This is a genomic window from Chryseobacterium sp. KACC 21268 (assembly GCA_028736075.1).
Classification (GTDB): Bacteria; Bacteroidota; Bacteroidia; order Flavobacteriales; family Weeksellaceae; genus Epilithonimonas.
Genome location: CP117875.1, coordinates 3229605 through 3287275 on the forward strand (window position 1 = coordinate 3229605; position 57671 = coordinate 3287275).

The 57671-nt window shown below is 37.5% G+C and carries 46 protein-coding genes and 1 riboswitch (2 of these 47 cut by a window edge); of the genes, 29 read left to right on the forward strand and 17 right to left on the reverse strand.

All coding sequences use genetic code 11. From position 1 onward, the window contains the following. On the forward strand, nt 1–59 hold the final stretch of the coding sequence (locus tag PQ459_14775) for a hypothetical protein (protein WDF46159.1). 181 nt of this gene lie to the left of the window's left edge; only the last 59 of its 240 coding nucleotides appear in the window; its start codon lies off the left edge, out of view; the stop codon is at nt 57–59. A gap of 36 nt (nt 60–95) precedes the next feature. Here the strand turns inward: PQ459_14775 and PQ459_14780 are convergent, their stop codons facing one another. The 6 genes from PQ459_14780 to PQ459_14805 all read right to left on the reverse strand — a co-directional run bounded on the left by PQ459_14780 (nt 96) and on the right by PQ459_14805 (nt 5432). Then, a complete protein-coding gene (locus PQ459_14780) occupies nt 96–290 on the reverse strand; it encodes a hypothetical protein (GenBank protein WDF46160.1) in 195 nt (64 codons plus the stop codon). Between the two features lie 12 nt (nt 291–302). Then, nucleotides 303–905 carry a MarC family protein gene (locus PQ459_14785; protein WDF46161.1) on the reverse strand — a complete coding sequence of 201 codons (603 nt, stop codon included), beginning with the start codon at nt 903–905 and terminating at the stop codon, nt 303–305. Between the two features lie 51 nt (nt 906–956). Next, on the reverse strand, nt 957–2693 hold the full coding sequence (locus tag PQ459_14790; GenBank protein WDF46162.1) for a BatD family protein: 1737 nt from the start codon (nt 2691–2693) through the stop codon (nt 957–959). Then, nucleotides 2694–3428: a tetratricopeptide repeat protein gene (locus tag PQ459_14795; protein ID WDF46163.1), complete on the reverse strand. Its 735-nt coding sequence runs from the start codon at nt 3426–3428 to the stop codon at nt 2694–2696. It lies immediately after the preceding gene. A 262-nt stretch (nt 3429–3690) separates the two neighbouring features. Further along, on the reverse strand, nt 3691–4536 hold the full coding sequence (locus tag PQ459_14800) for an ABC transporter permease (protein ID WDF46164.1): 846 nt from the start codon (nt 4534–4536) through the stop codon (nt 3691–3693). Next, nucleotides 4533–5432: an ATP-binding cassette domain-containing protein gene (locus PQ459_14805; protein ID WDF46165.1), complete on the reverse strand. Its 900-nt coding sequence runs from the start codon at nt 5430–5432 to the stop codon at nt 4533–4535. Before PQ459_14805 ends, PQ459_14800 begins: the two co-directional genes overlap by 4 nt. Nucleotides 5433–5518: 86 nt before the next feature. Here PQ459_14805 and PQ459_14810 point away from each other — a divergent pair, with 86 nt between their 5' ends. After that, complete coding sequence (locus PQ459_14810; protein WDF46166.1) at nt 5519–6862, forward strand: ATP-binding protein; 1344 nt, start codon at nt 5519–5521, stop codon at nt 6860–6862. Between the two features lie 44 nt (nt 6863–6906). Here PQ459_14810 and PQ459_14815 read toward each other — a convergent pair whose 3' ends face one another. Next, complete coding sequence (locus PQ459_14815; GenBank protein ID WDF46167.1) at nt 6907–7818, reverse strand: SPFH domain-containing protein; 912 nt, start codon at nt 7816–7818, stop codon at nt 6907–6909. Between the two features lie 162 nt (nt 7819–7980). Here PQ459_14815 and PQ459_14820 point away from each other — a divergent pair, with 162 nt between their 5' ends. Both PQ459_14820 and PQ459_14825 read left to right on the forward strand, forming a co-directional pair. After that, a complete protein-coding gene (locus PQ459_14820) occupies nt 7981–9630 on the forward strand; it encodes a peptide-N-glycosidase F-related protein (GenBank protein ID WDF46168.1) in 1650 nt (549 codons plus the stop codon). A gap of 72 nt (nt 9631–9702) precedes the next feature. Continuing rightward, entirely contained in the window at nt 9703–10584 is an 882-nt protein-coding gene (locus PQ459_14825; protein WDF46169.1) for a tyrosine-protein phosphatase, read from the forward strand. A 74-nt stretch (nt 10585–10658) separates the two neighbouring features. Here the strand turns inward: PQ459_14825 and ccsA are convergent, their stop codons facing one another. Further along, nucleotides 10659–13901, reverse strand: coding sequence for a cytochrome c biogenesis protein CcsA (gene ccsA, locus PQ459_14830; GenBank protein WDF46170.1), 3243 nt, complete (start codon nt 13899–13901; stop codon nt 10659–10661). Between the two features lie 325 nt (nt 13902–14226). On the opposite strand from ccsA, the gene PQ459_14835 reads away from it, so the two are divergent. From PQ459_14835 to PQ459_14845, 3 genes are all read left to right on the forward strand, one after another. After that, the gene (locus PQ459_14835) at nt 14227–16725 is read left to right on the forward strand and encodes a DNA translocase FtsK 4TM domain-containing protein (GenBank protein WDF46171.1); all 2499 of its coding nucleotides are present in this window, start codon (nt 14227–14229) and stop codon (nt 16723–16725) included. A 76-nt stretch (nt 16726–16801) separates the two neighbouring features. Continuing rightward, a complete protein-coding gene (locus tag PQ459_14840; protein WDF46172.1) occupies nt 16802–17107 on the forward strand; it encodes a hypothetical protein in 306 nt (101 codons plus the stop codon). Then, nucleotides 17108–17554, forward strand: a complete 447-nt coding sequence (locus tag PQ459_14845; protein WDF46173.1) for a phosphohydrolase — start codon at nt 17108–17110, stop codon at nt 17552–17554. A gap of 89 nt (nt 17555–17643) precedes the next feature. Here PQ459_14845 and PQ459_14850 read toward each other — a convergent pair whose 3' ends face one another. The 3 genes from PQ459_14850 to pdhA form a co-directional block, all read right to left on the reverse strand. Then, a complete protein-coding gene (locus PQ459_14850) occupies nt 17644–18276 on the reverse strand; it encodes a DUF2490 domain-containing protein (protein ID WDF46174.1) in 633 nt (210 codons plus the stop codon). Nucleotides 18277–18904: 628 nt separating this feature from the next. After that, nucleotides 18905–20542, reverse strand: a complete 1638-nt coding sequence (locus PQ459_14855; protein ID WDF46175.1) for a 2-oxo acid dehydrogenase subunit E2 — start codon at nt 20540–20542, stop codon at nt 18905–18907. A gap of 16 nt (nt 20543–20558) precedes the next feature. Next, on the reverse strand, nt 20559–21563 hold the full coding sequence (gene pdhA / locus PQ459_14860) for a pyruvate dehydrogenase (acetyl-transferring) E1 component subunit alpha (protein ID WDF46176.1): 1005 nt from the start codon (nt 21561–21563) through the stop codon (nt 20559–20561). Nucleotides 21564–21768: 205 nt separating this feature from the next. Here pdhA and PQ459_14865 point away from each other — a divergent pair, with 205 nt between their 5' ends. From PQ459_14865 to PQ459_14875, 3 genes are read left to right on the forward strand one after another with little or no spacing between them, the layout of a single operon-like run. Continuing rightward, on the forward strand, nt 21769–22368 hold the full coding sequence (locus PQ459_14865) for a phosphatase PAP2 family protein (protein ID WDF46177.1): 600 nt from the start codon (nt 21769–21771) through the stop codon (nt 22366–22368). Nucleotides 22369–22381: 13 nt separating this feature from the next. Next, nucleotides 22382–22870, forward strand: coding sequence for a BlaI/MecI/CopY family transcriptional regulator (locus tag PQ459_14870; protein WDF46178.1), 489 nt, complete (start codon nt 22382–22384; stop codon nt 22868–22870). Nucleotides 22871–22923: 53 nt separating this feature from the next. Beyond that, nucleotides 22924–24720 carry a DUF4153 domain-containing protein gene (locus PQ459_14875; protein WDF46179.1) on the forward strand — a complete coding sequence of 599 codons (1797 nt, stop codon included), beginning with the start codon at nt 22924–22926 and terminating at the stop codon, nt 24718–24720. 98 nt (nt 24721–24818) lie between these two features. Here the strand turns inward: PQ459_14875 and PQ459_14880 are convergent, their stop codons facing one another. Then, nucleotides 24819–25178, reverse strand: a complete 360-nt coding sequence (locus tag PQ459_14880) for an RNA-binding protein (protein ID WDF46180.1) — start codon at nt 25176–25178, stop codon at nt 24819–24821. 155 nt (nt 25179–25333) lie between these two features. Further along, nucleotides 25334–26194, reverse strand: coding sequence for an aldo/keto reductase (locus tag PQ459_14885; GenBank protein ID WDF46181.1), 861 nt, complete (start codon nt 26192–26194; stop codon nt 25334–25336). Nucleotides 26195–26271: 77 nt separating this feature from the next. Here PQ459_14885 and PQ459_14890 point away from each other — a divergent pair, with 77 nt between their 5' ends. From PQ459_14890 to PQ459_14925, 8 genes are all read left to right on the forward strand, one after another. Next, entirely contained in the window at nt 26272–27717 is a 1446-nt protein-coding gene (locus PQ459_14890) for a right-handed parallel beta-helix repeat-containing protein (protein ID WDF46182.1), read from the forward strand. Nucleotides 27718–27798: 81 nt separating this feature from the next. Next, nucleotides 27799–28356, forward strand: a complete 558-nt coding sequence (locus PQ459_14895) for an AraC family transcriptional regulator (protein ID WDF46183.1) — start codon at nt 27799–27801, stop codon at nt 28354–28356. Between the two features lie 21 nt (nt 28357–28377). Next, entirely contained in the window at nt 28378–28920 is a 543-nt protein-coding gene (locus PQ459_14900) for a helix-turn-helix domain-containing protein (protein ID WDF46184.1), read from the forward strand. Nucleotides 28921–29009: 89 nt separating this feature from the next. Then, complete coding sequence (locus PQ459_14905) at nt 29010–29921, forward strand: hypothetical protein (protein WDF46185.1); 912 nt, start codon at nt 29010–29012, stop codon at nt 29919–29921. Between the two features lie 65 nt (nt 29922–29986). After that, entirely contained in the window at nt 29987–30790 is an 804-nt protein-coding gene (locus PQ459_14910) for a class I SAM-dependent methyltransferase (GenBank protein WDF46186.1), read from the forward strand. Between the two features lie 272 nt (nt 30791–31062). Continuing rightward, nucleotides 31063–32268, forward strand: a complete 1206-nt coding sequence (locus PQ459_14915; protein ID WDF46187.1) for an acyl-CoA dehydrogenase family protein — start codon at nt 31063–31065, stop codon at nt 32266–32268. Further along, a complete protein-coding gene (locus PQ459_14920; GenBank protein WDF46188.1) occupies nt 32249–32974 on the forward strand; it encodes a PIG-L family deacetylase in 726 nt (241 codons plus the stop codon). The genes PQ459_14915 and PQ459_14920 overlap by 20 nt, the downstream gene beginning before the upstream one ends. Continuing rightward, nucleotides 32974–33558, forward strand: a complete 585-nt coding sequence (locus PQ459_14925; protein ID WDF46189.1) for a class I SAM-dependent methyltransferase — start codon at nt 32974–32976, stop codon at nt 33556–33558. The genes PQ459_14920 and PQ459_14925 overlap by 1 nt, the downstream gene beginning before the upstream one ends. Here PQ459_14925 and PQ459_14930 read toward each other — a convergent pair. Further along, nucleotides 33528–34715 carry a glycosyltransferase family A protein gene (locus PQ459_14930; protein ID WDF46190.1) on the reverse strand — a complete coding sequence of 396 codons (1188 nt, stop codon included), beginning with the start codon at nt 34713–34715 and terminating at the stop codon, nt 33528–33530. The two genes, PQ459_14925 and PQ459_14930, sit on opposite strands and share 31 nt — an antisense overlap. Nucleotides 34716–34969: 254 nt before the next feature. Between PQ459_14930 and PQ459_14935 the strand changes: the two genes are divergently transcribed. The 7 genes from PQ459_14935 (at nt 34970) to PQ459_14965 (ending at nt 43467) form a co-directional block, all read left to right on the forward strand. After that, nucleotides 34970–35386, forward strand: coding sequence for a hypothetical protein (locus PQ459_14935; protein WDF46191.1), 417 nt, complete (start codon nt 34970–34972; stop codon nt 35384–35386). Between the two features lie 233 nt (nt 35387–35619). Beyond that, a complete protein-coding gene (locus PQ459_14940; GenBank protein ID WDF46192.1) occupies nt 35620–36525 on the forward strand; it encodes an EamA family transporter in 906 nt (301 codons plus the stop codon). 83 nt (nt 36526–36608) lie between these two features. Next, the gene (locus PQ459_14945) at nt 36609–37424 is read left to right on the forward strand and encodes a GLPGLI family protein (protein ID WDF46193.1); all 816 of its coding nucleotides are present in this window, start codon (nt 36609–36611) and stop codon (nt 37422–37424) included. Between the two features lie 109 nt (nt 37425–37533). Further along, complete coding sequence (locus PQ459_14950) at nt 37534–38019, forward strand: hypothetical protein (protein ID WDF46194.1); 486 nt, start codon at nt 37534–37536, stop codon at nt 38017–38019. 248 nt (nt 38020–38267) lie between these two features. Then, the gene (locus PQ459_14955; protein WDF46195.1) at nt 38268–39611 is read left to right on the forward strand and encodes a serine hydrolase; all 1344 of its coding nucleotides are present in this window, start codon (nt 38268–38270) and stop codon (nt 39609–39611) included. A 146-nt stretch (nt 39612–39757) separates the two neighbouring features. Then, nucleotides 39758–40711, forward strand: coding sequence for a 2-dehydropantoate 2-reductase (locus PQ459_14960; protein WDF46196.1), 954 nt, complete (start codon nt 39758–39760; stop codon nt 40709–40711). 209 nt (nt 40712–40920) lie between these two features. Next, nucleotides 40921–43467 carry a copper-translocating P-type ATPase gene (locus tag PQ459_14965; protein ID WDF46197.1) on the forward strand — a complete coding sequence of 849 codons (2547 nt, stop codon included), beginning with the start codon at nt 40921–40923 and terminating at the stop codon, nt 43465–43467. A 204-nt stretch (nt 43468–43671) separates the two neighbouring features. Here the strand turns inward: PQ459_14965 and PQ459_14970 are convergent, their stop codons facing one another. Continuing rightward, nucleotides 43672–46488, reverse strand: coding sequence for a TonB-dependent receptor (locus PQ459_14970; protein WDF46198.1), 2817 nt, complete (start codon nt 46486–46488; stop codon nt 43672–43674). Nucleotides 46489–46589: 101 nt separating this feature from the next. Next, nucleotides 46590–46691, reverse strand: a riboswitch (SAM riboswitch). Between the two features lie 150 nt (nt 46692–46841). On the opposite strand from PQ459_14970, the gene PQ459_14975 reads away from it, so the two are divergent. Continuing rightward, nucleotides 46842–47573 carry a DUF72 domain-containing protein gene (locus PQ459_14975; GenBank protein WDF46199.1) on the forward strand — a complete coding sequence of 244 codons (732 nt, stop codon included), beginning with the start codon at nt 46842–46844 and terminating at the stop codon, nt 47571–47573. Here PQ459_14975 and PQ459_14980 read toward each other — a convergent pair. Both PQ459_14980 and PQ459_14985 read right to left on the reverse strand, forming a co-directional pair. Further along, nucleotides 47570–47929, reverse strand: coding sequence for a hypothetical protein (locus PQ459_14980; GenBank protein ID WDF46200.1), 360 nt, complete (start codon nt 47927–47929; stop codon nt 47570–47572). The genes PQ459_14975 and PQ459_14980 overlap by 4 nt on opposite strands. 10 nt (nt 47930–47939) lie before the next feature. Next, complete coding sequence (locus PQ459_14985) at nt 47940–54368, reverse strand: BspA family leucine-rich repeat surface protein (protein WDF46201.1); 6429 nt, start codon at nt 54366–54368, stop codon at nt 47940–47942. A 549-nt stretch (nt 54369–54917) separates the two neighbouring features. Here PQ459_14985 and PQ459_14990 point away from each other — a divergent pair. The 3 genes from PQ459_14990 to PQ459_15000 form a co-directional block, all read left to right on the forward strand. After that, nucleotides 54918–55613 (forward strand): NAD-dependent deacylase, encoded by a 696-nt coding sequence (locus PQ459_14990; GenBank protein WDF46202.1) that lies wholly within the window; start codon nt 54918–54920, stop codon nt 55611–55613. Next, nucleotides 55613–57124: a carbon-nitrogen hydrolase family protein gene (locus PQ459_14995; protein ID WDF46203.1), complete on the forward strand. Its 1512-nt coding sequence runs from the start codon at nt 55613–55615 to the stop codon at nt 57122–57124. Before PQ459_14990 ends, PQ459_14995 begins: the two co-directional genes overlap by 1 nt. Nucleotides 57125–57313: 189 nt before the next feature. Beyond that, nucleotides 57314–57671 carry the start of a DUF4197 domain-containing protein gene (locus tag PQ459_15000; protein ID WDF46204.1) on the forward strand. Its footprint extends 461 nt past the window's final position, so only the first 358 of its 819 coding nucleotides appear in the window; it begins with the start codon at nt 57314–57316; its stop codon lies beyond the right edge, outside the window.

The following is a 57671-nucleotide window of genomic DNA, read 5'->3' on the forward strand; positions in this document are numbered from 1 at the left end:
ATAAGATCAACAAACTTAGCATCCAGTTCCTGAGAAACACATTATCGGAACTTAATTGATAAAAAAAACGCTTCGAAGTTCGAAGCGTTTTTTTATTATTTTTTCTCTGCCAATTTACTCCAAAGATGAAGAATGTAAACGACAATGATCCCCAATATCCCAGCTGAGATAGAAAATATGAATTTCGTATTCTCATCGTCCATAAATCCTGCTTGCCAATCCAGCGCATAAAGACTAACTGCAATTGAGAAGATAAAGACGGCCAAGAATACTTTATAAAATGTTTTCATTCTGATGAAATTTTAAAAATGAATATAGTTCTGAAATAGCTGTGCAAAGTTAGCGGTAAATAATTTAATAGAGATCGCCAAAAGGATAATTCCGAAAACTTTTTGCAAAACCTGAAGTGACCCTTCTCCCAATTTTTTCTCTATCCAAGGTGCTAATCTCAAAACAGCATAGACCAAGATCGTGTTGAGGACAATCCCGCAGATAATGTTGATATCGTGATATTCTGCTCTTAATGACAATGTTGTGGTCAATGTTCCTGCGCCTGCAATCAAAGGAAACGCGATAGGAACGATAGATGCAGCTTGAGGTTGGTTCGTTTTATGTATCTCTATGCCAAGGATCATTTCTATTGCGATGATGAAAATAACGAAAGCACCTGCAATTGCAAATGAATTGACATCTACACCAATGAATTTCAAAATATTATTCCCAATGAAAAGAAAGGAGATCATCAGTAATCCGGCAACAATTGCTGCCTTCTCCGACTCTATCTTCCCGAATTTTTGACGAAGTGAAACGATAATCGGCACTGAACCCAAAATATCAATAACAGCGAACAAAACCATAAAAGCTGTCATCGTTTCCTTGATCGAAAATTCTTCTAAAAACTCCATAACTTTAATTTTAAAGATTTCGCAAAAATATGAAATATTTTTGAAAATTTGCTAAAGTTTTTTGTAGACTTCTTCTATTTCGTTCAAAAGCTCGGTTTGGTTGTCTTTGGTAGAATAAGGCGAATATTTTTCGATATTTATTTTGGTAATCAATTGGTTATATTTTTCGACTGCACCTTGTCCAAAATTGTGTTTCAAATAATCTTTAAAATCCGATGAAAATCTGGTTTTGCAATATTGATCCGCATCTGCTCTCAAATCTTCAAAACCTTGGAAGAACTGTGAAGTTTCGCCACCGTCGATGGTTCTTTGAAGATAATTGAAATGAGAATCTACATCGAATGAAACATTGTTTTTCAACATCGCCTCGGTTTCCGCAATATTGACAATAGGTCTTGATGCTATTTTCTTCTTTTCAACGTCAAGTTTCCTTTTGTCTTTGATCTTTTTATTAAAATAGAGGAACAGCATTGCACCACTTCCTACAATGAAAAGATTACCGAAGATCACCATCCAGCTGATATCCTTATGTTCTTTCACCTTCAGTTTTTGAGTGCTCAAAACAGGCGAATCCACCTTTTCCAAAACATTGTTGGTGTACTCGTTTACCTTTTGCAAAGTTGTTTTGGCATTGGCGATATCTTGAGCATTTACGGTGTTTAAGGCTAGAAACTTAGATCCCAACTCCACATATTTTTCTTCTTTTGGATCGAAGTAGGAAAAATCTTCTGTTGCAATTTTCAGGTCGCCTCTTTTTTTAGGGATGATGACATATTGCGCTTCCACATTCCCTTCGATCCCATTCACTGTCGCAATCGAATTATTAATGATCTTCGGTTCAAAGACCTCGTAATCTGGAGAAGGTAAGATCTTCGGAACAATGGCTGGCGAAAGATTTCCGTTGCCGGAAAGTTTTACAGAAATATTGAAGGCTTTGTTGATCTCGAAATTCTCTTTTCCTTTGTCAATCATTTCTATCTTCAGATCATATTTTCCGACCGCATTCTTGAAATTTTCAGGTGCACCTGCCGGCAATCTTTTCACATTGAGCTTGGCTTTATTCGAAACCAAAACATTTTTATGATTTGTAAACGGAACTTCCATCGGCGGAACTTCCATTACACCAGAAACTTTTGGGATGATGACAAACATACCTACAATCTGTGCAGAATAATCATTCTCAGAATCTTCTATCGACTCATCGAAGTTGGCAATGGATCGTATGGCAAGATTTCTCGCAGGTTCGAATTTAGCAGGCTCAAGATGACGAAAATTAGAAATATTTCTGGAAAAAGCTTTTAACACAACCACAGCAGGCTCATCTTTATAAACTTCCCGCTCTTCCAGCTGCATATTGAGATACATATTTTTTGCCGGATTAGTAGTGGCTACAGCTTTTTTTTCTGCTTCTTTTACAAAGATATCAATCGGTTCTGTTTTGTACATTTTTCCGTTGATCTTTACAAGTGCAGAGCCTATTTTTATATTCCCGGTTTGTTTTGGATTCAGCAAAAACTGATACACCATTTGATTTATTCTGATCTTCTTTACTGGATCAATCAAGGTATTTTGCTCGGAAGCATAGTCGTAATTAAATTTTGAAAAATCTGGAAGTTTCATAGGCGTTTCCTGTATTAGATCTTCACCAAAAATCTCCAGCACAATTGTGAAGGTAATTGGCGTATTGACACGGAAATCCTGCGTATTAACCTCCGAATAAAGATTAACCTGAGCAAAGGAAAAACCCGATGCTAAGAGGAATAATATGTATAAATTTTTCTTTATCATTTACCAATCTTTCTCATTGCTTTGCGGCATAGAGTTAGATTTTTTATTTAAAATTCTTCTGGCAGTTTCTTTTTCCCGATTTTCCATGTCTTTCAGGATTTGTCTTTCTGCTTCTTCTGGTATTTTATTTTCTTCTTTCTTAGGCTGGTTTGGCTTTCCCTGGTCATTCCCTTTTTGGCTATCGCCTTTACCATCTTGTTGATTCTTCTTTTGGTTGCCCTTATCAGAATCATCACTATTTTTTTGATTCTTGTCGCCGCCTTTTCCTTTGTTTTCTTTCTGTTTCTGCTGATCTTTTTTTTGCTTGTCTTTCAGCATTGCTATTTCGTAATTCTTTCGGATTGCTTCGTTGTAAGGATCTTGCTTCAACGCTTGTTTGTAATAGTCAGCAGCTTTTTCCGGGTTATTGGACTGGATGGAGACATTTCCCATATTGTAGAGCGCTGCAGCCTTCTCGAACTTGCTTTTGGTGTACTTTGCAGCTTTCTCATATTCAGCGGTTGCTTCTTCGTATTTTTTGCTTTTGTACAGTGCATTTCCTAAGTTGTAGTGAGCAGCATAACTATTATTTTTTTCAGCAATAGCTTCAAGATATTTTGAAGAGGAAGCATCGTACTCCTTGGCATCAAATTTCTTATTACCTTCGTACACCAATGCATTATAACTTTTCTGCGCAACGAGAAATTGCGAGGAAATCAAGATAGAAATTAGGACTAAAGTAAACTTAAAATTCATTGGTACAAAATTATCCGTTTTAATGTTAAAATCAACATCTTAAAAGTTAAAGTTGGGTTAAAAATAAAGCTCAAAAACGCCTTTAAATAAAGCATTTTTTAACATTCAGATTGCGATTTAACATAATAAAACCACTAAGAATTATCTCAGTGGTCTTTAATTTAAAATTCTGAACCTACATTTTAATATAAAATTAGCTTTAAATAAATTAATTTATACATCTACAAAACAATAGTTTACATATATTTAAATAAAGCAATTTCTACCAGTCTCTTTTCTTTAAAACGTAATAGCTAGCCAATAGAAAAACAATTGACCAAATCAGACAAGCAATGACACTTTCTACAGGATATTCAAATTTGAATTGCATGCCTAAAAGTTTTGCCATATTTGTTCTTACTAATGGATTTGGAATAAGATTTCCCATGCTTTCTAACGGCAAATAATCTGTGTAGAAAACTTTTGTATTAAGAATCTGAGCACGCTGCAGTTCATTAATATTTCTCATTACTCCTACTGACTCGATAAATATTAAGAATTTCTCAACAAACCAGAACATAAATAATCCTAAAAACACAAAAATTGATTTCCTAAAAAGAACTGAAAGAAACATCAATAATGAAAAGAAGCTAAATAACTTCAGAAAGTAATTGAAAACAAAGTAAGCTTCTTTAAATATCAAATCGCTCTCCTGTGTTGTTGAATAACTTTTACCTAAAATAAAAGCCATTACAAAAACGATGACGGTTGAGAAAAATGTAAAAATCAGTATAGTTAATAGTTTAGAAAAAATAAATTCTTCCCTACTCAATCCATCAATTAGATTTTGCTTGAACATTCTATTGCTAAATTCTTGACAGATAGAGAATACGATAATACATCCAAGGAAAATTTTTAGTAATCCTACAATGTAAGTTGTGAAATTCCAAACGCCGGGAAAGTCGTACATCCCTTGTTCTTTCAAGTTAATATTATTTCCAAACAGATCAAAATCTACCAATCCAACATACAGCAATGCAATCAAAACAATAAAGTACAATCCTGCAAAAATCTTGAACGGTTTGTAATTTAGGTTTTTGAGATATTCTAATTTTAATAATCTTATCATGAGTTGGATTGTTTTACAAGTTCTAGGAATTGAGTCTCGAGGCTTTCTTTTTTCTTCATTAGGTGAGATAGAAAAACACCTTTTTCAAATAGTTTTTTATTAAGTTCAGAAGCCGAAATATCTTCTGAAATCTGAGCAATGACCAATTGATCCTTTTCTTTGACGCTCGAGAAAATATTCAAACTATTCAGAGCAGAAATCAATGCACTTATGTCGTCAGACTTCAATTCAAAAAATCCTTTCGTGTTGCTCATTGCATCTACAGAACCGGAATAGATTGCTGTTCCGTGTTTCAAAACTATAACGTGACTGCAGATCTTCTCAATCTCGTCCAAGAGATGACTTGCGACGATGATTGTAGTTCCTGAGTTTGCAATTGAATTAATAATATCTCTAATCTGAATAATTCCTTCCGGATCAAGACCGTTTGTAGGCTCATCAAGAATCAGGACTTCGGGATTTGCAAGTAGTGCTGATGCAATAGCCAGTCGCTGCTTCATTCCCAGTGAATAAGACGAGAAAGCATCTTTTTTACGCGCCAAGAGATTGACAGTTTCCAAAACCTGATCTATTCTTTGGATAGAAACACCCTTAATTGTCGCTACAATTTCCAGATTTTTCTCTGCACTCAGGTAAGGATAAAAGTTGGGTTGCTCGATAATTGCTCCAATTTTCTTCAAAGTATCCGTATCTGTGCCTTCTTTTCCGAACCACTTCCAGCTTCCAGAAGTAGGATTGATGGTAGAAAGCAGCATCCCGAATGTTGTAGATTTTCCGCTGCCATTTGGCCCTAAAAGTCCATAAACATTTCCTTTTTCTACATCAAAGGAAATATTATTGACGGCAATCTGTTTGAATTTCTTGGTCAGGTTTTTGACTTCCAGAATTTTCTCCATAAAATATTTATATAAAAGTCTTGTTAATCATAGAAACGTTACAGCATTTGTATAGTTTTTGTTAATTTTCTGAAAAGATTTAAAAAATGATTCAGAATATCACAGAATTTTCCAAGCAACTGGATATTTCCGAGGAAAGCATCAAGCAGTTCATTCAGGATTTTGATCTTGAAATCTCCGAATGCCTTTCGCCGACACTCAATATTACCCAAAATTTCGAAAGATTTGCAACAGAAAATCAGAAATTTCTAAAAAACTATGAAAAAGATTTGAATGAGGAAAAAACAGCGGACGAAATCGCAGAAAGAATTCACCAGCCCAAAGAAAAGGTTGAACAGATCATACAAAATAAATTACCGAACGTTTATGACAATGGTCTTTTCAAATCATCCATTTCAACTTTCGGAATAGACAATCAACTTGGAGGCAATTATAATTTTATCTATAATTATTTCGGAAACAAAACAGAACTTAAGCAAAGAGATTTTATAGGTTACAGAGATTTGTTTTTCTATATTTCTGATATGTTGGAACCTTTTCTGAATCCAGAACAGTCCGCAAACTGGGGCATACAGAAAGCAGCAGGAATCATTGTGTATGGTCCGCCGGGAAGCGGCAAATTTTTCTGGGCGAAGAAAATTGCAGAGTTGATAGATTTTGATTTTTTTGAAGTACGCCAATCACAACTCAAGTCAATCCTCATCAATGATAGAAAAATAAACTTTGATGAATATCTTTCTCAAATGCTCAAAAAAGACAAAGCGATTTTGTTTCTGGAAAACTTTGATGATATAATGATGCAGAGAACCGAAAATCAAGCGTTAACTACTGACTATGAAGAAGTAAAGGAAAGTACACTCCATCACATAGAAAAGTTCCAAAAGGAAAATATTTTGATGGTAGGTTCCGCAAAAGAATTACAAGGCATTGAATCTGAAATTCTGGCTCCGGGAAGATTCGATGTCCTGATTCCAATTTTTCCTCCCAATAAACAGGAGCGCGCAGAAATGCTGCTTTTCAATATGACAAAAAATCTGAATGAAAATGCGACGCTGCTCAAAATCCTAAAACACAACAATGCAGATCAACTTCCTTTTTGGCAGGAAACTGCGGGAAAGATGAAAGTATTTTCCAATACGATGATTGTGGACTTCACACAGAGTCTTAAAAAAAGAATCCGAAGCTTGTACTTGAAAAACAAAACAGAAAGTATTGATATAGGAAACGGCATTATAGAAGCATCTTTGAAAGAATCTGCATCCAAATTAACCGGTGATTATCTCAACAACGTTCTGGAATTTTTATCCGAAGCTGAAACTAATTCTTATGATCGTTTTACAATAAGAATAAGTGATCTCAAAGAAGAACTGGAAACTTACAAAGCGAAAGGCGAACCTGTCAGAACCATTGGTTTCCATACAAAAGACTAATAAAAAAAGCCTGAAAATCAGGCTTTTTTTATTAAATTTTAATTCTATCGGCGAGGTTTCCCATCATCCACATCTTCAATTTTTTTGGAAACTGCCATTGCAGAAACCAAATCGTTCAGTAGTGAGCTGGCCGCAGTTGGCGTATTTGGCAATAGCACAAGATTCGACCTGTTATTTGCACCAATGGAATGCAGCGTATCATAATGCTGTGTCACTACGATAAGAGCTGATGCTTCGTGCGCACTGATACCGGCAACATTCAGCATTTTCACAGATTCTTCCAAACCTTTGGCGATTTCTCTTCTCTGGTCTGCGATACCCTGTCCTTGTAATTTTTTAGATTCCGCTTCTGCTTTTGCAACGGCTACGATTCGGATTCTCTGTGCCTCAGATTCGTACTCCGCTGCGGTTTTTTCACGTTCAGCAGCGTTGATCCTATTCATCGCGTGCTTTACCTGATCATCTGGATCAATATCTGTCACCAAGGCTTTGATGATATCATAACCGTAACTTTGCATAGCTTCCTGAAGTTCAGCTTTCACAGCAACTGCTATATCATCTTTTTTAAGGAAAACATCATCTAACTTCAATTTTGGAACTTCTGCCCTTACCACATCAAAAACATAAGAAGTAATCTGATCGTGCGGACTTTCTAATCTGTAATAGGCATCTGCAACTTGCGTTCTGATAACTTGAAATTGCACAGAAATCTTCATTTTCACGAAAACGTTATCCAGAGTTTTGGTATCAATCAAGACATCCAATTGCTGAATTCTTAGATTCATTCTCTTAGAAATCTGATCGATGAAAGGGATTTTGAGGTGCAAACCGGCATGCCTTGCAGAATGAAATTTCCCTAAGCGCTCTACCAACGCTGCAGTTTCCTGCTTAACAGTGAAAAATGAAGCGAAAAGTGTAATCAATCCAAAGAATACTATTATTCCTATATAAATCATAATTTGTTTATTTTCCTAAAGATAAGTTTTTTTACTAATTGTCACAAACGGAATTAGACATTATTCATTTATTAACTATCAAAACTAATTATTAGATATATCACAGTAAAAGTTCATTATTACTAAACAATTTGTTAAATTTGTGAGAATAATAAATCTAATATGAAGAAAAAACTATTTTTTGCAGTTGCAGGACTTGTGACGAATTCCCTTTTCATGGCTCAAAACGTTTCAGTTTTCAATGACGTTCCGTTTTACAGTATGTACCACTATTTGGGAGAAGGACAGACGATGCCACCAGAAGCTTTTTCGCAGATTCCCGCCGGTGCCATCCGCTTACATGCCTACGAACAAGACATCATTTCCCGTAAATTAACGGATTCGGAAATTGCCTCCATTGGAAGTAGTGTTACTATGAACATCAAACTGATCGCTGCTTGTGATAACTACGACAGAATTGCGGGTGTCAATTTGGTATTAGTCCCAAAGGGAAGTACAACTTATACCTTCAATCAGGCAAATATTAAAAGGATTGAAATTGGACGTTTCATTACACCTTTTATGAATAAAAACGCAGCTATTAAAGAAGTTCCTTACAGTTACAAAGTGGATAATATAGCAAGCATCCTGCACGATTCTGCTCTCTCATCTACCTACGATTTTTGGATTGAGTTCCGTGCAGATGGTTACTCAGCAGCAGCAAATACAGAAGTTGCCGGTTGCGCAGACAGAACAGATGTCTTCCGTGGCAATCTAGAATTTGTATCTACAGGAACCGCTACAAGTACACAGAATTTCTTTTTGCCTATTTCTTACCGAGATAATCTTAACAATTACAACGCAACAGATGTTCCGGGACAGACAACGAGATTGGTAACTTTCACATTAGACCAAGCTGTTCCCAATGCTGTTCTGCATTTGACAACTTCTAACCATGGCTCTAACTCAGGAGGCGAAGAATATGTGAAGAGAGTTCATAATGTTTATCTGGATGATCAATTGGTTCATCAATACATTCCAGGTGGTAAAAACTGCGAGGATTACAGACAGTACAACACACAAGGCAACGGAATCTATGGTACTACAGCCAAAACATTGAGAGGCTGGATCTCCTGGAACAACTGGTGTCCGGGCGACGTCATCCCAAATCGTGAAGTAAATCTTGGTAATCTTCCTGCCGGAACACACACAATTAAACTAGATGTTCCTACTGCTGTTTTCGCATCACAGCAAGGATATTTCCCAATATCAATGTATATTCAAAATCAAAAAAGCGGAGAAGTAATCTGTACTGCACCTTATGATTTCAAAATTACAAATCAGGTGAATACAACGGTAGATATTGCGTGGAAAGAAAAGGAGAACGCAACCGAATGGCAGACACTTTGGGGCAGAAGAGGTGTTTTCACAGCTGCCGGTGCGGAAGTTTATCGTGATATCAGCAACGAACCAAAAGATTCCAGAAGTGATCTCAACCTGAACTGGATCTACGAAACTTACGTAAAATCTAAATGTTCTAATGAACAAAGCAGCGTTTGGTATGGACCACTTTACTCAACTCAAGTCAGATTGGGAACAGACGATATTGAAAACAAAAAAATATCTGTCTATCCAAATCCGACCAAGGATTTTGTAAACATCAACAGTACTTCAAAAGTTTCCAAAGTAACCGTTTTTGCGGCTGATGGCAAACAACTTTTGGAAGATTCTACTACCAAAATTAATGTTTCGAAATTAGCGTCAGGCGTTTACCTTATGAAAATTGATTTCGCTGACGGAAAATCATCGACTCAGAAAATTGTAAAACAGTAATTTTATTATTAATAATAACTAAATTCCCACTTAGAAATAAGTGGGAATTTTTTGTCACAGAAAATAAGCTTTATGAATAATCGTTTTGATGTAATGAAATATCTAAGTTGTTGTCTATTAATAATAACCATTTCCTGCAAAACCCACGTAGCCTCCCAACCAGAATTTTCTGATCTTGCAAATAAAAATCAGATTGAAATCAGGAAGATCCATAATTTCAGATTTCTTGGAGGACTCAAAAATTCTGATGGAAAGATGATAAAAGACAGCCTGATCTACCGCAGCGGAAATCTGCATGACTTAAGACAAAGTTCTTTTACTGACTTTCAAAAACTAAAAATTAAGAAAGTGATTGACCTGAGAACGAAACAGGAAATCACTAAAGAAAAAGATCATCTTCCCAGCGATATTATTTATAAAAATTATCCCGCTTTTGAAGATAATAATGATGAAATGAAGAATGCTAAAAAACTAGCTCTAAAGGGAAAAATAAAACAAACAGATGCAGACAAAAGAATGCTGAGATTCTACACCGAGTATGTTTCAGAAAATCCGCAAGTCATTAAAACAATCATCACGGAAATCCTGGACTCCGAAGAACCTGTACTCTATCACTGTACTGCAGGAAAAGACAGAACTGGAATGATCACTGCCATAATCCTCAAAATCCTGAAATTCGATGATAATATGATTTTTGAAGAATATCTGGTCTCAAACGATCTTAGAAAAAATGTGATAGAAAAGAGACTGAATCTTGCCAATAATCTTCATTTCGTCTTTCCTAAGCTTGACATTGGCGTCATTGAAAAAAGCAGTTGGATTGAACGTGAGTATTTACAGGCCGCCTTTGATGAGATTGATAAAAAATATGGTTCGATGGATAATTACATTCACCAGGCTTTAGAAATTTCGGAGTCAAAAAGAGAATATTATATTAGAAAATTCCTGAAGTAAACGTTCTGAAATTTATTAAATAAAAAAGTCAGTCTAAAAAATAGACTGACTTTTAATTTATTTGAATCCTAAAATTAAGGTTCTATCTGTGTTCTTTCATCTCCTTTCATATGAAGATCGTTGTGCAGTTTTTTGTATTTAAACCAAGCTACAGCCGATAATAGAAGCATATAACCAATTCCTAAGTAAACCCAAAGCGGAAGTGGAATCGGATCTCCTTTCGCGTAGGAATGCAATCCAGAAAGATAATAATTCACGCCAAAATAGGTCATTACCATCGAGCAGAATGCGAACATTGTAACGACGTGGAAAGTGTATCTGCCTCTCAGTCCCGGAACTAATCTCATATGGATCACAAAAGCATAAATCATAATGGAAATGAAAGCCCAGGTTTCCTTCGGATCCCAGCTCCAGTAACGTCCCCAAGATTCATTAGCCCAGATTCCTCCTAAGAAGTTTCCAATCGTTAATGCTAATAATCCGATATTAAGAGACATTTCGCTTACAATCGCCAATTCTTTCAGCGTCGTATCATTATGTCTTTTGAAAGTATCTTTGTTGGCGATGATATAGAAGATTAAAGAAATCATAGCAATCAGCATCGACAATGAGAAGAATCCATAGCTGGATGTGATGATCGCTACGTGAACCACTAGCCAATATGATTTCAGGACAGGAACCAATGGTGTGATTTGCGGATCCAAAGCAGAACCACCGTGCGCAAATCCCATCATAATTACTGCAACCAAAAATCCCGCTGCAGGAATCAAAGTATTTGAGTTTCTGTACAAAGCATAGCCTGCCGTGATCCCAACCCAAGAGATGAAGATGATGGCTTCGTAACCATTACTCCAAGGTGCGTGCCCAGAGATGTACCATCTAGCTACCAATCCAAAGAAGTGGAAAATATATCCAATTGCACCAATGTAAATAAGCGCTTTAATGGTTTTATTAAGGATCTTGTTAGGTTTAAACAATTCCACAAAACCTAAAATCAAAAGCAAACCGCCAATAAGCGTGTAGAAAATCAACAATTTGAAGTTGATATCCAGTTTATTTATTAAAATCTCGAGTTTCACTTTGGTTTCAGACGGTACTACATTTTTTCCCCACTTCTGCTGATACGCTACTACTTTTTCAAGTTCTGCATCAGCCTTTGCCCAGCTCCCGCCTTGTGTTGCCATAAGTACGCTAGATAAATATGGACCAAGAACTGCCTGTGCATTTTCATCTGGTTCAAAAGTAGGTGTCATCACAGAGTTCCAGGTGTGGTTGGAATCGTTTTTAACAGGAATTGTGCGGAAATATTGGTAAGACATAATGCCATTAAGCACCTGAACTTTGTCGTTTAGTTTAATGACAGCTTCGTCATATCTTGTTCTTTCAGACGCTTTTTTTCTGAACGCATCATTGTAGTCATCCTCCAAAACAAAACGTAGATTTCCGTTTTTGTCTGCAGGGAATAATTTGATCAAACTTGTGAAGCCTTCTTCCGTCGCTTTGGTTTTGGCTCTTAGATCCTTTCCTACTTTTCCTGCGGTTTCAATCTTAATGATATTCACCTGTGCCCAGAACATTGGATCGATAGTCGCCGCTAAAAACCATTGATTGGCATCCAGATCCTGGAAAGTAGAACGTAACGTTAATTTATGTAAAATATCAAGAGCCTGCGTATTAGCCGGAACAATACGACCTTCATAATTTTGAACTAATAGAGAACCAAATTTATCTGCATGTTCTTTACTGATCTCGATATTCTTGACCATTGCATCTGCGTCAATCACTGCAGGATTTTTATTTGGAGAAGTTGCTTGTGCCTCTGTGTGAGAATGCCCTTCGTGACTTCCATCCTTTCCGTGCATATCGATTTCCTGAGCATTAAGTCCGAAACTTAATAATAGCAAAACAACAACCTTCGCTTTTTTCTTGCTAATGGTTTTCAGCATTTGATTTAGACTCCAGAATCTGGAACCTTTCCAGAACATCGTCACAAACATCCCGATAAATAAGAAGGCATAACCTGTGTAACTGATCAAAGTTCCCCAGAAATCGTGGTTTACAGAAAGTACGGTTCCTTTTCTATCTGGGTCGAAACTAGCTTGGAAGAATCTGTAACCTTTATAATTAAGAACGTGATTCATATAAATATTATAAGGCGTTTCTTTACCATCGTCCACTATTTTCACGTGAGATTCATAAGCAGACGGTGAAGAACTTCCCGGGTAAGTTTCCATAACGAATTTTTCTAATTTCAAGGCGAAAGGCTGTGTGAAATAAACTTTTGGTCCAAATCCCAACATAATATCCAGTCCATCAACTTTGATCTGTTTGTAATTATTTGGATTTCCTTTCTCCACAACTAGATCAACCAATTGTTTTGTTTTTGGTCCTGAGACTTCCACTCTCAAGAGATCCGGAACGTCTTTATCTTTTTGTTTGTCACCTTCGTAATTCACCAGTTTCCCTTTTTTCGTTCCTTCCGGAATTACCAATTTCAATTGATCGATGGTGTATAGACTTCTTAAAACCAAAGGCTGGAATTCATCCTTTTTAGTTGTCCCCGTTGCTTGAGTTGCCATTGTCATAAATGCAGCATCAGTCGGTGTCTTGATGTAAAGTTGTCCATCCTTCTTTTGGAATTCAACCGCGCCATCAATTGCTGTTCTGTTGTAGCTTACCAAAGTTCCATTGATATTTTGGACATCGCCTTCACCCAAATAGATATTTTGACGCCCACCCATATCGCTGGTAGAAACCAAATGCAAATATTCTTTACCAGCTCCAGTAACCAGACTATCTTTCTTTCTTTGAATATAATCCACAGCTTTCACAACGATCTTTTCTTTTCCTAAGAAATCATAGGTCGCCTGAAAATCGTGGTGAAGTGGTGACATCAAGTAAGGAACATCGTGGTAATTTTGCTGCTCGCCTTTTTCCTCAATTTTAATTTTGAAGAAATGTTTGTCTGTGATGATCTCATTATTTGTTTCGCCCTCACGGATGTGCATTGTCCCTTCAAAACTGATGTAACGTGTAATTGCACCGCCGATGAATATTAAAATGAAAGCCAGGTGAAAAACCAATATCGGCCACTTCTCTCTTCGGAAAAGTCTGTATCTGCCAATGTTTCCAATGAAGTTCAATATTAATAAAAACATAACGGCTTCAAACCATTTGGCTTCGTAGATCAATGCTTTGGCAGTTGGTGTTCCGTAATCGTTTTCAATGAAAGTGGCAACAGCCATAGAAATTGCGAAAACCAGCAAGAGAAGCGCCATCGTCCGCGTAGAAATAAGAATATCCTGAATCTTTTTCATAGTTAGATATCTATTGTTTTTTGTTTGTCAGATGTCGTCGCCAAATGCTTATTAACATTTATTATAAGCTTACTTTCCGGCGGTTTCATTCTGAAATTTATAGTTTACAAAAATAAGGATGATAAACCACAACGGCATCAAAAAAAACTGTTTTTTGTCACTTTAAAAGGGATTGCGCTTATTTTGAAACATTCTTAATAAGCGGTTTTATGTTGAAAATTAGAATGCTAAAATTTTTATCATTTTAAATAATTTAAAAATGTCCCTCAACAATTTATATGACTCATAAAAAACATTAAATTTGCAACTATTGTCGATTTTTAAAATGAGTATAGAACAAAAAAACACAACTGCTGCGAGCAAAATCATCTCCAAACCAAGGATCATTTCTGGTATTACTTTCATTGTATTATCCATTGTTTTGACGCTTTCTTTCGTTTCTTATCTGATGAATTGGAAAGCAGATCAAAGTCAGGCAGGAACAATGGCGGATAAAACCGTAGTTTCTTCTAATCTGTTTGGGAAAATTGGTGATTGGTTGGGCAATCTTTTCATCTTCGAAAGTATCGGTGTTGCAGCATTTGTTGTGGCATTTTTATTTTTGGTCTTCGGAACATTGATTTTTAAGAAAACGTATTTCAAACCTTGGAAAACCATTTCGCACAGTCTATTTTTCATTTGCTGGACACCCATTTTCTTCGGTGCAGTTACTGGCGGTGAAGGTGTTCTGGGAGGTGTCTATGGTTATCAAATTATGGATTATCTGAAATCTTACATCGGTTCTGTCGGACTTTGGATGGTACTTTTTGTAAGTTTCGCTTTATATTTTGTTTTGGAATTCAATCTAAGACCAAGCTCTATTAAAAATAAACTGAATGACATCAATGATAACACATTCGGCAAGCTGAAAGGTCTGATGCCAGATTCCAATGAAGATTTTGAAGCGGATGAAGAATTGGATAGAGAAATTGTTCCAGAAAAATTAACTGTTAACGAAGTTTCAGGCAAGACCGACAATGATTTTAGCAACATCAAAGTGACCCAGGATTTTGAGCCGATAAAAACGCCTAATAAAACAACGTTTGTTGAAGATCTTAAAGAAATTCAGCATGAACAGATTGTCTTATCCACTGAAACTCCAATTCAAAAACCAATCGTTGACCAACCAATTGTTATAGAGAAACCTTTAGTAGAGACGCCAGTTGTAAAAGCTAATGACGACATCACGCTTAATATCGAAGTAAAGAAAGAGGAAGTCTTTGTACCAACAGCGGAACAGCAAAAATCTGACGACCTTGTCAGCAAACACGGCTTGTACGACCACAAATTGGATTTGGCCAAGTTCCAGATGCCTTCTGTTGAATTATTAAAAGATTACGGCAATGAGGAAATCACAATCAACCACGACGAATTAGAAGAAAATAAAAACAGGATTGTTGGCTTGCTAAAAACTTTCAACGTTGGAATTTCTGAGATCAAAGCGACGATCGGACCAACAGTTACACTCTACGAAATAGTACCAGAAGCGGGAATCCGAGTTTCAGCGATCAAAAAATTGCAGGATGATATTGCTCTGAATCTTTCCGCACTTGGAATCCGTATCATCGCACCAATGCCAGGAAAAGGAACGATAGGAATTGAGGTTCCACGAAAAAATCCGACAATGGTTTCTATGCGTTCCGTTGTTGCATCGCCGAAATTCCAAACTGCGGATATGGATCTTCCAATTGTTTTTGGAAAGACGATTTCCAACGAGGTTTTCGTGGCGGATCTTGCAAAAATGCCTCACTTATTGATGGCTGGAGCAACCGGACAAGGAAAATCGGTTGGGATCAATGCGATCTTGACTTCTTTAATATATAAGAAACACCCGAGCGAACTGAAATTCGTAATGGTAGATCCGAAGAAAGTGGAGCTTTCTCTATATTCGAAGATCGAAAGACATTACTTGGCAAAATTGCCTGACACAGAAGACGCGATCATTACAGACAATGCAAAAGTGATCAACACTTTAAATTCACTTTGTATCGAAATGGATCAGCGATATGACCTTTTGAAAAATGCATTCTGTAAAAACATTAAGGAATACAACGCCAAATTCGCTCAAAGAAAACTGAATCCCGAAAACGGACACCGATATTTGCCTTACATCGTTTTGGTTGTCGATGAGTTCGCCGATCTGATCATGACTGCAGGAAAAGAAGTTGAACACCCGATTGCACGTCTAGCGCAGTTGGCCAGAGCGATTGGAATCCACTTGATCGTTGCGACACAAAGACCTTCCGTAAACGTCATCACAGGTATGATCAAAGCGAATTTCCCTGCGAGGATTGCCTTCCGTGTAATTTCGGGAGTCGATTCTAAGACCATCTTGGATTCGCCTGGAGCAGAGCAATTGGTTGGACGTGGTGATATGCTTTACTTCAACGGAAATGATTTGACGCGTTTGCAATGTGCGTTTGTAGATACGCCGGAAGTAGAAAGAATTGCGGAATTTGTGGGTGAACAAAAAGGTTATCCAGACGCTTATCTTCTTCCAGAATATTCCAGCGACGAAGGCAGTTCAACCGTTGGTGCCTTCGACCCGAACGAGAAAGATCAGCTTTTTGAAGACGCGGCAAGAATCGTCATTTCGACACAACAAGGTTCAACATCAATGCTTCAAAGACAGCTTAAACTAGGATACAACAGGGCCGGAAGAATTATGGATCAGCTGGAAGCAGCAGGCGTAGTTGGCGGTTTCAACGGTGCGAAGGCGAGAGAGGTTTTGATCTCCGACCTTGGTTCTTTGGAACGCTTGTTTGATGAGTTGAAAGGGAGATAAATTAGACTATACTTTAATAAAGCCTTAACACAATTAGTTAAGGTTTTTTTATAATTTTATTCAAAAATTTAAACCGATGAAAAAAGTAATTTTAATATTAGCCACACTAACTTTTGGATTGGCATTCTCACAAAAATTAAGAGAAACAAAACCAAGCGAAAAACGCGAGAATAAGATTCCAGCAAATCCTTATCATAAAGCGGATTCTACAAAAACCAATGAAATCAAAAGAGGGAACAACGGTGCTGCATTTTACAAAAATGTAGACTCTGCAAAGGCCTCTCAATACAGGATGCTGAACAAAAAACCAAACCAGCAATACTCCGAATTACCTCAAAATAAAGATTCGACCGACGTCAATAAAAAAGAAAAGAACAAATAAATGTCCACACACGAACTCCTCTACAAAGCCATAAAAATCGCTACCAAAGCGCATAAAAAACAAACCGACAAATACGATGCGCCTTACTTAGGTCACGTTTTCCGCGTGATGAATGCGGGAAAGACCATCGACGAAAAGATCGTTGGCATCCTGCACGATGTTGTGGAAGACAACCCAGAATTCCCACTAGAATTTCTCCGAGAAAAAGGTTTTCCGGAACACATTCTAGAAGCTGTGGAATGTCTAACGAAACGGGAAGAGGAACATTTGGATTATGACGCGTTCGTGGCAAGGATAGAGAAAAGTCCGTTGGCAATCGCTGTAAAACTGAATGACCTGCGCGACAATATGGACCTCACCAGATGTACAACATTGCTCGAAGAAAAAGATTTGAAACGCTTCAACAAATATCTGAAAGCCTATCTTTATCTGATTGAAAAATATTAGAATAATTCATTCTGAAATTTTCTTTCCCTAATCCTAAAGGGAGGAAAATTTCAGAAAAATTGCACCCTTTAGTGTTGGGGAAACAATTTTTAATCCACCATCGGGATCACAATATCCTTCTCGTCATCCGTCCCATCAATCGTAAAGTTGAGCGCGAAATAGAGGAAGTGAAAATTATCATTTCCTTTCAAAGCAAATTCCCGCTGGAACATATAACCTGAAGTCACAGACAAACTGTGGTTGAACTGATAACCAAAACCTGCGAAAGTCCGGTTACGCTTGAAGTTTGGGTCCACAGGTCCAAGGAAGATTTCCTCAAAAGCATTCACGAAGAAAGTTTCTTCCTGCACCTTATCTTTATTGATCGGCAAAGTAGCGCTCAGTCGGTATCGGAAACGGTTTGCCTTGGTATGTTCGCCCGTTTGGCTGGCGTAGAAATAGCGCTGCTCTGCCCTACCCCTGTGATCCAGCTTCAACTTTCCAAGCCGCTGCGTAAAAGTATATTGCAACCACATCCGGAATTCCTCCTGAGAGATTTTCATCTTTTCGTAAGTTCCGTACCGCCCGGCGCCTACAAAAACCTGATTGTTTTTCGTGATGTTGTAGCCAATTCCGCCCTTCGTCTCATAATAGTCGATCACGGTGTAATCCCGTCTGGCTCTCGTCTGCAGCTCTACATAGGCCATCCATTTCGGGCTCGCTTTGTACGTAAAAGACATCATATTGAACCCCGACAAATGATCTTGTCCAAACACCAAACTTCCTACGAAAAGAAATAAAAAACTGAGCTTTTTCACGGCACAAATATAATCAAATCCCAAATTGAAATGCTAATTATTTGGGCGTATCCCTTTGTTTTTGCTCAGACGTTTCTCCATTTTTATAGAGCGCTCTCAGTTCAGCAAAAAACAAGCGGGTCGGGCTGTCCACTATTATCTTTTTGTCTAGAACGTTTCCCATCCAAATTAATATTTAGCCCAAGACAAAAAGGATAACCGCTTCCATCCCTTACGCAGCTTGGGTTATCAGCAAGACCTGAGTCCATCAATTAAAATTTATTCTAGAATTATATCTAAGTGTAATCCATTCCAACCAACTTGTTTAAACAAAATACAAGTTGTGGTTTTCTCTACGCAATCTGTTTAAACTAAATATAAGTTGTGTTTTTCTCTAAACAACTTGTTTAAACCAAATACAAGTTGTGGTTTTCTATAAACAATCTGTTTTAATATAATTCAAATCATTAAACAAAATTACAGTCTAATACCAATTCCTAAAAATTCAAATTCAGAAATAAAAAAAACCCTTCAACAGAATTGAAAGGTTTTATAAAATATTTCGAACAAGTTTTTATCCTAATAAAAGCGTCAATGGACTTTCCAGATAAGTTCTAAGCGTTTGCAAGAACTGAGCACCTGTTGCGCCATCGATTACTCTGTGGTCACAAGCTAGAGACAATTTCATTGTGTTTCCAACAACAATCTGTCCGTTTTTTACAATCGGTTTCTCCACGATGGCTCCTACAGATAAGATTGCAGAATTCGGTTGGTTGATGATCGATGTAAACGTCTCGATTCCGAACATTCCAAGATTTGAAACAGAGAAAGTAGAACCTTCCATTTCGTTAGCTTTAAGCGCTTTTGTTTTCGCTCTTCCAGCCATATCTTTTACAGATGCGGAGATGTCGTTGTAAGACATAAAGTCTGTATTCTTCAATACTGGAACTACCAATCCGTCCGGAACAGCTACTGCTACCCCAACGTTGATATTCCCGTGGTGGATGATCTTGTCACCTGCCCAAGAAGAATTAACCTGTGGATGTTTTCTCAATGCCACTGCAACCGCTTTGATCACCATATCGTTGAAAGATACTTTGGTATCTGGCACAGCATTCATTTCTTTTCTCGCTTCGATCGCCTTATCCATGTTGATCTCAACAGTCAGATAATAATGTGGCGCAGTGAATTTACTTTCACCCAATCTCTTCGCGATGATGTTTCTCATTTGAGAATTCACAGTTTCAGAATCTTCTCCTGGCGTGAATGCTACACTTGGCTGAGCAGAAACCGCTTTCGGCGCTGAAGCTGCAGCTGCTGGCTGAGCAGACGGCTGATAGTTTTCAACATCCTTTTTCACGATTCTTCCGTTCTCACCAGAACCTTTGATAGCGGAGAAATCTACACCTTTATCTTGTGCGATTTTTTTAGCCAAAGGAGAGATCGCGATTCTTTCACCTGTAGAAGATGCAGCCACTGGAGCCTCTTCTTTTTTATCTTCAGCTTTGGTTTCTGTTTTAGCTTCTGCTTTTGGAGCAGCTGCTTTTTTACCGCCACCTGAAACCACACCAGAAACGTCTGTTCCTGCAGGGCCGATGATTGCTAAAATCTTATCTACTTCCGCAGCGTCACCTTCAGCAACACCTTGGTATAATAAAGTTCCGTTCACTTCAGATTCGAAATCCTGAACAGCTTTGTCAGTTTCGATCTCTGCAAGGATGTCACCTTCTTTTACAGTGTCACCAACGTTCTTTTGCCATTTTGCAACTTTCCCTTCGGTCATTGTATCAGAAAGACGAGGCATTGTAATCACCTCTACACCTTCAGGCACTTCGGCTCCGCTCGTTGATTCAGTGCTTTCAGTTTCTACATCTGTAGATTCGCCTTGCGTTTTTGATTCTTCCTCAGATTTACTTTCAGCAGCAGCTTCCGGTTTTGCACCTCCGCCATTCGTTAGTGAAGAAATATCTTCTCCTTCTTTACCTATGATTGCCAAAATAGAATCTACTGGTGCAGCAGAACCTTCCTCTACACCAACGAATAATAATGTTCCGTTGATCTCGGATTCAAAATCCTGAACTGCTTTATCTGTTTCGATCTCTGCAAGAATATCACCTTCTTTTACAGTATCACCAACTTTTTTGTGCCATTTTGAAACTTTGCCTTCCGTCATCGTATCCGACAAACGGGGCATCGTAATTACTTCTGCCATAATTTTTTTTATAAAATTAATTATTTTCTAATTTGTTGATGAATGGATAATCCGGAGTGGAATATACATAGTCATAAAGAAGATTTGCATCTGGATACGGAGAATTCTCCATAAACTCTACACATTCTTCTACAAACTCTCTTGATTTTTCTTCCAAAGCGTCCAATTCTTCTTGGGTCGCCCAATTGTTATCAAAGATTCTTTGTTTCACAATCTCGATCGGATCTTCCAATTTGTATTGCGCCACTTCGTCTTTTGATCTGTAAGGTTCAGCATCCGACATAGAGTGACCTCTGTAACGGTATGTTCTAGCCTCGATGAAAGTTGGTCCGTCTCCTCTTCTTGCTCTTTCGATCGCTTCGTAAGCCGCTTCTGCCACTTTCTCTGGATCCATTGCATCTACAGGAAGACAAGGCATCTCATATCCTAATCCTAATTTATAAATATCTTCGTGGTTGGCAGTTCTTTTCACAGATGTTCCCATTGCGTAACCATTGTTCTCACAAACGAATACCACAGGAAGTTTCCAGTTCATTGCCATATTGAAAGTCTCGTGAAGCGCACCCTGACGAACAGCACCATCACCCATAAAACAGATGTTGACCGCTTTTCTGTCAAAATATTTGTCACCGAAAGCAATACCTGCTCCCAAAGGAATCTGACCGCCAACGATACCGTGACCACCATAAAAACGGTGTTCTTTACTGAAAATATGCATAGAACCTCCCATTCCCTGAGATGTTCCTGTAGCTTTTCCACAAAGTTCTGCCATGATTCTTTTTGGGTCAACGCCCATTGCCATTGGATGGATGTGACATCTGTATGCTGTGATCATACTGTCTTTGGAAAGGTCCATTGCGTGGGTAAAACCTGCTGGAATGGCTTCCTGACCGTTATAAAGGTGTAAGAAACCTCTGATTTTCTGTTTAAGATAAAGAGAACGGCATTTGTCTTCAAACCTTCTCCACATCGTCATTTCTTCATACCATTTAAGGTAGACTTCTTTTGAAAATTCTTTCATTGTAATTTCGAAATATGTAGCAAAAATAAGAAAAAAATATTTCTTTATTGTATGCATATTATCATATTTTTCCACAGATTAAATTCATTAGGTCAATTTAATATAAAAAATTGCGCAATCGATTGCATTATTAATGAACTTAATTCAAAGAGAGAAGTTTGGAGAAAATGATAAATGTTGTATATTGAGGTCGAAATTTTGCTGAATGGAAATCAAAAACCCAATTATTATTACGCTTTCGAGAGTTATCTCGAATTTCTTCAACCCGTTGGTTTCTCTTGTCATTTACTTTTTCTATTACAGTTACAAGAATTACACGTGGGAGCAGGCTTCTGCAAAGTTTTTACCGATCCTACTTTTACTGATCATTCCTGTTGCGCTTTGGATCTACAGAAATGTGAAGAATGGGAATTACACCAATATGGATGTTTCGAATCGCAAGCAACGGCATTCGCTTTACATCTTCATTATTATTGCAACGGTCATCTTCTTGGCCGTGGATTTTTACCTTCACAAGGAAATGGACTGGGCAATTTTTATGCTTTGTATTCTATTAATATTGATGCAGGTCAGTAATTTCTTCATCAAAAGTTCGATGCACACGAGTCTGAATATTTATGTTGCGGCTTTGTTCTTCACCATAGAACCAGTGATCGGGATCTTTTGGTTTCTGCTTTCAATCGTCATTGCAATTACCAGAGTGATCCTCAAAAGACACACACCAAAAGAAGTTTTGTCCGGTGGCGCGATCGCTATTTTTGTATCTTTAATCTATCTTGTAATGGTGAACGCCATTATTTTCTAAAATATTTATTTTTATGATGTTACAAACGTTAACGCCTTCTGAAGAAGAAATAATGCAACTCATCTGGCACAAAGGTCAAATCTACTTCCGAGAATTGATGGACATTTATCCAGAACCAAAACCTCATCAAAACACAGTTTCCACATTCTTGAAAATCCTGGTGGACAAAGATTATCTTTCAACCGAAAAACAAGGCAGAATCTATCTTTACACGCCAACAATCGGTTTTGATGATTACAAGAAATTTGTTCTAAAACGCTTTCTAGAAACTTACTTCAACAATTCAGGAAGCGAATTATTGAAAGTTTTGGTTGAAGAAAAATTTGTCGAATCAAAAGACTTTAACCAGTTTTTTGAGGGAAAAACTACCGACGTTTCTTTCAAAGAAAATATTGAGGAAGACAATCACATTCAGGATTTCATCAAAGAAATCACTGGCGAGAAAAAGTCAAAGAAAAAAGATAAAAAGGAAAAGAAAAAAGGTAAAAAGAAAAGCAAATAAGATGTAGAATTTTTTACTTTCGATTATAATTTAATTCTCAAACCTCCAACATTATGAATCAAAAGTTAAACGAGATTTTCGGGAAAGCGAGTTTTGCCATTCGGCAATTCCCTTTGGTTTTATTGATGGCTTTGTCGGCTTCGATTTCTTTGATGTTCATCGCTGAGGAAAATTTCCGTACTAGCGAAAAAGTTTTCACGTTGACCAAATTGATGTTGGTTTTTTGCTTGGGAATTTCATTGTTGTTTGGTTTGAAGATCCTTTCGCAGAGAATTGGAAAACAAATCTTGCTCGAAGTTGGCGGAATTTCATTCTTAATAGGATTCTATTTTCTGTTGCCAAAATTGCAAAAAGATTTCACCGAAGTTTATGCATTTCTACTAATTCCAACTTTCATTTTATCGCATCTTTTCGTTTCGTTTGCTTCATTTTTCAGGCAGAAAACCGAGATGCATTTTTGGCAATACAACAAGAATCTTTTCATTAATATTGTCTTGACTGTGATTTTCACAGGCGTTTTGACTGGCGGAGTCGAATTGGCGATTGTCGCGGTGGACAAGCTTTTTGATTTTAATTTTAATGATAAAATATATCTGCGCTTTTTTTATTTATTAGCCATATTTGGAAGTAGTTTTATCTTTCTTTTATTCAATGAAAAAGGTTTGGAATATCTGGAAAAAGAAGGCAATTATCCAGTCGTTCTGAAATTTTTCACGCAATATATTCTGATCCCACTCCTTATTATATATGTTGTCATCTTGTATTTCTATTCGGCGAAGATCCTCATCAATTGGGAATTGCCGAGAGGTTGGGTTTCATATCTTGTGCTCGCCTACTCGATTGTTGGGATTTTGGCGATATTGCTGGTTCATCCTTTGAAAGAAAACTCGGCGAAATCTTGGGTCAAAATGTTCTCAAAGATCTTCTACTTTACCTTAATTCCATTATTGATTTTACTTTTCACCGCCATTTTTACAAGGATCCTGGAATACGGATACACGGAACCGAGATACTTTGTCGTGCTACTTTCAATTTGGTTGGCTACAGTCGTTTTCTATTTTATCATTAATAAAAATGCAAGTATCAAATTCATTCCAACGAGTTTGTTTGCCTTTGGATTGTTTGCTTTGATATTCCCTTATCTCAATACATTTTCCGTAGCAAAACGAAGTCAGAAAAATCAACTGCTTCAAATCCTCAATGAAAATAAATTGCTTGACAACAACCAGAAAATCGATTTTTCCAGGCGAGTTGTCGATAGCACAGCGACGGAAATTGCGAACAAGTTTGAATTTTTGGGCAAAAGGAATGAAACCGAATCTCTAATCAAATTAATAGACGACAAACAGAAAGATCTAGCTAAAGATATTGCTCAGTCTAAAAATTCATATTCGCTTTACTACATTGTAAAAGACCAATTTTCTAATATTAAAAAGACAGATAAATCGACCTCGGATTATCAAAGATTAGAATTAATTTCAAATCAACAAATTGTAGATGTTAGTGGTTACGATTATGTTGTTTATTTCAACAGATATAACCACAGCGCCAAAACGATTGGCAATGACACGTTTGAGATCTTCGACAGAATCACAGATGAGGAACCGCAGTTCAAAGTTATTTTAAATTCTAAAGAAGAAGCCGATTTTTCTTCATTGATCAAAGATCTAAAAACAAAATACAAAGGAAAAATCGGAAAAATAAATTTACCCGAAATGGCGATGGAAGGTGATCTGGAAAAGTATCATCTCAAAATATCACTGGGAAATTTGATCATTGAAAAGCACAAAAACAATTCTTCACCAACCATAGATTTTGAAAACGCCTATTTGTTGATCAAGAAAAAGTAAGATTTTAAAATCATTTTTCAGAGGTCAATTTGATAAATTACAAGCACAAAAAAAAGCGATCTAAAAATAGATCGCTTTCTTGTTTTGTTAAAGGGATATTACCAACGGCCGCCTCCACCGCCTCCACGGTTTTCTCCACCACCGTAACCACCTCCACGGTTGTTACCACCTCCGTAACCACCACCACGGTTGTTATCGAAAGATCTTCTTGGTTTCTCTTCTCTTGGTCTAGCCTCGGTAACATTTAGTATTTTACCGTTAAATTCTTTCTGATTTAAAGCATCTAATGCTTGTTTTCCTTCTTCGTCTCCCATTTCTACGAAACCAAATCCTTTTGATCTCCCAGTGTCACGGTCAGTAATGATCTTTGCAGAAGTTACTTCTCCAAATTCTTCGAATAATTCTTGCAACTGATAATCTTTAGTTGCGTAATTGATGTTTGAAACAAAAATGTTCATTTTAAAAAAAAATTAAGTTAACTGTTGTTTTAATATTATATCAGGAAAAACAACAAAAGAAGATTATTGATTTCAAATATAATTGAGTGCAAGATACAATTATTTTTGAATAATTATATATTTTGAAAATTAATTTAAAGTGAATTGAAAATCTGTCAATCCACCTGTTTTCCTCGGCTTGCTTCCAATATCCGGAACCAATCTATTGCTTCCAAATCAATCAATAGTGATTTTTTCAAGTGTCTGACGGTTTCTACTTTAGAGGTTCCGATCACGGGAATGATCTTCGCTAGAGGCTTCAAAATAAATGCTAACAACAGCTGGTTTTCCTCAACATCATATTTATCAGCAAGCTCTTTCAGGACATTGCCAATAATGATATTCTGGTCTGTCTTTTCCGAGAAATAATTTCCCATCACAGACCAGGCCATCGGTCTCAGACCTTTGCGCATCAATTGCTCCAAAGTACCATCATAGAAAGCGTCCAAATGATTGACTGAGACTTCGATTTGATTTGTTACTAAAGGAAAATATTGATTCAATAAGTCGAATTGGGAAGCAGAAAAGTTGCTCACGCCAAATTCTTTCACTTTCCCTTGGGACTTCAAAGTTTCAAAGACCTTGGCAACCTTTTCTGGATCCAACAAAGGCGAAGGGCGATGCAAGAGAAGAAGGTCAAGATAATCTGTTTTCAAATTACTGAGACTCTCATCAACACAATTCAGGATATAATCAGGTTCGTAGTTGTAATATTTGAGAAGCGATGGCTTTTTCTCAGAATTCATCACAATTCCACATTTGGAGATCAATTGAATTTTATCTCTTTCGATATTCATTCCTTTCCAGGCATTACCGAAAAGTTCTTCCGTAGTGTGACCTCCGTAAATATCGGCGTGATCGAAGGTACTGATCTCTTCCTCCAGGCAAACTTCTATCAGTTCCTGTACTTTTCTCTCGGAATGATCTGCGCCCCAAACGCCCCAACGCATTGTTCCAGCTATTAATTCTGAATACATATTAATAAATTTTTACAAATATATTATGTTAAACACAAAATACATTGATAAATTTGATATTCAAAAAATTTAAGTTTATGAAGAAATTTACTCTTTTACTGATGTTGGGTTGCGCTTTTGCCAAGGCTCAATTCACCAGTCCGAATAACGGAACCAGTTACACGCTGACCAGCTTATCTGCTGCTGCACCGACAGTTTTGGTGAAAAGTGGGACAGATTACACGCTGACTGCAGACCTTACACTTTCTGCCACAGACAAGCTTTTGATTGACGAAAACACAACCTTGAAGGTCAATTCCGGTGTTGCAATTTTCATCTATGGCGAGTACAAAACGTCTACTGATAATTTTACGATCACAGCAAGTACAGTTGGAAGTCCGTACAGAGGCATTCGCTTCGAAGAAGGTTCTGTTGCCGAGATGAAAAATACACGAGTTGAATATGGCGGCGGCGTTCGCGTTCTCACCACCGGATTTCTGATGGATAATTGTATTCTTTATAAAAACAACAATTCAGGAACTACAAATCTTGCCAGCAGTGCAGCTTTGGCGATTTTTCAGGGATCAGGACACGTGGTGAAAAACTCTCAGTTCCTGGAAAACTCGAGAGCGGGAATCAATTCTGGAGCTTCAGGCGCTGTCTCAATTGATATCATTAATAATAATTTCTATGGGAACAATACAGACAATGGGAATTATCCGCAGATCAATATGGGGCCTTCTGGCGTAGATTCTACCAGAGTTTTGAACAATACCGTCATCGGGAACAGAGCCATCACCAAATCTGGCGGAATCTCGGTTTCAGGTTTGTTGGGAGGACTTAATCGCTTCAGAGTTCAAGGAAATACTGTAAGAGATAACAGATATGGAATCACGCATCAAGGTGGCGGAAGCAGCGGAATCATCATTGATAACATCATTGAAAATAACAACACGGAAAATCTACCAAACCTGGGTGGAAGCGGAATCTCCCTCACAGGAACTCAAAAAGTAACGGTAAGAAACAATCAGATCCGTGGCAATCTTTGGGGAATTACGGTTTTGAGCAATGCGATCATCGACCTTGGAACAGAAGCTGATCCTGGTAATAACATTTTCAAAAACAATGCGAATGCAGGAAATACTGTTGCACTCTTCAACAACACTCCAAATCTTGTGAATGCCATTGGAAACTGCTGGCGAGAAGACGAACTTTCCACAGACGCAATGGTGCAGGCCGTTATCGGAAGTCAAACTCCAAATACGGTTTCCTTCAAACCATACAATTGTGCTGATCCACTTGCTGTTTCAGATGTTTCGAGATCATCTATGAAAATCTATCCAAATCCAAGCAAGAATCATTTTTTCCTTGACACAGAAAATGCAGGAAATATTGTGATCCAAGATCTAAGTGGGAAAGTCGTCCATTCTGCAATTGTGAACAAGGGAAAGAATGAAATCAACACCAATTTGCAATCTGGCGTGTACATCATCACCCAACAATATGAAGGGAAAAGATCAAACACAAAACTCATTATCAAATAATTGATTTTGAAATCAAATCTCACAAAAGCATCACAAATCGTGGTGCTTTTTTCATATCCATAAATTGACTAAATTTGATTTATGAAGATCTCTATCAAAAATATGGTTTGCAACCGTTGTATTTCCGCCGTCCAGGCTATTTTTGATGAACTTGAGATTGAGTTTTCCAACATTGAACTTGGTGAAGTGGAAACTAAGAATGAGATTTCCGACAAAGTTCTCCAAAACCTGAATTCTAAACTAAAGTCCACTGGTTTTGAAATCTTGGAAGATTCATCCAAAAAACAGATCGAGAAGATCAAAAATCTGATCATCCAAAAAATATCTGAAGAAGATATCACCGAAGAATTCATTCTGACCGAATTTCTAAGTTCTGAGCTCAACAAAGATTACAGCGCGATTTCCAAGCTTTTCTCACAAAATGAAAATGTGACGTTGGAACAATATTTCATCCTTCAAAAAATTGAAAAGGTGAAGGAACTTTTGCTTTATAAGGAATTCAATCTGACAGAAATTTCTTTGAAATTGGGTTACAAAAGTGTGCAGCATCTTTCCAATCAGTTCAAAAAGATCACAGGCTTCTCTCCTACCCAGTTTTTGAATTCTAATGAGAAACGGATTGCTTTGGATAAGGTTTGATCACAATTTTAAAGAAAACAAATGCAATCCAACCTCAAAATCCTTCGAGAACAAAAAAACCTGACCCAATCTGAATTAGCGGAAAAGTCGGGACTTTCTTTGCGAACCATCCAGAGAATCGAAGCTGGAAATCCACCCAAAGGTTTTACGCTGAAAGCGATTACAGAAGCGTTGGATATTCAACCAGAAAATTTGTTTCCTACAGCAGAGGAAAATCCGACAGTCGACCGAGCAAAACTCATCAATCTTTCTGCCTTGTGCGGATTGATCATTCCATTTGGTAGCATTATTTTTCCAGCGATTTTGACCTACAAAACCAAAGATCCCATCAACAGAGAATTAGGGAAAAGTGTTGTGAGCATTCAGATCATTCTGGCTTCAGTTTTCTCTGTTTTGATGATCATTTCTCCGTTCATTCAGAGGTCAATATCAATCAAATTTCCATTATTTTTGATTCCATTGATCGCCTTTATCATTACAAAAATCTGCATCATCATCAAAAACGGAATCAGCCTCAATCAAAACCAAAATATCAGTATTAAACTGAAAAACAACTTCTTATAAACTCTGTCATAAAACTGACGTACAATTGTCATATCAATTTTTAAAGTTAATTGATCTGTAAAACCGAATCTTGCAGAAAAATTTTGACAATGAAGTTATTCAAAAAGATCGCACTCGGATTTTTAGTTATTTTGATTTTGACCGCAGTGGCAGGTTACATTTATTTTGACCAGAAATTCACGCCAGAAAAAAATTATTTGACAATAAAAAACGAAAGTGGAAACATCCCGATTACCTGGCTCGGAAATGATAAAAATGTTTTGCTTTTGCCCATTCATTTTTCTGGAAAATCGGAAACTTACTATCTGCAATTTGATACAGGTTCCGCTTACACTGTCTTTTATTCCCAATCGATAAAGGACATCAGAGAAATTTCTATTGATAATGAGCAAGCAAAAACTTCATTCTTTGTTGGAAAAACCGAAATTTCATCAAATCAATTTAAAATATATAAAACGAATAAAGACGATAAAAGTGATTCGATAAAAATCATTGGAACGCTGGGTGCAGATGTGTTGGAGGACCGAAAAACGCTGATCAACTTTAGAGAAGATCTCGTTGTTCTAAATGTATCCAGCATTCCTGCAGATTACAGGAATAAGCTCATCGATTTCAAATTCAAAAAGAGAAAAATCATTATTCCCGGAATTTTGAAAGGTAAAGACCGAAAATTCCTCTACGATTCTGGAACCAGCGCCTTCGAATTTTTGACCTATAAAGAGGAATGGGAAAAATTAAAGTTGAAAAATTCCAAAGTGAAGGTAGAAAAATCCAAAAGTTGGAATAATGTTTTGACTACTTACACCGCCAGTTGTGATCAGAATATCGAATTTGATCATATCAAAATTCCGATTAAAGAATTGACGTACGTGGAAGGTTTTTCGACTGCACAATTTTCTTTGATGAAATTCTCAGGAATGTCTGGAATGCTTGGCAATAAGATATTTTTGGACAACAGTTTGTTCATAGATTGCATCAATAATAAATTCGGTATCAACTAATTATATGGTTAAGTTTGGATTTGTAAGTATCTAATTTATAAATTTGGATTTATCAAATATAAACTATGAACCCAGAAAAAAACTATATAGAAATCAACCGCGAATCTTGGAACAACAGAACCGACGCCCATTTGGAATCTGAGTTTTATGACCTCGCAGGTTTCAAAAAAGGAAATACTTCGCTTAACGATATTGAGCTTGATTTGTTGGGCGATATTAAAGGAAAATCTATTCTGCATTTGCAATGTCATTTTGGTCAAGATTCTATTTCCTTAAGCCGATTGGGTGCGAAAGTCACTGGCATTGACTTGTCTGACAAAGCTATTGACAGCGCTAAACAATTGGCAAAAGAAACCAATACAGATACTACTTTTATTTGCTCTGATATTTACGATTTGCCCAATCATCTTGATCAAAAATTTGACATCGTTTTCACAAGTTACGGAACGATTGGTTGGTTGCCAGATTTGGACAAATGGGGAAAAGTGATTTCCAGATTTTTGAAACCAAACGGGAAATTTGTCTTTGTAGAGTTCCATCCTGTGGTTTGGATGTTTGATGATAATTTTGAAAAAATCGCGTATCGATATTTTAATTCTGGTGCGATTGTAGAAACAGAATCGGGAACTTATGCAGACAAAACTGCTGACATCACACAAGATTACGTGATGTGGAACCACGGATTCAGCGAGGTTTTGAATAGTTTGATAACAAACGGACTCGAGATCAATTCTTTAGATGAATACGATTATTCTCCATACAATTGCTTCAACAAAACGGTAGAAATCGCGCCAAAGAAATTCAGAATCGAGCATCTTGGCGATAAGATTCCGATGGTTTATTCTGTTTTGGCGACCAAGAAAAATTAATCATCAATTTTCAGGATAATAAAGAGAAAGTAAGATTCATAAAATTAGAACCTTACAATTAATAGAAGGTTTTTATTTATGACCTCAGTCATATCCAAGGCAAAGATTAACAATTATCTTTGAGGAAGTCTTAAGCTTATCTTAAGTAGTCAATGCGATTACTTTAAATAATCACATACTTTCACGACCCAAATTACAATCTTATTTTAACGGCATTAAAATGGGTAGTATTGAAGTACAGATAATTACATCTTAAACCTTATATAAAAGATTTGAAAAAAAACCATAACCAATTCAGTAAATCCAAATTATCAGAATTGGTAAAATCTTCTCAACTGATTGGAGAAGAATCGCTCGCCGAAGCCTCAGAGACTGATTCTGTCAAATCTTTTCCCGAAAAAACTTTAGCCAAACTAAAATCCACAAAATTTTTATCAGCAAGCATTCCCGAAAAATTGGGAGGTCAGAATTTAGGATTGATTCCCGGAACCAACTTGGCAATGCTCAATATTCTGAAAAATATTGGAAAAGGAAATCTGGTGATGGGACGAGTTTTGGAAGGTCACATCAATGCGCAGATTTTAATTGACCAATTTGGCTCCGAAAAGCAAAAGAAGCTGTTTGCAGAAGATGCGATTGCGGGTAAACTCTTTGGAGTTTGGAATACGCAAGCAACTGATGGAACTTTCCTCACAAAAGTGGAAAAAAACATTTATCAATTGAATGGTTCTAAGACTTTTGCGACGGGAACAGATTATGTTAGCCGACCAATTGTCACTGCCGCAAGGAAAGGTGGAGCTTGGCAAATGTGTGTCGTCCCGCTTGATGAATCATCCGTAAAAAGCGATTCCAGCTGGTGGAATCCAATGGGAATGCAGTCCAGCAGAAGTTTTAAAATGACATTTTTGAAAACCAAACTTCAGAAAATTAATTTACTCGGAAAAGCCGGCGAATATTACCAACAACCAGGATTCAGTGGCGGTGCTGTACGATTTGCGGCTGTTCAGTTAGGCGCCGCGGAGCAACTTTTAGATGAGACAAAAAAATATCTCGTGAATCTAAACAGAACTCAAGATCCGTTTCAAAAAATGAGATTGGGTCAAATGGCAATTGCTGTTGAATCAGGAAATCAGTGGATTGTTGGTGCTTCATCAAGAATGGACCGTTATATGAAACAACCGACTAAAAGTGAGGCGGAACATTTTGTCATTTATGCTAATATGATGCGAACCGCCATAGAGCAAATCTGTACGGATGTGATGAACCTTTGTCAAAAATGTGTTGGTGCACGTGGTCTCAACAAACCTTATCATTTTGAGAGAATCATTCGTGATCTAAGTACTTATCTAAGACAACCTGCGCCAGATCAAGTCTTGGCAGATGTTGGTGGCTACGTCCTAAATTCTAATGTTCCTGCAAGTGAGATCTGGAATATGAACTTAAAAAAAATTAAAAAAGATGAATCAAATAAATCTTGAAAATATTCCGTTGGCACCAGAACAATGTGTCACAGGATTTGGAACCACATTGATTGTCGCTCCACACGCCGATGATGAAAGTTTGGGTTGTGGCGGTGTCATTTCACTGTTGCGAAAATATGGGCAAACAGTTTATATTTTATTACTCAGCGACGGAACTTTGTCTCACCCAAACAGCAAAGAATATCCTGCAGAAAAGCTAAGAGATCTGCGCGAAAAAGAATTAATTGAAGCCTGTGCAATTCTTGGCGTTGCTGAAGAAAATATCATTTTTGGCAGATATCCCGATAGAAATGTGCCGACATTTGGTGATGAAAGATTTGAAACCTCGGTTAAAAATATTTCCAAAATGCTGGACGTCATCAAACCTCAAAGTATTTTCGTGCCGTGGCGCAGAGATCCACATCCGGATCATCAAGCATCTTTTCAATTGATGAATTCTGCTGAAACTTCCAATGCTAAAATTTATGAATATCCAATCTGGCTCAAGGAATTGGGGCAATCTGGAGATGAACCAACCAACGAAGAATCAATGCCTTTCCGACTGAACATCAGCAATGTCTTATCTCAAAAACAGGAAGCAATTTCTAAACACCGTTCTCAAATTACAGATTTGATCAATGATGATCCGGAAGGTTTTAGGCTTTCTCAAGAAATGCTGGATCAGTTTAATGTACCCTACGAAACATTTTTTATCTCAAAATAATGGAAGAAAAACAATCTTTAGATTCGGAATATTTCAAAGGTGTCTATGACGCCAATGAAGATCCTTGGAACTTTGAAGCCAGCGAATATGAGGCAAAAAAATATGCGGTAACGATTGCTTCTTTGCCCAAAGATCATTATGAAAATGTTTTAGAAATCGGTTGCTCGATTGGCGTTTTGACTCAACTTTTGACTCAGAAAAGCGAACATTTGTTGGCAACAGATATTTCGGAAAAGGCTTTAAATCTTGCGAAAAAACGTTGTGAGAATTTGGAAAATGTCACATTTAAAAAACTCAATTTTCAAAATGAACTTCCGGAGGATGAATATGATCTGATAATGGTTTCCGAAGTGGCCTATTATCTTTCGCCAAACGATTGGGAGACGGCTGTCGGAAATTTATTTGACAGATTAAAAACTGACGGAAATATCGTCCTGGTACATTGGTTGCCAGAAGTTCACGATTATCCGCAGACCGGCGACGAAGTTCATCAGAGTTTTGAGAAATTAATGAAAGACAAAATGACGAACATTTTCACCGGCAGAGCTGAAACTTACAGAATTGACGTTTGGGCAAAATCGTGACTGGACAATTCCTGAATTTTCATTTGTAAATCTTTAATCGCTGTATCAATCGAGACTGCAGGAATATTTTCTTTGCTCCTTTTATTTTTAATGATCATTAATTTTTGAAACCATTCTCCAAAATACTGGCAATTATTAAACAAACTATAATTGTCTTTTTCAATAGTGATTTCGGGAATTATTTTTTTAATTTTTTGATGAAATTCTGACTCGGTAATTTGATTTTTAGAGTTCCATAAATCCAATAAGCTTCTTTTTTGAACAAGCCTTTGTGTAATTGAAGGGCAAGATTCAACAAAATAATTGTCCACGTTTTTTCCTAAGTTTTTCCAGACATTCAGTTGGTGAGAAAGTCCGATTTCAGTTCTGCCAATCCACCTCGCAGACGTGTGAACTTTTACATTGTAACTGTGTCGAATTTTCGCATCGATGGTTTGCAGTCTGTCAAAAAATGCACAATCTTCAAGGTAATCTACCTCAGGAACACCACCGGATTTGGCATAACAATCTGTCGTAATCGCAAAACTGCCGTTGAAATGTTGATGATGTCTTGGATGAGGATCAAACTCGGAATCGATGATTTTTGCTTCCAGTTCTGCAATCAAGAGTTGGTATTTCTCGTCTTTAAAATGATGCAGAAGTGTGAATTCGTCCAAGTTTTCAAGTTCATTTTGATAAAGCAAAATCCTACCGCCTACGACATCTGCGCCATTGATGATTTCCTGTTGTGTTTGCGAGATCCAGTCGTTGGCAACCGAAGTGTCTCCATCCGTCGTCATAATAATACCACCACCAATTTGCATAAGTCTGGAATAAGCAGATTCCATCAACTTCCTGCGAATATATCCGATATTTGCCAGCGATTTAGATAATGTAATTTCCTGCAAATGAATGTTGAGATGCGGATGCTCAAGCTGGAATTTCTTGATCAAAGCGACCGAATCATCGGAACAATTATTAGCTAAAACCAGGATTTCAAATTGATTAGAATCAAGACTTTCACTCAAAATATCAACTTGGTTTGCAAATGACGAAAGCGTCTGTAAAATATAAGTCTGCTCATCTTTGACAGGAATCACAATACTGGATTTTACGCTAGGTAAAATTTGAAATTTCGAGAAGAAAGAATCACTGTGATTTTCGGTGGAATCCATCATTTAGCATTATTTAGAGATAATAATTGAACTAGAATTATAAACCAATTCTTCTCATATTAGAACAAATCAGTTATTTACAATTCTAATACCAATAGGTTTTCTTAAATTGATAATTATTAAATTAATTGATAACGAGAAAGGGAAAATGGTAAAATTGCAAATCGCTTTTTTCATTATTTTTATAACATCAAAGGTTTAAATTTTGATTCCACTTGGTTTAACATACAGAATATCAATAAAATAAAACAAATTATATGATTAATATTAAGGTCAAACGCGAAAAAATGAATGCCGTTTTTACGAAACACCATTTGAGAGGTTTGCCTTTCGATGCGGTCATTCATCATTTCAGCGAGAAAGATCAGCACGAACATATCCACGATCATCCGTTCAGTTTTACGACGCATATTTTAAAAGGCAGTTACATCGAAAGGATTTACGAAATCTTTGAAGACGGCACTTACAATTCCTCCGAACATCACAGAAAAGAAGGAACTTCGCATTTCGTACCAGCCAACACTATCCACGAAATCATCGAGCTTCCAGAAGGTGAATGTTTCACGGTCATCCGTCCCAATGAATGGGAAAAGGAAACTTATTTTTATAAGTTCGAAGATGGAAAAGCTTTCAAGAGAAAGTGGAATCTGCGGAAATTCAGGCCGATAGGATAAGTTGATTTTCAGTTAGATTTAAATTAATAATTCGTTAGATTTTGCCAAAGAAGAGCAGGAAATCATCTTAAAAATCACAACGAGATAGAGAATTTTTAAAAGTGAAAATTACAGAAAATCCTACAAAATCGGAATGATATATTGAATAGATTGACAGATTTGTAACCAAACTCACACAAAAGATAGCTATTTTTGCTTCTTCATTTTTCGATAAGCTCAAATACCTTTTTCAGTTGAACAATCTAAGATATTATCTCTCCGCCATCATTGCGTTTTCGCTTTGGGGAACCTTTAGTTTGGTTTTGAAACCGCTCCACGAGTACGCTTCTTTGGATATTCTGTTTTACAGAGTTTTCAGTTGCGCATTGATTATGACTGTTATTTCATTTCTATTCAAAAGGAAAAAACTCGCCAATAATCTGGATTATTTCCAACAACTTCCTCCAAACAAAAAACGAAATCTGATTGGTCTCAATGTTCTCAGCAGTGTTTTGTTGACTGCCAATTGGTTTTCATTTATTTTTGTGATGAATCACATCAGCGTGCGCGCAACTTCTGTCGCCTATTTGGTTTGCCCGATTATCACGACGATTCTCGCCTATTTTATTTTGAAAGACAAACTTACGAAGCTACAATGGTTGTCGGTTTTTCTCAGTTTTGTTGGATGCGTCTTGCTGTCTTACGCCAATTTGATTGATATGTTCTACAGCAGTCTCATTGGTTTCACGTACGCCTCGTATCTTGTGAGCCAAAGCATCAACAAAAATTTTGATAAGTTCTTGGTTCTCAATTTTCATATTCTTTTGTCAGCATTGATTTTGGTGCCCTTTTTCCCGGTTTACTCTAGTGGTTTGATCACCGATTTCAAATTCTATTTTTACGTCGAGATCATCGCAGTGATGTACACTATTGTTCCGTTGCTTCTCAATCTTTATGCACTTTCAGGAATCAGTTCTTCCAAAGTTGGAATGATATTAAACATCAATCCGATCATTGCTTTCGTCTTGGCTGGCGTGGTTTATCACGAACCGTTGGGAAGCTTGCAGATCTTTTCTTATGCTCTGATATTTTTGGCGGTGATTGTTTTTAATGGGAAGGAGATATTTAGGTTAAAGGATAAAAAAGCGAGATTTTTATAAGTGTTATTTAACAAAGTTTGTGAAATTTTGTGAATGAAAATGAGAAAGAAACAAGCTAATTTTATAATAAGAAAAACTTTAAAATGAAAAACAATTACTTATTAATCCTAATTCTTCTCTCAAATTTTATTTTTGGACAAAACAAACAATTTCTCTACGAATACAAATTCATTCCTGATTCAACCAACAGAACAGATATCAAAACAGAAATAATGATATTGAATTTTCAAAAAGACAGGTCGGAGTATTATAGTTCAGTAAGATATGCATCAGATTCTGCTCAATTTGAAGACTATCAAAAAGGAATCAATTCTATGCCATCTGGAAATGCGATAGTCAATGAGTGGGTTACAAAATATCCTAACTCAAATCAATTGGTCCATACTACATTCTTGATTTGGGACAAGTACAAAGTAAAGCAAGATGTAGAATTCAATTGGAAATTGACCACTGAGTTTTCTAAAATTTTAAATTATGATGTTCAAAAAGCAACCACCGAATTCGGTGGTAGAAAATGGACAGCCTGGTTTGCAAAAGAAATACCAATCCAAGACGGACCTTACAAATTCAAAGGTTTACCTGGTCTGATTCTGAAAATTGAAGATAGCAGTAAAAATCACGTGTTTGAACTGAAAGGAATTAAGTCTAATCAGCAACCGTTCGTCTATCCTGATTTGCATAATTACCGTATTGTTGAGTTAAGTCACAATCAATTTGTTAAAAAATATAAAAATTATCGCCAAAACCCAACATCTGATTTAGTGGGAAGAATACCTGACCAAAGAGATGCTGATGGAAAACTCAGAACATCCTCCGAAATCCTCAGGGAGCTAAATCAGCAAGCGCTGGAAAGACTTGCAAAAGACAATAATCTAATTGAATTAAATCTACTTGATTAGATATTGTAATTGCAAATGTGATATATTAAACAGTTATTTAGATTAATTAAAAATAACTTTGTCACTCACCCTTTTTTACTTATTTTTACCTCATAATATTTAATCAAAAATGAGAAAACTAATATTCGGAGGAATAGTGGCTTTATGCGGATTTGTGACAGCTAATGCACAGTGCAAAACCGTTTCCACATTGACAGAAAATTTTGACAACTGGAAAGATATCAACAAATGCTGGTCTATCCAAAAAGGCGAAGCAATGCTCTACGCCAGCGAAAACAAAATCATCTTCTACTCGATGACCAATCCGAAGGAAAATATGTATTTGGTGACACCGAAAATCAAAGCTGGAAACTACACGCTAAGCCTTGATGTGACGGACAATGGCGGAGAAACAACCTTGGAAATTTTGTCCATCCAAAACGCTTCAAATCCTAAAACTTTCGCCACAATTGCAAAACCTGTGAAAATTGGAAAAGACAAAAAAGTCTTCAACATCTCATTGAAAAAGGACAGCAACTTAGGTCTGAAAGTGATGCTAAATGGTGTGCATCAAGCCGTTTATTTGGACAATCTTTCTTTGAAACCGAGAAAGTAATCAGTTTAATATTTAAACTAAACGCTTTATATAAATCTAACCTTCAGAATTTTCTGGAGGTTTTTTTATTAACTACCATTTATGATGTAACAAAAACTCTCTTAAGATTGTCAAACTATTAAAACAAATCAAAAAAAATTTCAACTCAAATATTTACAATATCACATTATGAGTAAGACAATCCTTTTCCTACTGGCGTTTATCGGAACATCAATTTTTGGTCAACATAAAATTCTATCGATTCCATAATGGATAAAAATGCCAAGGAATTGCTAAAAAATTCAAAAGCATATTCAGTCTCCATTGGTATTTTAAAAGATGGAAAAGTTTACACCAAACATTACGGCGAAATCGATAAAGAGAAAGGCAATAAAGTAAACGACAATACTTATTTCGAAATTGCTTCCGTCACAAAAGTGATGACAGGTTACTTGCTTACTCAAGCTGTTCTGGAAAAGAAAGTGAATCTGGATGATGACATTAGAAAATATCTCAAAGGTGATTATCCCAATCTGCAATACGATGGCAAACCAGTAACAATCAAAGATTTGATTTCTTATCAATCTGCAATTCCTAGCGTTTTGCCAGATGACAGAGCAATTATGAAAACATTTGACGACCAAACCACATTCAAGCTGGTAGAACTTTATAAAAATTATTCGAAAACCGATTTTTTGCGTGACCTAAAAACTGTAAAATTAGACACAATTCCCGGAACAAAATACCTTTACAGCAATCCACGCCTTGAGTTGACAGGATTGATGCTCGAAAACATTTACGGAAAGCCTCTTGAAAAATTATTGAAGGAAAATCTCTGGTCAAAACTGGAAATGAACAAGACAAAATTTGTATTGGATAAGAATGAAATATTAGCAAACGGTTATAATAGCAATCACGTTTTGATGCCACATTTCAAGAGTCAATTGTGGGGCTCATCTGGTCTTCACACAAAATCGACTTTGGGAGATTTGATGAAGTTTTTAAAGTTCGAATTGGACGGTCAAAACAAAACGGTTCGAGAATCACAGCGAAATATTACGAACAGCAATCAAGATTGGTATGGCTATTTTTGGGACCGAATTTATGTTTCAGAATTCGGTAACTATGCGTACAAGCACGGCGGAGCATACGGCAATCAGGTGATGTTTTCTGTATTTCCGGAGCAGAATTTGGGCGTTTGTTTGATGGTCAATATCAGCGGACCGGAAACTGGCGAAATTCTAAGCAACTCCACATTTGACGTTGCCAATGATTTGCTGATTGATTCTCATAACAAAAATATTTACGGTTACAGATTAACAGACGACAAAGTGATTTTCAGCTATCAGCACGATAAAAGATTAGATGCAGATTTGCTAAAAAGCATTTCAATTGCCGGCTCATTCAACGATTGGAATCCAGAAAATAAATCCTTTCAAATGATTAGAAAAGACAATCACACATTTGAACTTGAAATTCCAAAATCACAATTCGAAAAAGGAAAAGAATACCAATTCAAGTTTATCATTAATAGAGTCAGATGGATGCAAGCGCCAAGCAATGCGTTGAATGCAGACAAAAAAGACAAAAATCTGATATTGAAGATTGAGTAATTGTAACAATTTTAAAATCACATATAACATCTTTCCATTTATTAACCCTTCAAGAAATTTTTGGAGGGTTTTTATTTTATTCATAGCTTATTTCATTCTTTTTTCATCAAATTTGCGCCGAACAAATTAACAAAAGATAATTTTCTATGGATAAGAAAAATATAGTCGTAATAGGTCTTGGCGGTGTTGGTGGATATTTCGGATTCAAAATCAATCAGTTTAATGTGAAAGAGAATCCGTTTCGTATTACGTTTGTCGCAAGAAGTAAAACCTATGATGTGGTATCGAAAAATGGACTTACACTACTCTCTCCAGAACATCCGGAAAATATCACGAAACCTGATGAAATCGTTCAAAGCATTTCCGAAATAGACAATGCTGACCTTATTCTCATTTGTGTGAAAGAATATGATTTGGAAAACGTTTGCGAACAATTGAAACAGGTCATCAGCACAAACACAATCTTGCTTCCTTTGATGAACGGCGTTGATATTTATGATAGAGTCAAGAAAATTATTCCCGGAAATACAATTTTGCCAGCTTGTGTTTATGTAGCATCTCACATCAAGGAGAAAGGAATCGTGGAACACAAAGGAAAACCCGGGAAATTGATATTCGGCAAAGACCCTTCAAATGTTTCGGAAAATGTAGATTGGATAATCAAATTAATGACAGACAGCGGAATCGATTTTGATTTTAAAGAGAATTCTTTTGCGGACATTTGGACCAAATTTATTTTTGTAGCCAGTTTCGGATTGGTGAGTGCAAAGTACAATTCTTCTATCGGAACAGTTTGCAATGATACTTTACAGAAACAGGAGGCCACAGCCATAATGAAAGAAGTAAAAGCCAGCGCAGACAAAAAATCGATTGGTCTGCCAAGCGACATCATCGAAAAATCTTTTGAAAAAGCGTCCACATTTCCACCTGCAACGCCAACGTCTTTGCAATTGGATATCAATGTTAAACAACAAAACAACGAACTCGAATTGTTTGCTGGCGCCATTATCCATTACGGAAAAGAGCTGGGAGTAGAAACGCCTTCAACTCAAAAAATACATCAGGAATTAACAGAGAAGATTCAGCAACTAAGTCTGTAGATATCGAAAACCTAATCAAAGCCTTTAGAAAATCTAGAGGCTTTTTAATTTCTGATTATAACATCTTTCCATTTATTTATAACAGATTGAATTCTATTTTGCTGAAATTTGTATCAATAATTATCAGAGCGAAGCGTACTCATCTTTGTGCCTTCAAAACATTTAATCTTTAAAATAAGAACTTGTGCGCTTTGTGTTAAAATAAAAAAATGGAAAACCACACTCATCATAATCACGAAAATCTTCACCCAAACCAAAGAATTTCCCCAAGTTCCGTCTATTATTGCCCGATGGAATGCGAAGGCGAAAAATTGTATTTCAAGCAAGGCAGATGTCCCGTTTGCAATATGTTCCTCGTTCCGATTGAAGAGCGTGAAGACCAACGAAACAAGCCAAAAACCTATTCCAAAACCAATCTTCCAGAAAGTTTCAAAGATAAAATTGGCGAATATTTTTGCCCGATGTTTTGCGAAAGTGACAAAACCTACGAATCGGATTCCGGTTGCCCGGTTTGTCATATGCATTTGGAGGAAATCACAGAAGATTTGGTCAGAAGTCAGAAGCTGGAAGCTGGAAGTTCACACACACATCAAAACACCAAACACCAAACACTAAACACCCATCAAGAAGGAAAATACTATTGCCCGATGTTCTGCGAAGGCGACAAGGTTTACGATTCCAATGTTGGTTGTCCGGTTTGCGGGATGGATTTGGTGATGATTCCGATAAAAGGTGAAAAACACGAAGACAAGACCTATCAAACTTTGCAAAGAAAATTCTGGATTGCTTTAGGATTCTCTGTTCCCGTTTTCATTCTTTCGATGGGCGGAATGTTTTTTGACTTTCCTTTTTCTTATCAAGTTCAGGCGATTTTGGAATTGATTTTAACGATTCCAGTCCTATTTTATGCAGGTTGGTTTGTGATGAAACGTGGCTGGATTTCGTTCAAAACGTGGAATCTGAATATGTTTTCTTTGATTGCGTTGGGCGTTTCTGTCGCATTTATTTTTAGTTGGATTGCTTTGATTTTTCCAGATATTCTTCCCCACGAATTGTCTCACGGTGGGAAAGTTCCGTTTTATTTTGAGTCGGTTTGTGTGATTTTGACTTTGGTGATAATGGGACAAATGTTGGAAGCGAGAGCGCATCAAAAAACTGGAAAAGCCATTGAAGCGTTGATGAATCTCTCGCCGGAAACTGCCAATTTAGTCGTAAATGAAAATGAGAAAAAAGTTGAGCTTTCTGAAATTAAAATCAATGACATTCTAAGAGTAAAACCGGGCGAAAAAATTCCTGTGGATGGAAAAATTATCGACGGAAATTCCAACGTTGACGAATCGATGATTACGGGAGAACCAATTCCATTAGAGAAAAAATCGGGCGACAAAGTAACATCCGGAACCATCAACGGGAACGGAACTTTCCTGATGAAAACGGAAAAAATCGGCGATGAAACCTTGCTTGCCAAAATCATTAAAATGGTGAACGATGCCAGCCGAAGCAAAGCGCCAATCCAGAAATTAGCGGATAAAGTTTCGAAGATATTTGTTCCAACTGTGATGGCGATTTCCGTTTTAACATTCGTCGCGTGGTACATTTTCGGTGGCGAAAACAAAATGACTTATGCCTTTGTAAACGCCGTCGCTGTATTGATTGTCGCTTGTCCGTGCGCTCTCGGATTGGCAACACCAATGAGTTTGATGGTGGGAATAGGGAAAGGCGCGCAGAATGGAATTTTGATAAAAAACGCCGAAGCCTTGGAAGAAATGCACAAAATCAATGTCCTGATTACCGATAAAACAGGAACTTTGACGGAAGGAAAACCAAGTCTGGACAACATCGAAACTTTTGAAAACTCAGACAAAGATGAATTCTTAATACTCGCAGCTTCATTAAATCAAAACTCTGAACATCCTTTGTCAAACGCGGTTTTGAATGCCTTTGGACAATCATTCGAGTCCAATCGGGATGACAGTTTTGAAAAAGTAGAAAGCTTCGAAAATATTTCCGGAAAAGGCGTGAAAGGACTGATTAATCAAGAAGAAATTCTATTAGGAAACGAATCTTTGCTGAATCATTTCAACATCAATATTCCTGAAAGTCTGAAATTAAAAATTAACGAAAAACAAAACGAAGCGAAGACCATTTCTTATCTCACAAAAGCTGGAAACGTTTTAGGATTTTTAAGTTTTTCGGATAACATTAAACCAACTTCGAAACAAGCGATTGAACTTCTGCAAAGTCAAAACATCGAAGTTATAATGATGACGGGTGATAATGAAAACACGGCAAAAGTAGTCGCTGAACAACTTGGAATCAAAAACTTCAAAGCCAATTGTCTTCCCGAAGATAAAATGAACGAAATCAAAAAACTTCAAAACGAAGGGAAAATCGTGGCGATGACAGGCGACGGAATCAATGATGCGCCAGCTTTGGCTCAAGCCAACATCGGCATTGCAATGGGAACCGGAACCGATGTCGCGATTGAAAGCTCAGAAATCACATTGCTAAAAGGCGATATTCTCGGCGTTGCAAAAGCGAAAATCCTCAGTGAAAAATTATTGAAAAACATCAAAGAAAATCTGTTCTTTGCCTTTATTTATAACGTTTTGGGAATTCCGCTCGCCGCAGGACTGCTCTACCCTTTCTTCGGCATTTTATTGAGTCCAATGATTGCGGCCGCAGCGATGAGTTTCAGTTCGGTTTCTGTGATTCTTAATTCTTTGAGATTGAATAATGCGAAATTGGATGTATGATTTGAACCACAAAAGTCACAAAAGAAAATTCTGAAAATCATTTTAAAAGTTCAAAAAAGAAATTCTTAATCCTTTTTTGAGCTTTTTGTTTTCGTAGAAATAAACTATAACCTTTTGTGACTTTTATGGTTAAAAAAAAAACGGCACCGAGGAAAACCCCGATGCCATTTCAAAACAAATATAAAACCTTAAAAAATCGTCTGATTAAAATGAGACAGTCAGCTTGCTGAAGACGTATCTTCCGTTCTGTCCAAACTGAGACGAAGAACGTGAGTAGATAAACTGGTCATTGTTCGTAGAAGCTGTCACATTCTTCGTTGGATAGATATCAAACAAGTTGTTGGTTCCAACTGTCAGGTTGAAGTTTTTGCTAATATTATATCCAATTGATAAGTCCGTAATGATCTTATCTGACACCAATTGATGCTCGTTTGGCAAAAGAATACCGTCAAAGTTCGCATCCACATTGTCTGCACCATACACTTTTCCGTAGTAAGTATTTCTCAGGTAAACACTGAAGTCATTCCAAGTTAAGCTATGAGACAAACTCGCTTTCACTTTCGGAACTGAATCTTCCAGATAAACTCTGGATCTTTCTCCAAAGTAAGTTGTATCCAATCCTGCATTTTTCAACAGATCGGAAGCGTGAATATCGCCAACTTTCTTTGTTCTATTGAAGTTGATGGCAAAGTCGTTATTAAATCTGAAACTTTCTCTTCTGTAGGTATGGCTGATGACAACGTCCAAACCTTTAGTTTCTGTATCGATGGAATTCGCAAAAAACTGAGCAGCATTTACTTCTGCCTTATCAAATTCTTGTTGAACAGGTCCAAGATTTGGGTTAATAGCGATCTGCTGAGCGGTTGGTCTTGCAAACTGATCTGTCAAAACAATTCTGTCATCAATTCTGATGAAATACGCATCTGCAGTAATATTCAAGTTCAGAGCAGGAATTTTATACGTAAATCCGGTGCTTACAGACTTTGAAGTCTCTTGCTTTAATTTATTAATTCCCAAACCTTTTGCAACTGCAGAATCATTACTGAAAGTTCCAACTTCTACCAAAGATGGCGCTGTTCCTCCCGGAAGTGTTGTAAATAAGGTTGATGTCGTATTGTAATAGATCTGATGGATCGATGGCGCACGGAAACCTGTGGAACCTGCAAAACGGAAATTAAGATCGTTTGAAAGTTTAATCCTGGAAGCCAATTTGTAATTGAAAGTCGAACCAAAATCTGAATAATCCTCGTAACGAACAGCTGCATCGACCAATAACCAATTGGTAAAATTGAATTCTACATCAGCATATCCGGCGTAGGAATTTCTATTTTTATTTATGGCATTTTCCGCTCTGAAGCCTGAGAAAACCTGAGAACTTCCTGCCAAAGTAGCTCCAAAAAAGTCAGTTGGTTTCAAAGAGTTTGGCGTCGTTGGCGTTTGAGGATTTCCGTTGATATCATAAGCTGTGTAAGAAGCTTCCTCACCTGGATTGATTCTGAAATTCTCGTGACGTTGTTCTGCTCCGAAAGCGACGTTGATTCCTTGGAATACGTCAAACGATTTGCTGAAATCCAAATTGATGGTGTTCTGCAAAAACTGCAAACCACCCGCTTTGAAAGTGCTTGGAGAATTGAATCTTAAACTCGTATTTCCAGTATTTTCAATCGTGTAATCAAAACTGTTTTGTCCGAAAGTATTGCTTAGATCAACATTCCATCCATTCCATTTTCCCTTAACGCCTGCAGACAAAGAAACATCCTGAATTCTGGTATGAATTTCTGGCAAATAACCGTCAATGTAAAGTCCTGTGAAAGTTCTAGCTTGGTTTGGTCTTCTGTAAAAACCGCCTGATTGCCCATCTCTGATAGAGTAACCTCCAAAAGTATAAGCTTTCCAATCATCATTCAGTGGCACTTCTGCATTTAAAAATAATTGGTGGTTGTTCAGTTTGGACTGCCCAACTTGCATGTTGAAGTCTTTTCTGGTTTGTCCTCTGTAAGCCAATTCATTATCTGTCACATTCGCGCCTAAAATACCTTGAAGCGCTGTAATTGTGGATGCATTTTGAATACTTGTTTGGAAACCAGAATCAAAATAACCAACGCCTTGAGAATATTGGTGAATCAAATTCACGAAATCTTGCTCACCTGCAGTTCCTTTCAGATTTGTGATATTATTGAAATAAGACGAAAGATTGACGCCATTTTCAGCCGCTCTTTTCTCGATTGCGTTGTACGCGTTGTAGATTGAACTACTTTCTGTTCCAGCTCTTCTCGTAGGATCACGGAACTGGGAAGACCAGGTGATATTATAAAAACCACCTTTGTTGCCAATCTTATTTCCGTAGTTCAAATCCAATTGATATTGCTGACCGTCATAATTTCCTGTGTGGTCTTTCGCTGCGTTGGTGAGATAACCACCGTAGTTCAATTGTCCTGTCAGTTTTCCTGTATCTCTTTTCAACTGGAGGTTCATTACTCCGGCAATCGCGTCAGAACCGTATTGTGCAGACGCTCCGTCTCTCAAAACCTCGATTCTGGAAAGTGCAAAAGCTGGGATTGCATTAAGGTCAGTTCCCACCGTTCCTCTTCCTGGAGCACCATTTACATTGACCAAAGCTGATGTATGTCTTCTTTTTCCGTTAATCAAAATCAAAGTCTGATCTGGACCCAAACCTCTCAACTGTGCAGGATCTGAGTGATCTGATCCATCTGCATTGGTCTGAATGGTAGATGTAAAAGACGGCGCGATCGTATTAAGGATTTGATTGATGTTAGTCTGCGGCAAACTCTGCTGGATCTCTTTCAGGTTGAAAACGTCCACTGGAACCGGGCTGTCCGCTTTGGAACGTCCACCACTTCTGGATCCGACCAAAACCACTTCCTCGATCTGTTTGTCGGACACGGTATCTTTGGCAGGTTTTGTTTCCTGAGCTTGTGCGAATGTAATCCCAGAAAAGAAAATTACCGCCGCTGTGAGCGCAATGCCTTTCCTTGAATTAATAATAGTTACTTTGTTCATATATTCTAAATTTTACGTTCTATAAATAAAAAAAACTTCCCCCAGACAAGTCTAGAAGAAGTTATATTAGGATGTGTTTGGTCCAATAATAAAAACTTTTAAACTTATTTTTCCTTTTTTCAAAGGCTGAATGCAACACCTTTCCTTTCGGCAGGTTGTTAAGACGTCTTAAGGTCAGTTCCCTCGGTCTTTCTTAATAAGTATGACAGCAATTCGTAATCACTTTGCAAAAGTAGGGTCAAAAGATTTATCCATCCAAATTTATTTCCTACTAATTCGGTATGATAAATATCATAACAGATTTAATTAATTGATTCAATGCTGATTGGCACAGAAATTAATCATTAATAAAAATGAAAACATCGAAGACGAAATACCACATCGGCTGTTCCGGATTTTACAATGCAGACTGGAAAGGTTCTCTTTATCCTGTAGATTCTCAGAACAAAGATTTTTTGAAATTGTATTCCCAGACTTTTGATATTGTGGAAATTAACAGCACCTTTTACAGAAAACCAACGGCCAAAACACTTCAAAAATGGGTAGATGAAACACCAGATGATTTTAAATTCATTATTAAAATTCCAAAAACGATTTCTCATCAAAAACCTTTTGAAAATAAGAAAGAGGAGATTGTGGAATTCTGCAATTACATCAAGACTCATCTTGGAGAAAAGTTGGCTGGCTTTCTTTTTCAATTTCCGCCTTCCTTTCATCACACATCAGAAAATCTGAATTGGCTTAATGAAAATCTGCCTGATGACTTTCTAATTGTGGTAGAATTCCGTCATATTTCTTGGTGGAATGATGATGTTATTAAAATATTCAAAGACAAAAAATGGATTTTCAGCGGAACAAGTTTTCCGAGCAATCTTCCTGAGGACATCATTATCACAAATCCAAACATAGGATATTATCGCCTTCACGGGAAACCGACACTTTACAAATCGCCTTATTCAGAAGACTTTTTAAATGACTTGGCAGAGAAAATTAAAAAAACTAAAATGGAATTTTACATCATGTTCAACAACACTTGGGGAACTGCTGCAATAGACAATTCCCTGTATCTTAAAACATTACTCTAAGTTGTTTGTTTAAGTCTTTTTGCTGACAATAATGCAATGACAAATCCCGAAAGCAACAGCAATAATTGATACTGATTGATAGGAACGGGTTCTCCCGGCGCACCTGGCCCAAACGAATCACTTTCCTCTTGTAAAGCAACGTCGTTGTCATCTTTAAAATGCTCATAGATCTGTCTGGAGCTATTGATTATCTTTTTCAAATCACTCATTTCCTGATTAATTTGACGCTCACTATTCTTACTCAGATTGTCATAAGGCCCTCTGGTAGGATTGTTATATGGATTATTGGAATGCCAGTTTTGTCCAAATATTAATGGTGATAAACAAAGCAAAATCAAGACACATAGTTTTTTCATAGCTCAGTTTTTACTTGATTATTTTTCTGGTCAAAACCTCATCGTCACTGAATATTTTCAGTACATAAGTGCCATTTACAAGCGCACTATGTGAAATCCTGATGGTTTTGGAATAATCCGAAACTTCTTTCAGTAATCTTCCGCTCATATCAAAAAGCTGAACTTTCCTCAGGTTCTTGCTACTTTTTACAACGAAATCCAGCTCATCTCTGTAAACATACAAGTGATTGCCAATTGAGTTTTCTGTATCCAGATAATTTTGAGGTTTGTAAACAATCTCGAATCTATTCTCATCTATTCCTTTGATTGCCTGGAAGCTGTAGTCATCTTCCGAAAGATTCACGGTCTTATTTAGTAACTTGTCTTTCAGATAAATTGTCTGACTGCTATTAAAAATGCCTTCCTTAGTGGCAATCGATATTTTATAGACTCCGTTTATCGAATATTTGGTTCCAAGTGGTACAATATCTTCCGTAGAAAGCGGATATTTCCTACCGTCGATTTGCATCTTTTGAGAGTCCAATAATGTGTAAACCGAGTCGTCGCCGATACTCATTATTTCAGCATCATAATCGCCATCGTATTGGTTAATTGCGCCATTGATGTATCCAACCAAAATGGTGTTGGTAAAATCTTCCGGTGATATCATCTGTAACCAGAATCGGTCTTTGGATGACGTCGTATTTTTCGCGTTGTAGAATACTCCTGTCTCACCTGTCCGTATGCTGTTGTTAAAATCCAATTGATGCGTGACTAACGGCGAAGTCGTGGTTGCAGGATCCCTAACTTGGATGATGAATCCTTGTCCTACTTTGATAAACTGCGTTGGCGTAAGTCCGCTGTTTGGCTGCGTCGTGGTTGGCGGCGTTCCCCCGGTCAAAGTTAGAGTTGCATAATTGTTACCAGTATAACCAGAACCGGATTGGTTAAGTCTCGGTGCCACATTGGTCCAGAACCATACTTTCCCAAAGATCTTGGTGCTGTTGGTATTGAGATGGAAGAATTTATCAAAATCAATATTCGAAGGATATGGGTTTCCTATCAGGTTATAGCCGTGCTCGTATTCGATGTTGTTTTGAATTGTATTTTTGGATTTTTGAACCGTTGCAGAATAAACGCCATTGTTGATTTCGCCCTTGAAATGGAAGTTTGCCGAAGTCAGATTATTTTGGTCAAAAGTGTTTTTTCCTCTTATTGCATAGCCTTTCCCCGGCACAAAATATGGATCTGTGGTTGCAGCGAAATAATCATCCGGCTCATTGTATCTGTAAATCCTATTGTTGGGTGTTCCGACTGAAAAACCATCATTTATTGCAACGTTGTTCAACAGTTTTTGATTGCTGACTGGCGTTCCCCAATAGGTGTAATCCAACTGCCTCATATGAACATCCCGCTTCACTGTGATTTTTTTGGAATCATTTGTTGCATTATCATTGGTCTGAATCAAATTAGCATCACTTTCCAAAACAATGCTGTCGTCTGCCGATTGCGTGATGTTGCCATAAACCGTCACAGTACTGTTTGGTTGGATATTAAGACTTCCATTCAGAACCTTTAGATTCTTTGAGGTGAAGTTGTTTGCAATGTTGTAATTATTATTAATACAAGCGCCTAAGCTTTGTGTAGGTCCTGTTGTATTGCTCCAAGAAGTGCCATTCCAGCTAATATAGGTATCAGGATTCTGGTATTCGTAAGCGCCCATATCGATGGTACACTCAGAAAGTCGGTTGTTGCCTGCGAGATCCTTGTTTGTGTTAAGATTACCTCCGTTGGCAGAATATAAAATATTATTTCCTTTATCTATTACAGGGCTGGTTGCTTGTAATCTGTAATCCCCAGAAGATGGATTCACAAATAATGGATTGGTAGAACCATCTATATTGCCATTAGTTGTAGTACTGATGCCTTGAATTAATGAGTTTCTGATGTCATTACCCGTAGTATTATTAATTCCTGAAGAGTTACCATAGATAAGCGTATTATAAATCTTAGGTCGAGAATTAATATTACTGTATATTCCTCCACCAGTAGTTCCTCTGTTACCAAAAATAGTACAGTTTATTAATAAGGGGTTAGAACCTGTATTTTCATTAAATATTGCACCACCAGAGCTTAAAAAACTTAAATTATTTTGAAAAATAGTATTGTATATTTTAGGAGAAGCAACGCCAACAACAGCAATCCCGGCTCCAACATTGACTGAATAATTCTCTTTGATATTACATGCTACTATTTGAGGATTTGAAGTTTTTATAAAAATACCGCCACCGCCAGCGCCACCTACACTTTCTCCATTCACTATTAAATTAGAAATATCCGCATTGCCACTTTTTACTACAAAACCATTTAGCTCTGCAACACCAACTTCACCAGCACTAATGACCACATGCCCAGCATCCTCTCCATTACCACTGAGAGCTAATGTAGCACCAGTACCCGTGACAACATCATCATCGTTATAGTCACCACTCAACACACTACCATTATCTCCAAGGATTCTCGTATCCGTAAGGTCATCTATCCCATTAGCCGGATCAAAACCACCATACAGCTGTACATTTTTCACCATCACAAATGCGTTGTTTTTACCTCCATCCGTTTTATATTGCCCATCTGCAGCGTTGTACAATGGTTTGTAAGTTCCTTTGGCTACAAAGACTTTTAGTGGTGTTGCATCGTAAATATTATTGTTCGCATCATACTGTGTTCTGGCGCATCGCATCACATCTGCCAACTCTGGTGTGGCGTTTGCCCAGGAAGAACCACTTTTGTTTCCGCCTGTTACATTTTTATCCACATAGGCGATAGCTCCAAAATTATTGACCGTCACGCGGACTTTTACTCGGTTGGTGGTGTAGGCAGAGCTGAGACGATATAATTTTCCTGTATTAGCCTCGGTAACCAAAATACTTCCATTGGGTTCTATGGCTAAATTATTCTCACCACTTGCAAAAGTATATAGGGTTTCTAGATTACTGCCATCAGGATTCATTCTACGCAGTTTTCCATCAACTTGAATAAAAACAATTCTACCCTGCTGATCAATTTTTACATCATAAGGTTGACTAATTCCAGTTCCTATACTACTAATCCCACTACCATCACTATTCATTTTTTTGATGGCATTATTCAACCAATCTGCAACCCAGATATTAGCGTCACTATCTTCTGCCACAGAAGCTGGATTATTAAATCCTGAAGCCAATACTGTCATATTAGCACCATCAGTATCCATTCTTTTGATAATATGGTTCCAAGTATCTGCCACTAGTAGTTGACCATTAGCTTGCTCTACAGCACGGAAAGCGCGATTGAATCCACTTCCGACAGCAATAGGATTATTACCACTGGCATCCGTACGTAATATTTGGCTAGATCCCCAGCTGCCTACCAGTAATTGCCCACCTTTCTGAATATTAATACCCAAAGGTCGATTAAATCCTGACTTGGCAGCAAGTAAACTACCGTCTGAGTCAAGCTGCTGAATAGTGCTATTTCCCCAATTCGCTACCCAAATCTTACCATCATTGGCAACTGCAACACCATATGGTGAACTAAAACCACTAGCAATTTGTATTGATGAACCAGTACTCTGCATCTCCACATAGTAGTCCCCAGTTGCCAGCGGTGCATTGCTTGCCAAAGCAGTCCCGCCCATTTGTGTTGTGTACCAGTTGACTGTATTACCAGGAAATGGTGTTGTCACCAAATTGCTAACCATACTTGTACCACAAAACATTTGAGCATCATCACTAATTCGCTTGGCAAGAACTTCTGTTCTAGTGCTTTCTACAGAACTTACTGTTTGGCTCACGTAGTATTTTGTATTATCTGTCAAAGCGGTTGTTGTAGCTAAGGCCGTTCCACCCGTATGTGCCCCATACCATTTTAAATTATCTCCTGTAGCCGTTAGGTTAGCGATCGTTCCATTGCCTGTGTAGATCTGTACCGCTGCTGCTGTAGGCGCAGATACCACTGTATATTCATATGCCCCCATATCTATAGTTGTACCGTTCAAACGGGAGTTGCCTGCCAAGTCCTTGTCTGTGGTTAGGTTACCGCCATTAGCATTGTATAGCGTATTACTTCCTTTATCTATTACAGGGCTGGTAGATTGTAATCTGTAATCCCCAGAAGATGGATTCACAAATAATGGATTGGTAGAGCCATTAAGGTTTCCATTAGTTGTACTGCTAAGCTCTTGTATTAAAGAGTTTTGAATAGTACTATTGGTAATATTATTAATCCCGGAAGAGTTACCATAGATAACTGTATTGTAGAGTTTAACTTGAGGCGAATTTTCATTATACATAGCGCCTCCGCTGGCTCCCCGATTACCTGTTATCGTACAGTTCACAAAAGATGGACTTGATGATCCTTGAGAAGAAGAACTTACAATTGCACCTCCACCATAAGCTGCATTAGTTGCCAAATTATTAAGAAAAAGAGAGTTTATGATTTTTGATGATGATGGATATAGTGCCATTGCTCCACCCGCATTGATAGCACTATTTTCTTTAAAAGTACAAAATTGAATGGTAGGATTAGAATTATTTATATAGATTCCACCTCCTACATATCCCGCAGTCGAATACCCATTAAATGATATTGATATGCCATTAGTATTTCCTCCTTTTACTACAAAACCATTTAGTTCTGCCAAACCTACAGCACCTGTGCTGATAAGTACACGTGCTGCATTCTCTCCATTACCAGTAATAGCTAATGTAGCCCCAGTACCAGTCACAACGTCATTATTATTATAGTCCCCAGTTAGGATACTTGCATTAGTAGCAATACTCAAATTTCTATCCGCTAATGCTGCTTCTGTACCTGCAAACCCTCCGTAAAGCTTTACATTGTTTACCATCAGGAAGCTATTGTTTCTATCAGTAATATTAGGACCTGCAAAAGTATCTGGACGATACATTGGTTTATAGATTCCTTTAGCTACCCATATTTTCAATGGTGTGGTTGTGAAGTTCGCTTTATTGGTATTAGCCCATTTCAGCGCATCTGCTAGCTCTTTGATGGCGTTTGTCCAAGAGTTACCAGAACCGTCTCCGCCAGTTACGTTGGTGTTGACATAGAGAACATTATTAGCATCAGCAGAGATAGGTATTGTACAAGCTACAACACCCGCTACATCCCCACTTATTGTCCAGCCTTTGGTACTTACCAATTCATTTCTAGTCGCCGCCGCGTTAGTCCCATATGTTCTGCCGGTTGCCCCCAGACTTCTGCCCGATGGCGTAGCAGGATTAGCCGCCCAGCCCATCAGCGTAGCAGAATAGTTTGCACAGTCTAACCCTGAGAAACTGAGCATACCAACTAATTCTACTCCACTATTCAAAGTCCAGTTCCTGATATTTTGATTAAAAGCTGATGCATTATAGAACATACTTAGCATATTCGTCACATTAGCAACATTCCAATTCCCGATATTCTGATTAAAAGATGATGCACCATAGAACATATTTTGCATAGTCGTCACATTAGCAACATTCCAATTCCCGATATTCTGATTAAATGCTGATGCAGACTGAAACATACTTTGCATATTCGTCACATTTCCAACATTCCAACTCCCGATATTCTGATTAAAAGATGATGCAGACAGAAACATACTCTGCATAGTCGTCACATTTCCAACATTCCAACTCCCGATATTCTGATTAAAAGATGATGCACTATTGAGCATAAAAGCCATACTCGTCACCTTAGAAACATTCCAATTCCCGATATTCTGATTAAAAGATGACGCACCGTAGAACATAGCATACATATTCGTCACATTAGCAACATTCCAATTCCCGATATTCCGATTAAAAGCTGATGCACCATAGAACATATTTTGCATAGTAGTCACATTTCCAATATTCCAGCTGTTGATGTTCGCTGGACCATTGAGACTACTACAATATGTGAACATCTGAGACATATCCGTCATCCCATTCAGGTTGGGGACATCGGTAGCTGTGATGTTTAGATTGGTACATCCATAGAATGCATTCGCCATACTAATCCAAGCCACCGTACCCCATTGCTTTACATCTGTCAGGCGCTGGCGGTCTGTTCCATTACTAATATTGATTCTTCTAAAATTCGTCGGTTCTACGCTCAGCTCTATGGTTTTATTTGCTGGCAAGCCTGTAATATTTGCGGTGAAACTACCGGAAGCTATTGTCCCACTACCATTAGCCGAATTATCCGTCGCCCTCCAACTGTAGGTTACCACACCTGCCACTGCTACTCCAAAAGTTAGAGAAGTAGTTCCGCTGGAAACAGAACTTCCTGGATTGCTTAGATTCCATAGCGTAATGAAAGGCGTATCTGCTGTAGTTTTTTTAGAATCATTCCTGTCAAACACCTGGGATTTTCCAGAAGAAAAGTATGGAAGCAAAAGGGTCATCAATAGAAACAAATAGAGTTTTTTCATCTTTACAGGAGTTTATAAATAGTAATCCAGAAAACAAAGAAATCCGATAAGAACACAAACTCCAAAAAACAGGGGTGGACAAAGGGGTGGACAAATAATTTTACAAATAAGTATCATTAACTATCAGACCTTTACAAAAAAATCCAAGGTTCAGACAGATTTAGAATAACAATATAAAACAATGTAAATTCAAGAATTTTCAGATATGCATTTACATCAACTTTACTTCAAAAATTTTTAGATTTTCCCCTCATTCATTTTAGTCTTGACTTACTTTGACTGCCTGTGAATACAATTGGAGGGATTTGACCGCTTCATTTTACAATCCTTCGGATCAACTTCGGGTTTTCTTCGGATCGGCTTCGGAAAAAAGATGTTTTTTCCGAAGCCGATCCGAAGAATTACCAAACAAGACCCGAAGAAACATAAAAAAATCACGGTACTTTTTACAACCCCATTCTTTGAAATTGCAATCATTTACCCAAAAATCAATCATCTGGAAATCAGCAATTGATTCTAAATGTTTAAATTTGAGAAAACAACGGAACTATGAAAAAGAAACTCGTCGTTCTCTCCGGCGCAGGCATCTCGGCAGAAAGTGGTATCAAAACATTTCGTGATTCCAATGGACTTTGGGAAAATCATCGCGTGGAAGATGTCGCTTCGCCCGAAGGTTTTGCTAAGAATCCAAAGTTGGTTTTGGACTTTTACAACGCCAGAAGGAAACAGCTGAAAGACGTAGAGCCCAATGCGGCTCACAAATTGCTTGCAGAACTGGAGGATTTATTTGATGTTCACATCATCACTCAGAATGTGGACGATCTTCACGAGCGAGGCGGTTCCACCAAAATCATTCATCTTCATGGGGAACTTAAGAAAGCGAGATCAATCGATAATGAAAATGAGATTTTGGATTGGGAGGAAGATATTCATTTAGGCGATCTTCATAGGGATGGCTCGCAACTTCGCCCTCACATTGTCTGGTTTGGCGAAATGGTTCCAGAGATGGACAATGCAATTGAAATTGCTTCACAAGCTGATCTGTTCTTGGTCATCGGAACTTCGATGCAGGTTTATCCCGCCGCTTCTGTCGTGAGATATGTTCCAAGTCATTGCGAAGTTTTTGTCATCGACCCAAACCTAGAAAATCCAAATTCGTTCACACGGAATGAGAATTATTTTAAAGCCTCGGCCACGGAAGGAATGAAAACTTTAAAACAAATATTAATAGAAAAGTATAAATAATGCAGGTAGAAATTAGAAAATTGACCGTTGATGATTATGATGATCTGGCAGAAGCAATGCAGAAAGCCTATCCTGTGATAGACGACAATGTCTGGAGCAAAAGGAATATCCAAAAGCTGACATCCATATTTGCAGAAGGACAAATTTGCATCCTCGTCGATGGAAAATTGGCAGCAGCGGCTTTGTCCATCAATGTCAATTATGAGCTTTACGGCGACCAACATACCTACGACGAGATCACAGGAAATGGAACTTTCAACACGCACAGCAATATCGGAAATGTACTATATGGGATTGAAGTTTTCGTAGATCCCGATTTCAGAGCTTTGAGACTTGGCAGAAGATTGTACGACGCCAGAAAAGAACTCTGCGAAATTATGAATCTAAAATCCATCATCGTAGGTGGCAGAATCCCAAATTATCATTTATATAGTTCAGAATTATCACCTCGAGAATATATTACAAAGGTTAGAAACAAGGAGATCTTCGACCCAGTTTTGAGTTTTCAAATTGGTAATAATTTCTCACCTGTCAAAATCCTGAAAGGTTATCTCAAAGGCGATTCCGAGTCCGAAGAATACGCTGTACTTCTGCAATGGAACAACATCTACTACACAGCGAAGAAAAATACGATGCAGGACAGTGTCATTCGTCTCGGCCTTATCCAGTGGCAGATGCGACCTTTGAAAGACATTGAGGAATTTTACAAACAAGTCGAATTTTTCGTAGATGCAGTCGCCGGCTACCAATCAGATTTTTGTCTGTTCCCGGAACTCTTCAATACACCTCTACTCGCCCCTTTCAATCACTTGAATGAAAGAGAATCGATGGAAAAACTCTCTGAACTCACGGAAGAGATCAAGGAAAAAATATCAGAAATGGCTATCAGCTATAATGTCAATATCATCTCCGGAAGTATGCCAATCTTGGAGGAAGGACAACTGTTCAACGTAAGTTATCTCCTTCATAGAGACGGAAAAATCGATGAATACAGAAAAGTACACATTACGCCAAACGAAAAGAAATATTATGGAATGGCAGGCGGAAATGAGATCAAGGTCTTCGACACAGATTGTGGAAAAGTGGGCGTTATCATTTGCTACGATGTCGAGTTTCCCGAATTACCAAGATTATTAGCAGACCAAGGAATGAAAATTCTATTTGTTCCATATCTCACAGATACTCAGAATGCTTACACGCGCGTTCGCCATTGCGCGGCAGCAAGAGCCATAGAAAATGAGTGTTATGTCGCGATTGCAGGTTGCGTGGGGAATTTGCCTGGCGTGAATAATATGGATATCCAATATGGTCAGGCCACGGTTTTCACGCCGTCGGATTTTGCGTTTCCGTCCAATGCCATTAAGGGCGAAGCAACGCCAAATACCGAGATGACCATCATTGTAGATGTGGATTTGAATTTATTGAAGGAGCTACATTACAACGGTGCCGTGAAAACATTGACAGACAGAAGACAGGATTTGTACGATGTGATATTGCGAAATCAGAATTAAAATTTGGGCAGCTATTTCCGCCTTCCGTTCCCGCTTTTTTTGCCAAGGCTTTTCCCAATTCAAAAAAGAGCTCCACTCAAGTTGGGCTGCGGGATTGTGTATAAAAATAACATTTTTCAGAAATTACTTTGTGAGTACATTTAACAACGCTTCAAATTAATCATCTAAATTTGTATAAAATTATAAATAATGAAAAAAACGATTTTCTTAGCTGCTGGTTTATTATTTTCAATCTCCATACAGGCTCAAACGCAAACACAGATTTTTGATATTCTGAAATCAGCTGTCAAAACCAAAACAGGCGTTGATTTGAACAATACGAAAACACAAAACCCCGCGACTACGACAGGTTCAACCACCACGACTACGAACTCAAATTCCAATATCAATCTTGGCAATCTGACTTCTACCCAAATTTCATCCGGTTTAAAAGAAGCTTTGAATCTTGGTGTGAAAGAAGGCGTACAAAAATTAGGTGTAACGGATGGTTTCCTAAAAAATGAAGCCGTTAAAATCTTAATGCCCGAAAAACTGAGAAAGATTGATA

Excerpts from the sequence above, each read along its gene's own strand:
- PQ459_14995 (WDF46203.1), top strand. The coding sequence starts at position 55,613 with ATGCAGGTAGAAATTAGAAAATTGACCGTTGATGATTATGATGATCTG.
- PQ459_14790 (WDF46162.1), bottom strand. The coding sequence starts at position 2,693 with ATGATAAAGAAAAATTTATACATATTATTCCTCTTAGCATCGGGTTTT.
- PQ459_14870 (WDF46178.1), top strand. The coding sequence starts at position 22,382 with ATGATGTTACAAACGTTAACGCCTTCTGAAGAAGAAATAATGCAACTC.
- PQ459_14865 (WDF46177.1), top strand. The coding sequence starts at position 21,769 with ATGGAAATCAAAAACCCAATTATTATTACGCTTTCGAGAGTTATCTCG.
- PQ459_14785 (WDF46161.1), bottom strand. The coding sequence starts at position 905 with ATGGAGTTTTTAGAAGAATTTTCGATCAAGGAAACGATGACAGCTTTT.
- PQ459_14850 (WDF46174.1), bottom strand. The coding sequence starts at position 18,276 with ATGATGTCTTTTACGTACAAAGCGAGCCCGAAATGGATGGCCTATGTA.
- PQ459_14960 (WDF46196.1), top strand. The coding sequence starts at position 39,758 with ATGGATAAGAAAAATATAGTCGTAATAGGTCTTGGCGGTGTTGGTGGA.
- PQ459_14855 (WDF46175.1), bottom strand. The coding sequence starts at position 20,542 with ATGGCAGAAGTAATTACGATGCCCCGTTTGTCGGATACGATGACGGAA.
- PQ459_14795 (WDF46163.1), bottom strand. The coding sequence starts at position 3,428 with ATGAATTTTAAGTTTACTTTAGTCCTAATTTCTATCTTGATTTCCTCG.
- PQ459_14985 (WDF46201.1), bottom strand. The coding sequence starts at position 54,368 with ATGAAAAAACTCTATTTGTTTCTATTGATGACCCTTTTGCTTCCATAC.
- PQ459_14840 (WDF46172.1), top strand. The coding sequence starts at position 16,802 with ATGAAAAAAGTAATTTTAATATTAGCCACACTAACTTTTGGATTGGCA.
- PQ459_14990 (WDF46202.1), top strand. The coding sequence starts at position 54,918 with ATGAAAAAGAAACTCGTCGTTCTCTCCGGCGCAGGCATCTCGGCAGAA.
- ccsA (WDF46170.1), bottom strand. The coding sequence starts at position 13,901 with ATGAAAAAGATTCAGGATATTCTTATTTCTACGCGGACGATGGCGCTT.
- PQ459_14945 (WDF46193.1), top strand. The coding sequence starts at position 36,609 with ATGAAAAACAATTACTTATTAATCCTAATTCTTCTCTCAAATTTTATT.
- PQ459_14900 (WDF46184.1), top strand. The coding sequence starts at position 28,378 with ATGCAATCCAACCTCAAAATCCTTCGAGAACAAAAAAACCTGACCCAA.
- PQ459_14880 (WDF46180.1), bottom strand. The coding sequence starts at position 25,178 with ATGAACATTTTTGTTTCAAACATCAATTACGCAACTAAAGATTATCAG.
- PQ459_14935 (WDF46191.1), top strand. The coding sequence starts at position 34,970 with ATGATTAATATTAAGGTCAAACGCGAAAAAATGAATGCCGTTTTTACG.
- PQ459_14950 (WDF46194.1), top strand. The coding sequence starts at position 37,534 with ATGAGAAAACTAATATTCGGAGGAATAGTGGCTTTATGCGGATTTGTG.
- PQ459_14820 (WDF46168.1), top strand. The coding sequence starts at position 7,981 with ATGAAGAAAAAACTATTTTTTGCAGTTGCAGGACTTGTGACGAATTCC.
- PQ459_14975 (WDF46199.1), top strand. The coding sequence starts at position 46,842 with ATGAAAACATCGAAGACGAAATACCACATCGGCTGTTCCGGATTTTAC.
- PQ459_14965 (WDF46197.1), top strand. The coding sequence starts at position 40,921 with ATGGAAAACCACACTCATCATAATCACGAAAATCTTCACCCAAACCAA.
- PQ459_14875 (WDF46179.1), top strand. The coding sequence starts at position 22,924 with ATGAATCAAAAGTTAAACGAGATTTTCGGGAAAGCGAGTTTTGCCATT.
- PQ459_14800 (WDF46164.1), bottom strand. The coding sequence starts at position 4,536 with ATGATAAGATTATTAAAATTAGAATATCTCAAAAACCTAAATTACAAA.
- PQ459_14980 (WDF46200.1), bottom strand. The coding sequence starts at position 47,929 with ATGAAAAAACTATGTGTCTTGATTTTGCTTTGTTTATCACCATTAATA.
- PQ459_14905 (WDF46185.1), top strand. The coding sequence starts at position 29,010 with ATGAAGTTATTCAAAAAGATCGCACTCGGATTTTTAGTTATTTTGATT.
- PQ459_14885 (WDF46181.1), bottom strand. The coding sequence starts at position 26,194 with ATGTATTCAGAATTAATAGCTGGAACAATGCGTTGGGGCGTTTGGGGC.
- PQ459_14810 (WDF46166.1), top strand. The coding sequence starts at position 5,519 with ATGATTCAGAATATCACAGAATTTTCCAAGCAACTGGATATTTCCGAG.
- PQ459_14895 (WDF46183.1), top strand. The coding sequence starts at position 27,799 with ATGAAGATCTCTATCAAAAATATGGTTTGCAACCGTTGTATTTCCGCC.
- PQ459_14970 (WDF46198.1), bottom strand. The coding sequence starts at position 46,488 with ATGAACAAAGTAACTATTATTAATTCAAGGAAAGGCATTGCGCTCACA.
- PQ459_14845 (WDF46173.1), top strand. The coding sequence starts at position 17,108 with ATGTCCACACACGAACTCCTCTACAAAGCCATAAAAATCGCTACCAAA.
- PQ459_14890 (WDF46182.1), top strand. The coding sequence starts at position 26,272 with ATGAAGAAATTTACTCTTTTACTGATGTTGGGTTGCGCTTTTGCCAAG.
- PQ459_14825 (WDF46169.1), top strand. The coding sequence starts at position 9,703 with ATGAATAATCGTTTTGATGTAATGAAATATCTAAGTTGTTGTCTATTA.
- PQ459_14925 (WDF46189.1), top strand. The coding sequence starts at position 32,974 with ATGGAAGAAAAACAATCTTTAGATTCGGAATATTTCAAAGGTGTCTAT.
- PQ459_14930 (WDF46190.1), bottom strand. The coding sequence starts at position 34,715 with ATGATGGATTCCACCGAAAATCACAGTGATTCTTTCTTCTCGAAATTT.
- PQ459_14815 (WDF46167.1), bottom strand. The coding sequence starts at position 7,818 with ATGATTTATATAGGAATAATAGTATTCTTTGGATTGATTACACTTTTC.
- PQ459_14835 (WDF46171.1), top strand. The coding sequence starts at position 14,227 with ATGAGTATAGAACAAAAAAACACAACTGCTGCGAGCAAAATCATCTCC.
- PQ459_14780 (WDF46160.1), bottom strand. The coding sequence starts at position 290 with ATGAAAACATTTTATAAAGTATTCTTGGCCGTCTTTATCTTCTCAATT.
- PQ459_14955 (WDF46195.1), top strand. The coding sequence starts at position 38,268 with ATGGATAAAAATGCCAAGGAATTGCTAAAAAATTCAAAAGCATATTCA.
- PQ459_14920 (WDF46188.1), top strand. The coding sequence starts at position 32,249 with ATGAATCAAATAAATCTTGAAAATATTCCGTTGGCACCAGAACAATGT.
- pdhA (WDF46176.1), bottom strand. The coding sequence starts at position 21,563 with ATGAAAGAATTTTCAAAAGAAGTCTACCTTAAATGGTATGAAGAAATG.
- PQ459_14805 (WDF46165.1), bottom strand. The coding sequence starts at position 5,432 with ATGGAGAAAATTCTGGAAGTCAAAAACCTGACCAAGAAATTCAAACAG.
- PQ459_14910 (WDF46186.1), top strand. The coding sequence starts at position 29,987 with ATGAACCCAGAAAAAAACTATATAGAAATCAACCGCGAATCTTGGAAC.